Annotated in this window: 52 protein-coding genes and 3 pseudogenes (2 of these 55 cut by a window edge); 25 read left to right on the top strand and 30 right to left on the bottom strand. The window is 72.8% G+C overall.

The window, feature by feature from the left end; genetic code table 11:
• The 9 genes and pseudogenes from ACQP2F_RS09685 to ACQP2F_RS09645 all read right to left on the bottom strand — a co-directional run.
• Window positions 1-349 carry the 5' portion of a DUF3040 domain-containing protein gene (locus tag ACQP2F_RS09685; protein ID WP_433302633.1) on the bottom strand. The gene continues 38 nt to the left of window position 1, outside the view, so the window shows 349 of its 387 coding nt (coding positions 1-349); the start codon lies at window positions 347-349; its stop codon lies off the left edge, out of view.
• A 99-nt stretch (window positions 350-448) separates the two neighbouring features.
• The gene (gene dinB, locus ACQP2F_RS09680) at window positions 449-1744 is read right to left on the bottom strand and encodes a DNA polymerase IV (RefSeq protein ID WP_433302631.1); all 1296 of its coding nucleotides are present in this window, start codon (window positions 1742-1744) and stop codon (window positions 449-451) included.
• 74 nt (window positions 1745-1818) lie between these two features.
• Window positions 1819-3039, bottom strand: coding sequence for an alkaline phosphatase family protein (locus ACQP2F_RS09675; protein WP_433302630.1), 1221 nt, complete (start codon window positions 3037-3039; stop codon window positions 1819-1821).
• Window positions 3036-3782, bottom strand: coding sequence for a methyltransferase domain-containing protein (locus ACQP2F_RS09670; protein ID WP_433302628.1), 747 nt, complete (start codon window positions 3780-3782; stop codon window positions 3036-3038). The genes ACQP2F_RS09675 and ACQP2F_RS09670 overlap by 4 nt, the downstream gene beginning before the upstream one ends.
• Before the next feature lie 55 nt (window positions 3783-3837).
• A complete protein-coding gene (locus ACQP2F_RS09665; protein ID WP_433302626.1) occupies window positions 3838-4224 on the bottom strand; it encodes an SSI family serine proteinase inhibitor in 387 nt (128 codons plus the stop codon).
• Window positions 4225-4266: 42 nt separating this feature from the next.
• Entirely contained in the window at window positions 4267-7662 is a 3396-nt protein-coding gene (locus tag ACQP2F_RS09660) for an error-prone DNA polymerase (protein WP_433302625.1), read from the bottom strand.
• A gap of 21 nt (window positions 7663-7683) precedes the next feature.
• Window positions 7684-9627, bottom strand: coding sequence for a DNA polymerase Y family protein (locus tag ACQP2F_RS09655; RefSeq protein ID WP_433302623.1), 1944 nt, complete (start codon window positions 9625-9627; stop codon window positions 7684-7686).
• A gap of 480 nt (window positions 9628-10107) precedes the next feature.
• Window positions 10108-10750 (bottom strand): annotated as a pseudogene (locus ACQP2F_RS09650) (hypothetical protein); the annotation flags it as partial.
• Window positions 10751-11151: 401 nt separating this feature from the next.
• Window positions 11152-11640 (bottom strand): SAV_6107 family HEPN domain-containing protein, encoded by a 489-nt coding sequence (locus ACQP2F_RS09645; RefSeq protein ID WP_433302621.1) that lies wholly within the window; start codon window positions 11638-11640, stop codon window positions 11152-11154.
• Window positions 11641-12074: 434 nt separating this feature from the next.
• Between ACQP2F_RS09645 and ACQP2F_RS09640 the strand changes: the two genes are divergently transcribed.
• From ACQP2F_RS09640 to ACQP2F_RS09600, 9 genes are read left to right on the top strand one after another with little or no spacing between them, the layout of a single operon-like run.
• Window positions 12075-12956 carry a bifunctional helix-turn-helix transcriptional regulator/GNAT family N-acetyltransferase gene (locus tag ACQP2F_RS09640; RefSeq protein WP_433302619.1) on the top strand — a complete coding sequence of 294 codons (882 nt, stop codon included), beginning with the start codon at window positions 12075-12077 and terminating at the stop codon, window positions 12954-12956.
• Window positions 12956-13768: an SDR family NAD(P)-dependent oxidoreductase gene (locus tag ACQP2F_RS09635; protein ID WP_433302617.1), complete on the top strand. Its 813-nt coding sequence runs from the start codon at window positions 12956-12958 to the stop codon at window positions 13766-13768. The genes ACQP2F_RS09640 and ACQP2F_RS09635 overlap by 1 nt, the downstream gene beginning before the upstream one ends.
• A 7-nt stretch (window positions 13769-13775) precedes the next feature.
• Window positions 13776-14792, top strand: coding sequence for an aldo/keto reductase (locus tag ACQP2F_RS09630; RefSeq protein WP_433302615.1), 1017 nt, complete (start codon window positions 13776-13778; stop codon window positions 14790-14792).
• 5 nt (window positions 14793-14797) lie between these two features.
• Window positions 14798-15271, top strand: coding sequence for a YbaK/EbsC family protein (locus ACQP2F_RS09625; protein ID WP_433302613.1), 474 nt, complete (start codon window positions 14798-14800; stop codon window positions 15269-15271).
• Between the two features lie 6 nt (window positions 15272-15277).
• Window positions 15278-15952, top strand: a complete 675-nt coding sequence (locus ACQP2F_RS09620; protein ID WP_433302611.1) for a monooxygenase — start codon at window positions 15278-15280, stop codon at window positions 15950-15952.
• The gene (locus tag ACQP2F_RS09615) at window positions 15949-16527 is read left to right on the top strand and encodes a GNAT family N-acetyltransferase (RefSeq protein WP_433302610.1); all 579 of its coding nucleotides are present in this window, start codon (window positions 15949-15951) and stop codon (window positions 16525-16527) included. The genes ACQP2F_RS09620 and ACQP2F_RS09615 overlap by 4 nt, the downstream gene beginning before the upstream one ends.
• Complete coding sequence (locus ACQP2F_RS09610; RefSeq protein WP_433302608.1) at window positions 16524-17285, top strand: carotenoid biosynthesis protein; 762 nt, start codon at window positions 16524-16526, stop codon at window positions 17283-17285. Before ACQP2F_RS09615 ends, ACQP2F_RS09610 begins: the two co-directional genes overlap by 4 nt.
• Window positions 17273-18367, top strand: a complete 1095-nt coding sequence (locus ACQP2F_RS09605) for a glycosyltransferase (RefSeq protein ID WP_433302607.1) — start codon at window positions 17273-17275, stop codon at window positions 18365-18367. Before ACQP2F_RS09610 ends, ACQP2F_RS09605 begins: the two co-directional genes overlap by 13 nt.
• Window positions 18364-19785, top strand: a complete 1422-nt coding sequence (locus ACQP2F_RS09600; protein WP_433302605.1) for a phytoene desaturase family protein — start codon at window positions 18364-18366, stop codon at window positions 19783-19785. The genes ACQP2F_RS09605 and ACQP2F_RS09600 overlap by 4 nt, the downstream gene beginning before the upstream one ends.
• A 1300-nt stretch (window positions 19786-21085) precedes the next feature.
• Here the strand turns inward: ACQP2F_RS09600 and ACQP2F_RS09595 are convergent.
• The gene (locus ACQP2F_RS09595) at window positions 21086-22780 is read right to left on the bottom strand and encodes a hypothetical protein (RefSeq protein WP_433302603.1); all 1695 of its coding nucleotides are present in this window, start codon (window positions 22778-22780) and stop codon (window positions 21086-21088) included.
• 231 nt (window positions 22781-23011) lie between these two features.
• Between ACQP2F_RS09595 and ACQP2F_RS09590 the strand changes: the two genes are divergently transcribed.
• Window positions 23012-23734, top strand: a complete 723-nt coding sequence (locus ACQP2F_RS09590) for a maleylpyruvate isomerase family mycothiol-dependent enzyme (protein WP_433302601.1) — start codon at window positions 23012-23014, stop codon at window positions 23732-23734.
• Between the two features lie 4 nt (window positions 23735-23738).
• On the opposite strand, the gene ACQP2F_RS09585 is transcribed toward ACQP2F_RS09590, so the two are convergent.
• On the bottom strand, window positions 23739-24662 hold the full coding sequence (locus ACQP2F_RS09585; protein ID WP_433302599.1) for a LysR family transcriptional regulator: 924 nt from the start codon (window positions 24660-24662) through the stop codon (window positions 23739-23741).
• A gap of 155 nt (window positions 24663-24817) precedes the next feature.
• On the opposite strand from ACQP2F_RS09585, the gene ACQP2F_RS09580 reads away from it, so the two are divergent.
• From ACQP2F_RS09580 to ACQP2F_RS09570, 3 genes are read left to right on the top strand one after another with little or no spacing between them, the layout of a single operon-like run.
• Window positions 24818-25450, top strand: coding sequence for a succinate dehydrogenase cytochrome b subunit (locus ACQP2F_RS09580; protein ID WP_433307421.1), 633 nt, complete (start codon window positions 24818-24820; stop codon window positions 25448-25450).
• Between the two features lie 5 nt (window positions 25451-25455).
• Window positions 25456-27402, top strand: coding sequence for a fumarate reductase/succinate dehydrogenase flavoprotein subunit (locus ACQP2F_RS09575; protein ID WP_433302597.1), 1947 nt, complete (start codon window positions 25456-25458; stop codon window positions 27400-27402).
• Window positions 27402-28145, top strand: coding sequence for a succinate dehydrogenase/fumarate reductase iron-sulfur subunit (locus tag ACQP2F_RS09570; protein ID WP_433302595.1), 744 nt, complete (start codon window positions 27402-27404; stop codon window positions 28143-28145). The genes ACQP2F_RS09575 and ACQP2F_RS09570 overlap by 1 nt, the downstream gene beginning before the upstream one ends.
• Before the next feature lie 39 nt (window positions 28146-28184).
• Here ACQP2F_RS09570 and ACQP2F_RS09565 read toward each other — a convergent pair whose 3' ends face one another.
• The gene (locus ACQP2F_RS09565) at window positions 28185-28769 is read right to left on the bottom strand and encodes a TetR/AcrR family transcriptional regulator (RefSeq protein ID WP_433302593.1); all 585 of its coding nucleotides are present in this window, start codon (window positions 28767-28769) and stop codon (window positions 28185-28187) included.
• Window positions 28770-28804: 35 nt separating this feature from the next.
• Between ACQP2F_RS09565 and ACQP2F_RS09560 the strand changes: the two genes are divergently transcribed.
• Entirely contained in the window at window positions 28805-30202 is a 1398-nt protein-coding gene (locus tag ACQP2F_RS09560; protein WP_433302591.1) for an FAD-dependent monooxygenase, read from the top strand.
• 30 nt (window positions 30203-30232) lie between these two features.
• The gene (locus tag ACQP2F_RS09555) at window positions 30233-31354 is read left to right on the top strand and encodes a hypothetical protein (protein WP_433302589.1); all 1122 of its coding nucleotides are present in this window, start codon (window positions 30233-30235) and stop codon (window positions 31352-31354) included.
• Window positions 31355-31370: 16 nt separating this feature from the next.
• Here ACQP2F_RS09555 and ACQP2F_RS09550 read toward each other — a convergent pair whose 3' ends face one another.
• Window positions 31371-32876 carry an MFS transporter gene (locus ACQP2F_RS09550; RefSeq protein ID WP_433302588.1) on the bottom strand — a complete coding sequence of 502 codons (1506 nt, stop codon included), beginning with the start codon at window positions 32874-32876 and terminating at the stop codon, window positions 31371-31373.
• 87 nt (window positions 32877-32963) lie between these two features.
• On the bottom strand, window positions 32964-33440 hold the full coding sequence (locus tag ACQP2F_RS09545; RefSeq protein ID WP_433302586.1) for a hypothetical protein: 477 nt from the start codon (window positions 33438-33440) through the stop codon (window positions 32964-32966).
• Window positions 33441-33606: 166 nt separating this feature from the next.
• Here ACQP2F_RS09545 and ACQP2F_RS09540 point away from each other — a divergent pair, with 166 nt between their 5' ends.
• Window positions 33607-34320, top strand: coding sequence for a dienelactone hydrolase family protein (locus tag ACQP2F_RS09540; RefSeq protein WP_433302584.1), 714 nt, complete (start codon window positions 33607-33609; stop codon window positions 34318-34320).
• Between the two features lie 71 nt (window positions 34321-34391).
• Here the strand turns inward: ACQP2F_RS09540 and ACQP2F_RS09535 are convergent, their stop codons facing one another.
• From ACQP2F_RS09535 to metF, 5 genes are all read right to left on the bottom strand, one after another.
• Window positions 34392-36257, bottom strand: coding sequence for an MFS transporter (locus tag ACQP2F_RS09535; protein ID WP_433302582.1), 1866 nt, complete (start codon window positions 36255-36257; stop codon window positions 34392-34394).
• A 43-nt stretch (window positions 36258-36300) separates the two neighbouring features.
• Window positions 36301-36768, bottom strand: a complete 468-nt coding sequence (locus tag ACQP2F_RS09530) for a MarR family winged helix-turn-helix transcriptional regulator (protein WP_433302581.1) — start codon at window positions 36766-36768, stop codon at window positions 36301-36303.
• 105 nt (window positions 36769-36873) lie between these two features.
• The gene (locus ACQP2F_RS09525) at window positions 36874-37311 is read right to left on the bottom strand and encodes an HNH endonuclease (protein WP_433302579.1); all 438 of its coding nucleotides are present in this window, start codon (window positions 37309-37311) and stop codon (window positions 36874-36876) included.
• 82 nt (window positions 37312-37393) lie between these two features.
• Window positions 37394-38116 carry a CDP-alcohol phosphatidyltransferase family protein gene (locus ACQP2F_RS09520; protein WP_433302577.1) on the bottom strand — a complete coding sequence of 241 codons (723 nt, stop codon included), beginning with the start codon at window positions 38114-38116 and terminating at the stop codon, window positions 37394-37396.
• A 9-nt stretch (window positions 38117-38125) separates the two neighbouring features.
• Window positions 38126-39049: a methylenetetrahydrofolate reductase [NAD(P)H] gene (gene metF / locus ACQP2F_RS09515; RefSeq protein WP_433302575.1), complete on the bottom strand. Its 924-nt coding sequence runs from the start codon at window positions 39047-39049 to the stop codon at window positions 38126-38128.
• A gap of 52 nt (window positions 39050-39101) precedes the next feature.
• Here metF and ACQP2F_RS09510 point away from each other — a divergent pair, with 52 nt between their 5' ends.
• A complete protein-coding gene (locus ACQP2F_RS09510; protein ID WP_433302573.1) occupies window positions 39102-40160 on the top strand; it encodes a polyprenyl synthetase family protein in 1059 nt (352 codons plus the stop codon).
• Here ACQP2F_RS09510 and ACQP2F_RS09505 read toward each other — a convergent pair.
• Genes ACQP2F_RS09505 through ACQP2F_RS09495 form a run of 3 tightly spaced genes read right to left on the bottom strand, consistent with a single transcriptional unit; the run spans window position 40120 to window position 41164 of the window.
• Window positions 40120-40491, bottom strand: a complete 372-nt coding sequence (locus ACQP2F_RS09505; protein WP_433302572.1) for a lycopene cyclase domain-containing protein — start codon at window positions 40489-40491, stop codon at window positions 40120-40122. The two genes, ACQP2F_RS09510 and ACQP2F_RS09505, sit on opposite strands and share 41 nt — an antisense overlap.
• Window positions 40488-40814 (bottom strand): lycopene cyclase domain-containing protein, encoded by a 327-nt coding sequence (locus ACQP2F_RS09500; RefSeq protein ID WP_433302570.1) that lies wholly within the window; start codon window positions 40812-40814, stop codon window positions 40488-40490. Before ACQP2F_RS09500 ends, ACQP2F_RS09505 begins: the two co-directional genes overlap by 4 nt.
• Window positions 40814-41164 carry an Rv2175c family DNA-binding protein gene (locus ACQP2F_RS09495; protein WP_433302568.1) on the bottom strand — a complete coding sequence of 117 codons (351 nt, stop codon included), beginning with the start codon at window positions 41162-41164 and terminating at the stop codon, window positions 40814-40816. The genes ACQP2F_RS09500 and ACQP2F_RS09495 overlap by 1 nt, the downstream gene beginning before the upstream one ends.
• A gap of 34 nt (window positions 41165-41198) precedes the next feature.
• Between ACQP2F_RS09495 and ACQP2F_RS09490 the strand changes: the two genes are divergently transcribed.
• The 3 genes from ACQP2F_RS09490 to ACQP2F_RS09480 all read left to right on the top strand — a co-directional run bounded on the left by ACQP2F_RS09490 (window position 41199) and on the right by ACQP2F_RS09480 (window position 44868).
• Window positions 41199-41966 carry a hypothetical protein gene (locus ACQP2F_RS09490; RefSeq protein WP_433302567.1) on the top strand — a complete coding sequence of 256 codons (768 nt, stop codon included), beginning with the start codon at window positions 41199-41201 and terminating at the stop codon, window positions 41964-41966.
• Window positions 41967-42079: 113 nt separating this feature from the next.
• Window positions 42080-44011, top strand: a complete 1932-nt coding sequence (pknB, locus tag ACQP2F_RS09485) for a Stk1 family PASTA domain-containing Ser/Thr kinase (RefSeq protein WP_433302565.1) — start codon at window positions 42080-42082, stop codon at window positions 44009-44011.
• Complete coding sequence (locus ACQP2F_RS09480; protein WP_433302563.1) at window positions 44002-44868, top strand: deoxyribonuclease IV; 867 nt, start codon at window positions 44002-44004, stop codon at window positions 44866-44868. Before pknB ends, ACQP2F_RS09480 begins: the two co-directional genes overlap by 10 nt.
• A 91-nt stretch (window positions 44869-44959) precedes the next feature.
• On the opposite strand, the gene ACQP2F_RS09475 is transcribed toward ACQP2F_RS09480, so the two are convergent.
• From ACQP2F_RS09475 to ACQP2F_RS09465, 3 genes are read right to left on the bottom strand one after another with little or no spacing between them, the layout of a single operon-like run.
• Entirely contained in the window at window positions 44960-45580 is a 621-nt protein-coding gene (locus ACQP2F_RS09475) for a dihydrofolate reductase family protein (protein WP_433302562.1), read from the bottom strand.
• The gene (locus ACQP2F_RS09470; RefSeq protein ID WP_433302560.1) at window positions 45580-46059 is read right to left on the bottom strand and encodes an SRPBCC family protein; all 480 of its coding nucleotides are present in this window, start codon (window positions 46057-46059) and stop codon (window positions 45580-45582) included. The genes ACQP2F_RS09475 and ACQP2F_RS09470 overlap by 1 nt, the downstream gene beginning before the upstream one ends.
• A gap of 3 nt (window positions 46060-46062) precedes the next feature.
• Entirely contained in the window at window positions 46063-46404 is a 342-nt protein-coding gene (locus tag ACQP2F_RS09465; RefSeq protein WP_433302558.1) for an ArsR/SmtB family transcription factor, read from the bottom strand.
• Window positions 46405-46547: 143 nt separating this feature from the next.
• Between ACQP2F_RS09465 and ACQP2F_RS09460 the strand changes: the two are divergent.
• Window positions 46548-46727 (top strand): annotated as a pseudogene (locus tag ACQP2F_RS09460) (IS30 family transposase); the annotation flags it as partial.
• Between the two features lie 88 nt (window positions 46728-46815).
• Here ACQP2F_RS09460 and ACQP2F_RS09455 read toward each other — a convergent pair.
• Window positions 46816-47688: a LysR family transcriptional regulator gene (locus ACQP2F_RS09455; RefSeq protein WP_433302556.1), complete on the bottom strand. Its 873-nt coding sequence runs from the start codon at window positions 47686-47688 to the stop codon at window positions 46816-46818.
• A 72-nt stretch (window positions 47689-47760) separates the two neighbouring features.
• Between ACQP2F_RS09455 and ACQP2F_RS09450 the strand changes: the two genes are divergently transcribed.
• From ACQP2F_RS09450 to ACQP2F_RS09440, 3 genes are all read left to right on the top strand, one after another.
• Window positions 47761-48459, top strand: a complete 699-nt coding sequence (locus ACQP2F_RS09450; protein ID WP_433302554.1) for a CTP synthase C-terminal region-related (seleno)protein — start codon at window positions 47761-47763, stop codon at window positions 48457-48459.
• A gap of 79 nt (window positions 48460-48538) precedes the next feature.
• Window positions 48539-50380 carry an eCIS core domain-containing protein gene (locus tag ACQP2F_RS09445; protein WP_433302552.1) on the top strand — a complete coding sequence of 614 codons (1842 nt, stop codon included), beginning with the start codon at window positions 48539-48541 and terminating at the stop codon, window positions 50378-50380.
• Window positions 50377-50781 carry a hypothetical protein gene (locus ACQP2F_RS09440; RefSeq protein WP_433302550.1) on the top strand — a complete coding sequence of 135 codons (405 nt, stop codon included), beginning with the start codon at window positions 50377-50379 and terminating at the stop codon, window positions 50779-50781. The genes ACQP2F_RS09445 and ACQP2F_RS09440 overlap by 4 nt, the downstream gene beginning before the upstream one ends.
• On the opposite strand, the gene ACQP2F_RS09435 is transcribed toward ACQP2F_RS09440, so the two are convergent.
• A complete protein-coding gene (locus ACQP2F_RS09435) occupies window positions 50772-51434 on the bottom strand; it encodes an MBL fold metallo-hydrolase (RefSeq protein WP_433302548.1) in 663 nt (220 codons plus the stop codon). The genes ACQP2F_RS09440 and ACQP2F_RS09435 overlap by 10 nt on opposite strands.
• 49 nt (window positions 51435-51483) lie before the next feature.
• On the opposite strand from ACQP2F_RS09435, the gene ACQP2F_RS09430 reads away from it, so the two are divergent.
• Entirely contained in the window at window positions 51484-52050 is a 567-nt protein-coding gene (locus ACQP2F_RS09430) for a TetR/AcrR family transcriptional regulator (protein ID WP_433307420.1), read from the top strand.
• 213 nt (window positions 52051-52263) lie between these two features.
• On the opposite strand, the pseudogene ACQP2F_RS09425 reads toward ACQP2F_RS09430, so the two are convergent.
• The 3 genes and pseudogenes from ACQP2F_RS09425 to ACQP2F_RS09415 all read right to left on the bottom strand — a co-directional run.
• Window positions 52264-53013, bottom strand: a pseudogene (locus ACQP2F_RS09425) (exo-alpha-sialidase); the annotation flags it as partial.
• A 1-nt stretch (window position 53014) separates the two neighbouring features.
• Window positions 53015-53998, bottom strand: coding sequence for a threonine aldolase family protein (locus ACQP2F_RS09420; protein WP_433307418.1), 984 nt, complete (start codon window positions 53996-53998; stop codon window positions 53015-53017).
• 37 nt (window positions 53999-54035) lie between these two features.
• On the bottom strand, window positions 54036-55230 hold the 3' portion of the coding sequence (locus ACQP2F_RS09415) for a class II 3-deoxy-7-phosphoheptulonate synthase (RefSeq protein WP_433302546.1). 212 nt of this gene lie beyond the right edge of the window; only the last 1195 of its 1407 coding nucleotides appear in the window; the start codon falls outside the window, past its right edge; its stop codon occupies window positions 54036-54038.

Here is a 55230-nt window from a genome sequence, read left to right as displayed (position 1 = left end):
CGAGCCGATCGAGCAGCCCGGCCTTGCGCGTCTGACGGGTGCGACGGCTCGCGGTGCCGCCCACGGCGTGGAGGTCGGGCGCGTTGACCTTGCGACGGGACTGCATCGCGAAGGCGGCGGAACCGAGCATGACCACGAAACCGCCGACGCCGAGCAGCGTGTTGCTGCTCACCGTCCCGTAGACGACCAGGGCCAGACCAAGGATGATCACGAAGGCGGCGACGAGGAGCCGGCGCCGTGCGTGGAAACGCGGGTCGCTGGCCCGCACAGCCGAGGCGAACTTGGGATCCTCGGCAAGCGACCGCTCGATCTGATCGAACAGCCGCTGCTCGTGCTCCGAGAGCGGCACGGCATTCCTCCCCGGGCGCATATCCGATCCCGAAGCCGGGGTCGGAGTGAAACAAGGTAGGTGGCGCGGGACAGCCGTCGGCTGCCTTATCGAGCAAGTCTACGAGGGGGTTGGCGGCTCGGAAAGCGGGACGACCGTCCGCTGGGGGTGATTTTCGGTGCGGCGGAGATCGCTTCGTCCCAAAAGACTGGCTGGACCGACACTTGCGCGCCCGAACCGGGCGGCCACGGCGTCGGCCGCGGCCTCGGCCTCACGCCAGCCACGCTCCGGTTCGCCGAGGCTGAGCTGCCGCGACGTGGTCGCCGCCGGGCTGAGGCCCTCGACCCGCACGCCGACCAGCCGGATGTGATCGGTCGCACCGAGCGCCTCGAACAAGCCCCATGAGGTCTCGAAGATCTCCCGGGCCACATCGGTGCTCGTGGGCACCGTGCGTGACCGGTTGACCGTGCGGAAGTCGGCCAGCCGGACCTTGATCGCGACGGTGCGGCCGACCTGGCCGCTCGCGCGCAGCCGGGCGCCGGTCTTCTCGGCCAGCGCCAGCAGGCTGCGCCGCAGCAGCTCGCGGTCGGCCACGTCGGTGTCGAAGGTCATCTCGGCGCCGATCGACTTCTCCTCGCGCTCGGGCGTGACCCGGCGCGGGTCGCGGCCCCACGAGAGCTCATGCAGGTGGGCGGCCGCGGCCTCACCGACCGCGCGGCGGAGCATGCCGTACGGCGCGTGGGCCAGCTCGCCGACGGTGGTCAGCCCCAGCCGGCGCAACGTCTCGGCGGCCCGCTCCCCCACGCCCCAGAGCGCGTCGACCGGCAGCGGATGCAGGAAGTCGAGCACCAGGGCGGCCGGCACCACGACCATGCCGTCGGGCTTGGCCCGGGTCGAGCCGAGCTTGGCCACGAACTTCGTCGGGGCGACACCGACCGAGCAGGTCAGCTGCTGCTCCTCGTACATCCGCTCCCGGATCTTCCGCGCGATGACGGCGGGCCGGCCGAGAAGCCGCTGCGCGCCCGCGACATCGAGGAACGCCTCGTCCGAGGAGAGCGGCTCGACCAGCGGCGTCACGTCCCGGAAGATCGCCATGACCGAGGCCGAGGCCGCCGAGATCGCCGGCCCGTCGACCGGCAGGAAGATCGCCTGCGGGCAGAGCGCCCGGGCCCGCGCCGTCGGCATCGCGCTGCGCACCCCGAAGCGGCGGGCCTCGTAGCTGGCCGAGCTCACCACCCCGCGCGGGCCGATGCCGCCGACCACCACCGGCTTGCCGCGCAGCTCGGGCTGCGCCCGGACGGCCACCGAGGCGAAGAACGCATCCATGTCGACGTGCAGGATCGTGCACCCCGCGTCGTCGGCCTCCGGACCGAAGCGCGGGTCACGCCCTCGAGGCACCACCTGACTGCGTCCCACGCCATGAACCTAGCGCCACCCTCCGACAAAAATCGGCGGCCGGCCGCTACTCCGGCAAATGGCACTTATCGCGCTCAGCGGGCGATCAGCAGCGGAATCGTCATCTCGGCGGCGGTCACCGAGCCGTGGTAGGCGATCAGCTTGCCCACCGCCGGCGGTTCCCAGCCGGTCGCCAGCGCCACCGCCCGCTCCAGGCAGATCACCACGACCTCGCCGATCCGGCCGAGGTGGCCGTCCGGCACCGGGCCGTACCAGCCCTGCGCGACCGCCTCCTCCCGGCTGAGCACCCACGCGCCCGAGCCGAGCACGCCGCGCCAGGCCGCGATCACGTCATCCCGGGCGCCCGGCGCCGCATAGAGATAGCGGACCCGCGGCTCCCCGGCGACGCCCACCACGCCGTCGGCCAGCTCCGGGATGTCGCCCATGTCGACGCGGCCCTCGAGCGGGATGTTGAGCTGGCCGTGGTCGGCGATCACCAGCAGCGCCGACCGGGGCGGCAGCCCGTGCACGAGACGGTCGAGCAGCTCGCCGACCCCGGCCGCCGCCGCCTGCCACGTGCTCGACTCCACTCCGTCCTGGTGTCCGTAGTGATCGAGATCCGGGTGATAGCCGTAGACGATGCCAGGTCCCGCCGACAGCGCCGCCAGCATCCCGGCGGCGAGCTCCCCGGCGTTCGAGGCGCCCACGTAGACGGCCCCACGGTTGGCCGAGAGGCTGAGCCCGCTTCCGCGGAACTCGGGCTTGCTGACCACGGTCACCGCGATGCCGGCCGCGGCCGCCGTCTCGAAGCGGGTGGGCACCGGCTGCCATCGGCGCGGGTCCGGGTCGTCGTGCCACTGGATGTGGTTGAGCACGCGCCCGTCCGGCCGCCGCGTCGTGAAGCCGAGCACGCCGTGCGCACCGGGCAACGCGCCCGTCCCGAGGGTCACCAGGCTGACCGGCGTGGTCGACGGAAAACCCGCGGTCAGGCTGCGGCTCCCGGGGGCGAGATCCTTCAACACGGGTGCGTACGCGGAGGCAGCACCCAGTTGATGAGACCCGAGCCCGTCGACGAGCAGCACGCCCACCCGGTCGACCCCGTCCAGCGCCGGGGCGAGCCCCAGCACGTCCCGCGAGCCCGGCACGCCAAGCACGGCGCACACGCTGGGCAGCAGATCGGCGAGGCTGCCGCTGCCGTAGGCCGGCCGCACCGGCACGAGCGCGTCGGCCCCGAGCCCGTCCCCCGGCACGCCGCCCTCGCCCAGGGCGGTCCCCACGCCGGCCGCGCCCCCGCTCCCGGCCTCTTCCCCGCTCATGGGCGGCGCGCGAAGAGGTGCAGCTGGGAGGCGATGTCGCGGAAGGGTGGCCGCGCCGAGAGCGCCAGCTCGAGCTCGAGCAGCGCCTGCGGATCCTCCTCGATCACCGCGGCCGGCAGCAGGTCGGCCAGCACGCGCACCCCGTGGGTCTCCTCGACCTCGAGCCCCGCCGCGCGCAGGAGGTCGGCCGCCGTGTCCGCGTCGTACCGGCGGCGCAGCGTGTCCCGGGCTCCGGCCCGGCCGTCGGGGTCGGTGACCAGCGCCGACGCCGACCGCAGATGCCCGTTGATCGCCCGGCCGAGGATGGCGGCGGCCCGGCTCGCGACCAGCACGCTGACCGCCCCGCCCGGGCGCAGCGCCGCCGTGATCGCCGCGACCACGTCGGCCGGCTGGTCGACCACCTCGAGCACGGCGTGGCAGAGGATCAGGTCGGCGCTTCCCGGCTCGATCAGGCCGGCGAGCGCATCGCCGTCGCCCTGCACCGCGCGCACCCGCCCGGCCACCCCGGCGTCGGCGGCGCGCCTGGTCAGCGCCGCGAGCGCGTCGGGACTGGCGTCGACCACGGTGACGGTGTGCCCGGACTCGGCCAGCGGCACGGCGAAGCCACCGGTGCCGCCGCCGACGTCGACCACGGTCAGCGCGCGGCCGGCGTGGCGGTCCAGCTCGCGGCGGAGCACGGCCCAGACGGCGGCGGTGCGGGCGGTGGCGAGCGGTCGGGCCGTACGCGTCGATGCGGTTTCCACACGGGCAGCGTATCGGCCTTCCTCATCCGGCACCCGCAGCGCGCGCCCCCGCCGTTCAGAACGCCACGAGGGCGCCGAGCGCTCGCCGCATCTCGCAGCTGTTGCCGTAACGGTGCTTCCACTGCACCGTGGTTCCCCGCCATTCGCCGGTGACCTCGGCGGTGACCGGCTGATAGATGAGGATGCACGCGGTGTGCGCCGGCTCGATCTTGTCGAGGTCGCCGCCGACGGCGGTCAGCTCGGCACACGCCGCGGCCGCCCGGGGATGTCCGCCGCCGGCCGGACCGCACTCGAGCTTGACCGCGGAGGCGAAGCCGGCGTCCGCCATGTAGCTCACCGTGAGCTTCGACTCCGGCTCACCGCGGCCACCGCCGTCGCCGTAGCCACCCGGCGGCCCCGCGGCGAGCACCGCCGCGACCAGGCCGATCATCGTGGGGATCATTGCGTACTCCAGATTGTCCGACAAATCCGACAAATGGGTACGCTACCGGAAGTCGCGGGACGCGGGCGTGACCGGCGGGGTGGCCGTCTCCAACCGGTCCGCGACCAGGTTGAGCACCCCCTCCGCCTTCTCCAGCCGGCCGCGCACGATCAGCGCCGAGCTCGTGCGGGCGACCCGGCGGTAGCGCTGCCACAGGCCCGGCGAGCAGGTCACGTTGAGCATCCCGGTCTCGTCCTCGAGGTTCACGAAGGTCACGCCGCCCGCGGTGGCCGGCCGCTGCCGGTGGGTGACGATCCCGCCGACCCGGATGCGGGTGCCCGCCTCCACCCGGCCGAGCTGCGAGATCCGCAACGCGCCGACCCGGTCGAGCTCGGCCCGGATGAACTGCGCCGGGTGCGTCTCCGGCGACAGGCCGGTCGCCCACACGTCCGCGACCAGGCGGTCGACCTCGCTCATCCCGGGCAGCATCGGCGCGTCGGTGCCGGTCACGGTCCCGGGCAGCCGGTCCGGCTTGTCCTGCGCGGCGGCGCCCGCGGCCCACAACGCCTCCCGGCGCGACAGGCCGAAACCCGCGAAGGCGTCGGCGGTGGCCAGCGCTTCCAGGTGCGCGGTGGTGCATCCGGTGCGGCGGGCCAGATCGGTCATGCTCCGGTACGGCCCGTGGGCCCGCCGCTCCTGCTCGATCGCCCGGGCAAGCTCGTCCCCCACCGTACGGATGCGGGAAAGCCCTTGCCGGACGGCCGGTCCCCCGATTCCCCAAGCGTGCGGAGGCTCGCCCTTCTCGCTCGTCGCCCGCGTCTGCGGAGTTCGCTCCAGGGTGGCCGCGGCGTCGCTGAGGTTGATGTCCGGCCGGCGCACCTCCACGCCGTGCCGCCGCGCGTCGTCGACCAGCGTCTGCGGCGAGTAGAAACCCATCGGCTGCGCGTTCAGCAGCGCCGCGCAGAACGCGGCCGGGTGGTAGCGCTTGAGCCAGGCGCTGACATAGACCAGGTACGCGAAGCTGATCGCGTGGCTCTCCGGGAAGCCGTAGTTCGCGAAGGCGCACAGCTTCACGTAGAGGTCGTCGGCCAGCTCGCCGGAGATGCCGTTCGCCGCCATGCCCTGGTAGAGGCGCTCGCGCATCTCCTCCATCTTCTTGACCGAGCGCTTCGAGCCCATCGCCCGCCGCAGCTTGTCCGCCTCCAGCGGGGTGAAGCCGGCCGAGTCCATGGCGAGCTGCATCAGCTGCTCCTGGAAGAGCGGCACGCCCAGCGTCTTCTCCAGGGCGCGAGCCATCGTGGGGTGCGGCATCTGCCATTTCTCGATGCCGTTCTTCCTCCGGATGTACGGGTGGACCGAGCCGCCCTGGATCGGACCGGGCCTGATCAGCGCCACCTCGACCACCAGGTCGTAGAAGACCTCCGGCTTGAGCCGGGGCAGGGTCGCCATCTGCGCGCGGCTCTCCACCTGGAAGACGCCGACCGAGTCGGCCCGGCACAGCATCTCGTAGACCTCGGGGTCGGACGGCCGGATGTCGCCGAAGTCGAGCTTGTCGTCGATCATGTCGAAGGCGTAGTGCAGCGCCGAGAGCATGCCCAGGCCCAGCAGGTCGAACTTGACCAGGTTGATCGCGGCGCAGTCGTCCTTGTCCCACTGCAGCACCGTGCGGCCCGGCATCCGGCCCCACTCGACCGGGCACACCTCGCTCACCGGCCGGTCGCAGATCACCATGCCGCCCGAGTGGATGCCCAGGTGCCGCGGGAAGGTCTGCAGCTCGTTGGCGAAGGACACCACCTGCTCGGGTATGTCGTCGATGTCCACGGTGGCGACGCTGCCCCAGCGGTCGATCTGCTTGCTCCACGCGTCCTGCTGGCCGGGCGAGAAGCCGAAAGCCTTGGCGATGTCGCGGACGGCCGAGCGCGGGCGGTACGAGATGACGTTCGCGACCTGGGCCGTGTGCCGCCGGCCGTGCCGCCGGTAGACGTGCTGGATGACCTCCTCGCGGCGATCCGACTCGATGTCGACGTCGATGTCCGGCGGCCCGTCCCGCTCCGGCGCGAGGAACCGCTCGAAGACCAGGTCGTACTCGAAGGCGTCCACATTGGTGATGCCGAGCGCGTAGCAGACCACCGAGTTCGCGGCCGAGCCCCGGCCCTGGCAGTAGATGTCGTTGTCCTTGCAGAACTTGACGATGTCGTAGACCACGAGGAAGTAGCCCGGGAAGTCCAGGTTCTCGATCATCTGCAGCTCGTACTCGAGCTTCGCGTAGACCTCGGGCACCTCGTCGGGCAGCCCGTAGCGGGCCCGGGCGCCGCGCATGGCCAGCTCCCGCAGCCAGCCCATCTCGGTGTAGCCCGGCTCCGGGATCGGGAACGCCGGCAGCTGCGGCGCCACCAGCTGGAGGTCGAAGGCGAGCGCGAGGCCCAGCTCGGCGGCCCGCTCGACCGCGCCCGGGTAGGCGGCGAACCGGCGGGCCATCTCGGCGCCGCTGCGCAGGTGGGCGGTGCCGGCCGCGGGCAGCCAGCCGTCGATCTCGTCGAGGCTGCGCCGGGCCCGCACGGCGGCGACCGCGGTGGCCAGCCGGCGGCGGGCCGGGATCGCGTAGTGGACGTTGTTGGTGGCGACCGCCGACAGCTTCCGCCGCCGCGCCAGCTGGTAGAGCACGTCGTTGCGGTCACCGTCGTACGGGTCGCCGTGGTCGGTCAGCTCGACCACGACGTGCTCGGCGCCGAACAGCTCGATCAGCCGGTCGAGCTCCCGGGCCGCCGCCTCGACGCCGCCGGTGGCGAGCGCGCGCGGGACGAGGCCCTTCCGGCAGCCGGTCAGCACCATGACACGGCCGCTCAGCCGCTCGGCGATCCGCTCCACGCCGCCGTAGTCGGGCTTGCCCTTCTCGGCGCCGGTCAGCTGCCCCTCGCCGATCGTGCTGCCCAGCGCCGCGTAGCCGGCCGCGTCCTTGGCCAGCACCAGCAGATGCTGCCCCTCCGGGTCGGGCTCGCCGTTCTGCGGCTTGGTCAGCCCCAGCGACAGCTCGGCCCCGAAGATCGTGGGCAGTTCCAGGTCGCGCGCGGCCTCGGAGAAGCGGACCACGCCGTAGAAGCCGTCGTGGTCGGTGACGGCCAGCCCGGTGAGGCCGAGACGGGCCGCCTCCTCGGCCAGCTCCTCGGGGTGACTGGCGCCGTCCAGGAAGCTGAAGTTGGTGTGACAGTGCAACTCCGCGTACGGAACGGTGGGCTCTTCCCGCCGGATCAGCGGCGGCGCCTGATAGGCCTGCCGCTTGCGGCTCCAGACCGGCGAGTCCCCACCGTCCGCGTCGATGGCGAGCGGGTCGACGTGGAAGGGCTTCGGCGCCTCCTTCCCGATCTGGCGGATGTCGTCGCCCTGCGGAGCCTTGATCGGCTTTCCGGTGAGCGCGGCCTCCAGGTCCGACCACGGCTGCTTCGGATTGTGGAAGCTCATCCCCGCCTCCGGCCGGCCCGCTCAGTCATAGATCGCCTCCACCGCCCAATGACCGGCGGCGAGGGAGAGCAGCAGCGCCCGCCCGTCCGAGAGCGCCACCTGGAAACGCGCCCGGCGGCGGCCCTCACCGCTCGCCCACCAGCGCTCGTCCACCGGCCAGGGTCCGGCCCACCCGCTGATCTCGACCGGCCCGCCGCGCTCGACGATCAGGGCGGCCGGGTCGCCGGTCAGCTCCAGGCGGGCGCTCACGCCGACCGGGACGCCGGCCGGGTCGAGCACGACCGCGGGAATCGGCTGAAGCGGCACCACGGCGGGCGCCGGTTTGGGCAGGCGGCCCGGCCAGGGCGGCAGCGCCGCGGAGGCCGGGACCGGGCGACGACCACCGCCGCCCTTGCGCCGGGCCGGTGGCACGGTCACCACCGTGAGCCCGTCCGCCGGAGCTCCCACCGGCCCGGCCGTTTCCTCCCGCCCAGCCGCCGGCTCTTCCCGTCCGGCCGGCCCCTCCCATCCGGCCGGACCCTCCCGCCCAGCCAGTTCCTCCCGCTCCTCCGCCTGCCTTTTCTCCTCCACCCGGGCCGCCCGCCGGGACGCCAGGTCGATCACGTCGGCGGGCCGGTCCCCGGGTTCGGGCGCCGGACGGTCGTCGATCGGAGGCGGGGTGAAGTTGAAGACCAGGGCCGGCGCCTCGGAGCGGGCCAGCAGCGGGGCCACGCCGACGCCCGGGATCGGGTCGGCCTGCGGGGCCGCGGGCCGGGCCGGTTCACGTTCGTCGCCCCACGGGACCAGGCGGATCTGGTCGTCGGCCGAGCGGCCGCCGCCGAGGACGGCGGTCACCAGCGACTCGGGACCGAGCAGGCCCTGCACGCGGCTGAACGCCCGGTGGGCGCGCTCGCGGTCGGCGCCGGCGTCGCCCCAGAGACCGGGCTGGAGTCCCAGGTGGACGAGCACGCCGTCGGGGATGAGCCGCAGCCGCACCAGGCCGGCGGTGGGCCGGGTCGCGGCGCCGCGGCGGGCGCCGGTGAGCCAGCCGTCCAGCTGCCAGCGGACCCGCTCGGCGATGGCGGCCGCGGTCAGGGTGCCGTCGTGCCGCCACACCCGGTGCAGCTCCTGGCCGTCCGCGGTGACCGCCTCGATGCCGAGCCGGGTGCAGGCCAGGCCGTGCGCGGCGAGCTTCTCGTGCAGGCGCTCGGCCAGCGCCTTGCCCGCGAACGCCGCCACGTCCACCCGTTCCAGCGGCTCGTCGTAGGTCTCGGCGACGTCCAGGTCGGGCGGCGGTTGCCGGACCGCGAGCGGCCGATGGTCGCGCCCGGCGGCGAGCCGGTGGGCGAGCGCCCCGTCGAAGCCGAACCGGCTCAGCACGTCCCCCGCCGGCAGCGCCGCGAAGTCGCCGAGCGTCTGCACGCCCAGCCGCTTGAGCAGGTCGACCAGCTCCGGCCGTTCCAGCGCCGCGATCGGCATCCCGGCCAGGAAGGCGGCGGTCTCCCCCGGCGGGATGATCAGACCATCGCGGGCCGCGAGCCCCGCCGCGAACACCCCGTCGGCGATGCCCACCTGGCTCTCCACCGCACAGACCTGGGCGATCTGCTCGACGATCCGCTCGGCCGCGGCCTCCTCCCCGCCGAAGTACCGCGCCGGTCCCCGGGCCGCGAGCGCGCAGGCGCCCGGCCGGATCACCTCGACCCCGACCGCGACCTCTTCCACGGCGGCGACCACGGCCTCGTACGCCCGGGCGTCGCGCCCCGCGTCATACTCGACGACCACCAGCTTCGGGCAGCGGCTCTGTGCCTCCCGCCGCCGGAGTCCCCGCCGCACCCCCTCCTGCCGCGCCGCCTCCGAGCAGGCCACCACCCGGTTCTCCCGCAACACGACGACCGCTTCCGCCCCCGGCACCCCGTCCACGATCTCGGCCGCGATGACCGGCCAGTCCGGGCACCAGACAAGCAGGGTCCGAATCTCCTCCCCCACGTCAGCCCACTCCCCGCCGGCGCTCGCTCCCCGCCACCAGCACCGCCGCACGCCGCCCGCGACCGCCACCCACCGCAGGCGCGGCTCCCACCGCCGACTTCGCGGATCGGGCCGCCCGGCTCGCGGCACCGAGCGCGGAAAACCTCCGAGCGCCACGACGCGACGCCTCGAGCACTTCGGTCCGGACCGGGCGGCGAGAGAAGCGGATCACCGAGAAGGCCCGGCCATCGCGACTCGACAGCGCAAGCTCGCCGGCCGAGGACGCATGGCGACCGAGGCCCAGCGCGGAAGCGGGACGAGCATCGCGCCCGGGCTTCTCGGCGGGAAGCGGCCCATCCGGGCGATTCGGGCGGTCCGGGCCATCCTGGCGGTCCGAGCCGTCCGGACGATCGGGGCGATCCCGGCGGTCCGGGTGATCGCCGGAGTCGTGACCGTCCGAAGTGGTAGGTGTGGGCGGCAGGCTGAACGGGCTGACCGTGACGCCCGGCATCCACATGGTCAGCTCCTTGGGCCGGGCGGCCGCCCCCCGGCCGCGGGCCCGCACCGTGACCTCGCGGCGGCGCAGTCGGCCTCGGCCGGCGCCCAGGCCCTCCCAGCGGCCCTCGGTTACCTCCAGGGTGACGTCGGCGCCGTCCCAGCGGCCGAACGGCACCAGCACGCTGCCGCGCTGGCGGGCCCGCGCCACGAGGCGGCTGGCGATCGTGGGCGCTACCGGGCCGGGGACGGCCGCGACCACCACGTCGACGCCGTCGATCAGGGCGGCCACGACGGTGGGCCAGTCGGGGCCGGGGTTCGGCACGAGGGCCAGCCGGTCGAGGGCGATGCCGGTCTCGGCGGCGGCGAGCGCGCCCAGCGCCGGCACGCCGACCACCGCGCACCAGGAACCGGTTCGCGAGGCCTCGGCGAGCAGCGCCAGCAACAGGGACGTGCCGCCGCTGGCCGGCGCCGCCCGGCCGGTGGCGACCGCGACGGTGCTGCCCCGGCGCAACCCGCGACCGGGCAACAGGCCGCTCAGCTCGGGCGCCACCGGCAGCATCCGGTGCACACCGGGCTCGGCCGTCTCCCCGGCCGCCCGAACCAGTTCCGCAAGGGCGGCCGCACCGTTGATCATGCGTCCCGCCATCGGTGCCACGCTCCGTGTTGCCGTGTTTCTTCCCGTCCGGCCAATCCGGACGGAGGTGCTGAGTTACGGTGCTGCAAACTGATATTTCCGATAAATCGGGCGGGCCGGCGAGCGGGGGCGCCACCTAAGCAAAACCAGACGCTGGAAGGGCACGAACGACGACGGCGAAGCCCGATCGAATACACAAAGCGGACACACGAGCCGGACAGCCAAAGCGAAGCCGCCCAGCAAGCGGCAACCGAGCCACCCCGAGCCGCAGACCGGACCAACCCGAGCCGCAGACCGGACCACCCCGAACCGCAGACCGGACCACCCCGAACCGCGATCCGGAGGACCATCCGGCGGGGCTGTCGATCCGCCTGGGCCGGACCCACGCCGACCGGCCCGGGCGGGGAGACCCGTCAGGCGGCCAGCGGCGGCTGGTAGCTCAACCCCAGCGACGACTCGACCACGGCCACGAACTGCTCAGCGGCGCGCAGCAGGTCGTCGGCCTCTCGCGGGGTCACCACCCGCGGGATGCCGGCCTCGGCGGCGGCGCGCTTGGTGGCGCCCAGGGCGAAGTAGCCGGCCCAGTCGGCGAAGTCGGGGGCCACCAGCACCAGCAGGGACCAGACGCTGGTCACCTTGCTGCGGCGGCTGGGAGCGGCGGGGCGGGCCCGCGCGGCCAGCACCGCGGCGGCGGCGCGCAGGGCGGCCAGGTGGGCGGCCGCGTAGCGCAGGCCGTCGGGACGGGTTCGCGCCGCCTCGTCGAGACCCTGGCGGGCTATCGCCAGCAGCTGGGCGGGAGTGCGGTGCGGCAGCATGTGGGCCGGGACCGCGGGGGCCTCCGCCTGCGCCGCCGAGGTCGGCGCGTGCGCCCTCAGAAGGGCCGGCGCCGTGTTGCTCGCCATAGGTCGTTCTCCTCGCATGTGTCGCATCCGACGTACCGCTGTAACCGATGGGTCGAACCGATCGCTGCGGAGGAAGACGCAGCGCCGCGTGCGGCGAGCCGGCCGGGCGTGAAGCTTCCCCACACCACACCCGGCCGGACCATGCCGGCGGGTCCGTCGCCCACCACCCGGGGGTCGGGGGCGGCGGGCGACGGTCCTGCCTTGTCCGAGGGCGACCGGGCCCGCGAATGCCCGGAGCCTCTCTCTGTGCGGCACTTCGCGGGCGCCGCACCCCGGGGGCCGTGCCGCGAAACACCGCTCCCGGAGTCAGGGCGGTTGTTCGAAGCCTTGAGGGTGCTTTCGAACATCCGTTCTAACTACTCGAAGACTAGCACGCCTGTACGACAAAAACAGGCGTGGTTACCCCGGGAAAATTCTCTGACTATAGTCAGAGAATGGACCAGATCGAGCGTGTCCGTGACTTCAACCGCTACTACACGCGCAGCCTGGGCGTCCTCGGCGACCACTATCTGGGGCTGGAGCGGCCCTGGAGCGAGTCGCGCCTGCTCTTCGAGATCGGGGACGGCGCCGACCTGCGTGACCTGCGCACCCGGCTCGGCCTCGACTCCGGCTACCTGAGCCGGATGCTGCGCTCGCTCACCGACCAGGGCCTGGTCGAGGTGCGCCCGCACGACACCGACGGACGCGTACGCGTCGCCGTGCCCACCGCCGACGGCCGGGCGGCCCGGGCCGAGCTCGACGACCGCGCCCGCGGCAGCGTCGAGGCGATGCTCGGCCGGCTCACCCCGCGCCAGCGCGACCGCCTGATCGACGCGCAGGAGCAGGTCCGCCGCCTGCTCCGGATGGCCGCGGTGGAGATCGTCGCCGTCCCCGACGACGACCCGGCGGCCCGGGAGTGCCTGCGGCGATACGCGGCCGAGCTCGACACCCGCTTCCCCGAGGGCTATGACGAGAGCGCCCTGCTCCGCCCGGGCGAGCTGGCCGAGACGGGCGGCGAGTTCCTGCTGGCAAAAGAGGGCGCAAAGGAGGACGACCGAGAAGCCGCCGGCTGCGGCGCCTGGCAACCGCTGTCCGCCGACGCCGTAGAAATTCGCCACATATGGATAAATCCGGCGAACCGGGGACTGGGCCTCGGCCGCCGCATCCTCGACCGCCTGGAAAGCGGCGCCCAGGCGAGCGGCTATCGAACATTCCGGCTCGGCACCCACACTTCTCTGCCGGAGGCGGCGAGTCTGTACCGCAGCAGCGGGTACCACGAGATCCCCGCGTACAGCGACTCGTCGTACAACCAATTGAACTTCGAGAAGAGGACGTGATGGACCGGACCATCGTGATCACGGGGGCGAGCTCGGGTGTCGGCCTCGCCGCCGCCGAGCAGCTGGCCGCACAGGGCGACAACCTCGTCGTCGTCGGCCGCAATCCGGAACGGCTCGCCGAGGCGGTGCGGCGCGTCCGAAATGCCGGCCAGGGGCGCGAGCCCGGTCAGCTCCGGGCCGACTTCGAGTCGTTCGACCAGGTCCGCAGCCTCGCCGATCGGCTGCTCACGGCGTACCCGAAGATCGATGTTCTGGCCAACAACGCGGGCGGGATCATCAGCGAGTACCGGAGGACGAAGGACGGCTTCGAGGCCACCGTCCAGGGCAACCACCTCAGCCCGTTCCTGCTCACCCACCTGCTGCGCGAGCGCCTCGCCGGCGGCCGCGTGATCAACACGGCCTCCGAGGCGCACCGCCAGGGGCCGCCCGACCCGCGTGACTTCACCGGCGACCCCAAGACCTACAAAGCCTTCCGCGCGTACGGCGGGACGAAGTCGGCGAACATCCTCTTCACCTCGGAGGCACACCGCCGGTGGCCGGAGGTGTTCAGCCTGGCCTTCCACCCCGGCGTGGTCCGCTCGAACTTCGGCGACACCAAGGCGATGCGCCTCTTCTACCGGTACGCCCCGTTCCTGACCACGCCCGAGAAGGCCGGCGCGCTGCTGGCCTGGCTGGCCACCGCGCCCGAGACCGACCTGGTCGCCGGCGGCTACTACGTGGGTCACGACGTCAAGCAGCCGAAGCCGCACGCTGCCGACGCCGCGCTGGCCGCCGAGCTTTGGGACGCCAGCGCCGCGGCCGTCGGGCTATAAAGGCCCGATGAGATACCGGACCCTGGGAAGCAGCGGCCTGCGCGTGTCCGAGCTGATTCTCGGCGCGATGACCTTCGGCGAGCAGGGCGGCGTGGGCGCGCCGCTCGAGGAGTGCCGCAAGATCCTCGACGCGTACGAGGAGGCCGGCGGCAACACGGTCGACACGGCGATCAACTACCGGGACGGGCAGAGCGAGGAGTTCCTGGGCCAGTTGCTTTCCGGCCGGCGCGAGTCGTTCGTGCTGTCCAGCAAGTACACGAGCACCCGCAACGCCGACGACCCGAACGGCGGCGGCAACGCCCGGAAGAACCTGCGGGCCTCGCTCGAGACCAGCCTGCGCCGGCTGCGGACCGACTACCTGGACCTCTATTGGGTGCACGTGTGGGACAGATCCACGCCGATCGAGGAGACCATGCGGGCGCTCGATGACGCCGTACGGGCGGGAAAGGTCCTTTATGTAGGCATCTCCGACGCGCCCGCCTGGGTCGTCTCCCGCGGTCAGACGCTGGCCGAGTGGCACGGCTGGAGCCCGTTCACCGCCCTCCAGGTCCCGTACAACGTGATCGACCGCGACATCGAGCGCGAGCTGCTCCCGATGGCCGAGTCGCTCGGCATCGGCGTCACCGCGTGGAGCCCGCTCGCCGGCGGCATCCTCTCCGGCAAGTACACGCAAGCCGGTGGCGTCGCCGGGCCGAGCCGGCACGATCCCGCGAGCCTCACCGAGCCGCAGCGGGCGGCCGCGGTCGCCGTGCAGGCGGTGGCCGACGAGATCGGCGCCACCCCGTCGCAGGTCGCGATCGCCTGGACGGCCGCGCGCTCGAAGGCGGTCGTCCCGATCATCGGCGCCCGCTCGCTCGAGCAGGTGCTCGACAACCTGGGCGCGACCGAGGTGAGGCTCACCCGCGAGCAGATCGACCGGCTCGCGGCGGCGACCGATTTCACCCGCGGCTTCCCGCACGACTTCATCGACAACATCGCGCACTGGGTGTTCGGCAAGGGTCTGATCAGCGAAGAGACAGAATAGGCGGCATGGAAACCCATCCGAACGTGGTCGCGGTGCGCGAGGCGCTGGAGGCGGCCGGAGCGCGTACGTCCGAGATCGTGGTCCTGGACGAGGCGGTGCACACGGCGGTGGCCGCCGCCGAGGCGCTCGGCGTCGAGGTCGGCCAGATCGCCAACTCCCTGATCTTCGATGCCGAGGGCGAGCCGCTGCTGGTCCTGACCTCGGGCGCGCACCGGGTCGACACGGCCAAGGTCGCGGCCGGCCTCGGTCTCGCGAAGCTGCGCCGGGCCACCCCCGAGTTCGTCCGCGAGCACACCGGCCAGGCGATCGGTGGCGTCGCGCCGCTCGGCCACCCCAAGCCGGTGCGCACGCTGGTCGACGTCGACCTCGAGAAGTACGACGTGATCTGGGCGGCCGGCGGCGTACCCCGCGCGGTTTTCCCGATCACGTACGCCGAGCTGGTCCGGGTCACCGCGGGCACGCCGGCCGAGGTGGCCTGAGCGCCCATGCCGGTCACCCTGCACGTGTGGCGGGTGCCGCGCCGCCGGATCGGCGCGGCCATGCTGCGCATCGGTCTCCAGCGCCGCCCGCCCGCGGCCCGTTTCGTGAAGTTCCTGGGCACCGGCAGTGGCTTCGAGGTCAAGGACGCGGACTTGACGCGGTACGCGGCGGTGACCGTGAGCGACGAGCCGCTGGCGTTCCCGGCGTGGGACCGCCTGGCCGTGCAACGCGCCACGGTGGACCTCGAGCCCCTGGCCAGCCGGGGAAGCTGGTCGGGCAAGACGCCGTTCTCCGTTGACAAAAGCCGCAAATCGGATGGCATGGTGTTGGCGTTGACCCGGGCCCGCCTCCGCCCGTCCCGGACGCTGACGTTCTGGCGGGCGATCCCGCCGGTCGTCCGCGAGCTCGACGCGGCCCCCGGCCTGCTGGCCGGCTTCGGCATCGGGGAGGCGCCGATCGGCTGGCAGGGCACGGTCAGCGTGTGGCGTGATGGGGCGGACCTGACGCGGTTCGCGTACCGTCAGCCGGAGCACCGTGCGGTGATCGCACGCACGCCGCGTGACCGGTGGTACGCCGAGGAGCTGTTCGCCCGGTTCGCCGTGCGCGGCATCGCGGGCGACCGGTCGCTGCTGGGGTGGCGCGAAGAAGGGCCGCACGGAGAAGGGCAGACTGAGGCATGAGGCTCGTTGCGTGGCAGCCGGACGACCTGCTGCGGCGGCTCGACGACGTGGTCGCCGTCTACGGCGAGGCGATGGGCTACCGCCAGGAGCTGCTCCAGACCCGGCGCGGCTACATCGGCGCCCACGTCCGGCGGCCCGGATTCCGGGCGGTCGCCACGCTGACCACCGACGGGCGGCTCGCCGGCTTCGGGTACGGGTATACGTCGGGGCCCGGCCAGTGGTGGCACGACCAGGTGCGATCGGCCCTCGACGACCAGGGCCGCGAGCACTGGCTGAGCGACTGTTTCGAGGTCGTCGAGCTGCACGTGCGGCCGGCCGCCCAGGGCCACGGGATCGGCGCGCGCCAGTTGCGGGCGCTGCTGGCGATGGCCGACGGCAAGACCGTGCTGCTGTCCACCCCGGAGGCGGACGAGCAGAAGTCGCGGGCGTGGCGGCTCTACCGCCGGTTCGGCTTCGTCGACGTGCTGCGGCGGTTCTACTTCCCCGGGGACGAGCGGGCGTTCGCGATCCTGGGGCGGGAGCTGCCGCTCGTCGATCGGCCGGCCGAGGACGCACCGGGAATAGTCGGCATTTGATCCGGAAAATCGTGCCCTGGGCGCTTGTCGCGGCCCTGGTGCTGACGCAGATCTGCTACCCGTTGACTCACGGCGCGACTCGCGCCTCCTTCACCGTTTTAACCGTCTTATTGGGATATTTCCTGTCGGTCTTCCATGCCGCGCTCACCCGTGGCCCCCGGGCGGCGGCCGCTCTCGTCCTCACGGCCACCCTCGGTGGCTTCGCGGTCGAGGCGATCGGGGTCGCGACCGGCTTCCCGTTCGGCACGTACGACTATTCCGGCCAGCTCGGTCCCAAGCTTCTGGGCGTCCCCCTCGTCATCCCGCTGGCGTGGACGTGGATGGCCTGGCCGGCCTGGCTGGCGGCGACCCGCCTCGCCGCATCCGGGCCGGCCCGCGTCCTCATCGCCGGTTTCGGCCTCGCCGCCTGGGACGTCTTCCTCGACCCGCAGATGGTCGGCGAGGGCTACTGGCGCTGGCAGCACCCGACGCCCGCGCTGCCCGGCGTGCCCGGCGTCCCGATCGGCAACTACGTCGGCTGGCTCGGCTTCGCCCTGGTCCTGATGACCGCACTGGCTGCGGCCGGCGGCGCGAGCGTGAAAACCCCGTCCGCCGCCGACGCGCCGATCATCACGCTCTGGGTCTGGACGTACGCTTCCAGCGTGCTCGCCCACGCCGTGTTCCTGCACCTGCCCGGCTCCGCGGCGTGGGGCGCCCTGCTGATGGGCGCCGCCGTCCTCCCCCTGGCCGTGGTCGGGTGGCGCCGATGGCGTGGCTGATCCTGCTGCCCTGGCTGGCGCTGACCGCCCACACGGCCGTCAACGCTCTCCTCCTGCGGCGCCTGTCCGCGACCGGCCGGACGGACGAGAAGATCGCGGTGCTGCTCCCCCTGCGGAACGAGGCCGACCGGGTCACCCCGTGCCTGGAGGCCCTGCTCGCCCAGCGCGGCGTGCCGCATCTGACGATCTACGTCCTGGACGACGGCTCGACCGACGGGACGGCCGAGGTGGTGCGATCGGTCGCCGGTGACAAGGTCCGCCTGCTCACCGGCGAGCCGCTGCCCCCCGGCCGGCTGGGCAAGCCGCACGCCTGCGACCAGCTGGCACGGGCCGCCGGCGACGCCGACCTGCTGTCCTTCGTGGATGCCGACGTCGTGCTCGAGCCGCACGCGCTCGCCGCGGCCGCAACCCTCCTGCGCCGGTACGACCTCACGCTGCTCTCCCCGTACCCCCGGATCACCGGAACCGGCCGCCTGGTCCAGCCGCTGCTGCAATGGTCCTGGCTCACGTTCCTCCCCCTGCGCGCGATGGAACGCTCCCCCCGGCCGTCGCTCGCCGCGGCCGGAGGCCAGTGGCTGATGGCCGATCGGCCGGGTTACCTCGCGTCCGGCGGCCATGCCGGCGTGGACACCGAGGTCCTCGAGGACATCGCGCTCGCCCGCCAGGTCAAGCGCGCGGGCGGCCGCATCGCCCTCGCCGACGCGTCCGGGCAGGCCACCTGCCGCATGTACACGTCCTGGCGCGACCTCACCGCCGGCTACACCAAGTCGCTCTGGGCGTCCTTCGGCTCCGGTCCGGCGGCGGCTCTCGTCGTGGTCCTTCTCCTTCTGCTGTACGCGCTGCCGCCCGTCGCCGCGGTGGTCCTCTGCTTCACCGGACCCCGCCTCCTGGCTGCCGTCGCCGCGGTCGCCTACCTGCTCGGCGTGGCCGGCCGCGCGATCGCCGCCGCGGCCACCGGCGGCCCCCGGTGGCCGGACCCGCTCGCCCAGCCGGCGTCGATCGCCGCCTTCGCGTGGCTGGTGGCCCGCTCGTTCCGGCTTCGGAGCCAGGGCCGCCTGGCGTGGCGAGGGAGGTCGCTGTGAGCCGCATCGTCGTGATCGGGGCGGGCGTGGGCGGATTGGCCGCCGCCATCCGGCTGGCCGAGGCCGGCCACGAGGTCGAGGTGCACGAGCGCGCGCCGGTCGTCGGCGGCAAGCTGGCCGTCTTCGAGCGGGACGGGTTCCGCTTCGACACCGGCCCGAGCCTGCTGACGCTTCCCCAGGTCTTCGACGACCTCGGCCTCGGCCTGTCGCCCACGCCGCTGGACCCGGTCGTCCGGCACTTCTTCCCCGACGGCACCGTCCTCGACTCGTCGGCGAACCACGAGGTCTTCGCCGACCGGATCGCCGCCGCGCTGGGCCCGGCCGCGGCCGCGGAGTGGCGGCACTTCTGGCGCCGGGCCGCCCGCATCTGGGGCGCCTCGTGGCGTTCGGTGCTGCGGCATCCGGTCACCCCGGCCACGCTGGCCGGCCTGTCCTGGCGCTTGACCGACCTGGCCGCGATCGCTCCCGGCCGCTCGCTGCGCGACCTCGGCCACCGTTACTTCCGCGACCCGCGGCTGCGCATGCTGCTCGACCGCTACGCGACCTACACCGGCGCCGACCCGCGCCGCGCGCCCGCCGCCCTGGCCGCCATCCCCTACGCCGAGCTCGAGTTCGGCGGCTGGTACCTGCCGGGCGGCCTGGGCACCATCGCCGGCGCGATGGCCGACCGCTGCGCCGCCCTCGGCGTACGGGTGCACCTGGGTTCGGAGGTTTCCGGTGTTGATCGTTCCGGCGTCCGCCTGGCCGACGGCTCGCCGGCCAAGGCGGACGTGATCGTGTCCGATGTGGACGCCCTGACCCTGTACCGCGACCTGCTGCCGACGCCGTCCCGCCTGCGCACCCTGTCCGACCGCAGCCTGGCCGGCTTCGTGCTGCTGCTCGGCGTCCGCGGCGAGACGCCGCAGCTGGCCCACCACAACGTCTTCTTCCCGCCCTACTACGACGCCGAGTTCGACGCCATCTTCGGCACCGCCGCCCGCCGCGCCCGCCCCGCCGACGACCCCGCCGTCTTCGTCACCCGCGCCACCGACCCCGAGGTCCACCCGCCCGGTTGCGAGGCCTGGTTCATCCTGGTGAACGCCCCCCGCCACGGCACGACCTGGCAGTCCACCGACTGGACCCGCCCCGCCCTGCGCGAGGCCTACGCCGACCACATCCTGGCCGTCCTGGCCCGCCGCGGCCTGGACGTGCGCGACCGCATCCTGTTCCGCGAGATCCGCACCCCCGCCGACCTGGCCACCGCAACCGCCACCCCCGGCGGCGCCATCTACGGCACGACCGGCGGCTTGCTGCGCCCCCCGAACCGAGGCCCACTCCCCAACCTGTACCTGGTAGGAGGCTCAGTCCACCCCGGCGGCGGCCTCCCGATGGTCACCCTTTCGGCCGAGATAGTCGCCGCCCAGATAGGCCCCGCCTGACGCCCGCATCCGCCGCCGGCCCGCGTCCGCCGCCGGCCCGATTCCGCCGCCCGCCCGCATCCGCCGCCCGCCCGATGCAGCCGACCGCCCGAGTCCGCCGCCCGCTCGCAGCGGCCGCCCGCCCGGGTCGGCGACCGGCCCGAGTCCGCCGACCGCACGAGTCCGCCGCCCGCTCGCAGCGGCCGCCCGCCCGGGTCCGCGACCGGCCCGAGTCTGCCGACCGCACTAAGCCGCCGCCCGCCCGAGTGCACCACCGGCCTGAGTCCGCCGCTCGCCCGACCGCCCACCGCTCCGGCCGGGTGGCGCGGGGAGTCCCAGGCCCGCCGCGCCCTTTGCTCTGCTTACCAATACGCGCAGTCGCGGGCGGCTCCGGTGAGGGATGAAGAGTTCGTGCGTCCCCCTCGCACATTCTCTTCAAGATCTGAGCCGTGGCGACGGACGATGCCGACAAAGTTCGCATCTCATCAACGGCGCGCTCACCGCGGCGCCCGATCGAGGCCGCGCGTATTGGTAAGCAGAGCAAAGGGGCCGCAAACGCACTCGGGAAGCGGCCGACGGAGTGTCCAAGCATCGAGTGGCGAGCGCCGAACGCCGGGACGCGACAACGAGCGGCAGGAGCCACGCACAGCTGCAGGCGGCGAGTGCAGGACACCACGACGACCGGCACGCTCAGAGCAGGACGGCGCGCGGTGAGCGCACGGCATGAAGGCAAGTTGGGGCGTCCCGGCGAGCACCAGGTCGCCCCGGCGAATGGCGGGGCAGCCCGACCGGGTGGCGGGCGGCCCGAGTGAGTGGCGGGCAGCCCGAGCGGGTGGTGGGCAGCCCGAGCGGGTGGTGGGCAGCCCGAGCGGGTGGTGGGCGGTGCGGCAGGGCAAGCAACGACGGCGAGCGGCCTGCACGGGGCGCGGCTGCGTGCGGGAGCTTAGGGCGCCCACGGCGCGCTCGACCCGCCACGGCGAGTGGCAGGCTCGGGCGTCGCGCGAGCGGCAGGCTCGCGCGTCGCGGTGAGCGGCGGGGCGTTTCGCGGGCCGGCGGTCGCCATCGAGCCTGCTGACGGGCGCGGAGGACGGGCGGCGAGGGACGCGGGCGGGTGGCGGTGGCGGTGGCGGGCGCGCAGCGCGGGTGGCGGTCGCGGGCGCGCAGCGCGGGTGGCGGTCGCGGACGCGCAGCGCGAGTGGCGGTCACGGACGCGCAGCGCGAGTGGCGGTCACGGACGCGCAGCGCGGGCGGCGGTGGCGGGCGCGCAGCGCGGGCGGCGGTGGCGGGCCAGGGCGACGAGGACGACGGCGGCGGGGGGCGGCTAGCTGGGGGCGTGGGCGGCCAGGAAGGCCTTTGCCATCGCGGACGCCAGGTCGGCCGGGTCGCGGGCGGCGATGGCCTTGCCGTCGGTCAGCCTGGCCATGTCGGTGAGGGTGGCCATGTCGGCGTCGGGGCCGAAGCCTACGCCGATGATGGGGACCTGGCGCTCGCGGTCCTGGGACTTGGCCAGGCGGTCGAGGAAGGTCTTCTTCGGCATGGCGTATCTCGACTCGGCGTCGGCGCCGTCGCTGAGGACGATCATCAGGGTGATGGCGCCCGGCTTGACGTGGGGGCGCATCGCGGACTGGGCGTCGAGGATGGTCTGGAACAGTGGGGTGCCGGCCTCGTTCGGCGCCTTGTAGCCGCCGATGGCGGCGGCCATCGCGGCTCGGCGGGTGCGGGCGCCGACCTTGTCGTTGATGGGGCCGAACGGGACCATCTCGGTGTGCGGCGGGGACGTCGGCGCGGGGGTGTTGAAGAACCACAGGCCGACGCTGGTCTCGTCGCCGAACAGCTGGGTGGCGGCCAGGCCCGACTGGCGGAGCAGGCCCGCCTTGGTGGTCTTGCGGCCGGCCTTGTCGACGGCCGGCTTGTTCATCGAGCCGGACGCGTCGATCAGCAGCAGGACCTGGAAGGCGAGCGTGCGGTACTGCGCCCACTGCAGGGCGGGCGCGAGGAGCTTGTCGGAGCGGTCCGGCACCTTGATCGTGTGGGGCGTCGCGTACGTCCGGAAGCCCGCATCGGTGAGGGCCGCCTTGCCGATCGCCGCCCGCAGGCGCTCGGCCAGCGCGGGCTGCCGGGTCGTGGTCGAGATCGCGAAGGGATAGTCGGCCTCGATCAGGCCGTCCGACGGGTAGGAGCCCTTGAGCGCGATCGGGTGCCCGGCGTGCTGGTACGTCGTCAGCTGCTGCTCGGTGATCGGGAAGACCCCGACGTCGGCGGCGGCGGCCCCGGCGTCGGTCTGGGCGCCCACCCGGCGCAGCAGGTCGGCGGGGTCGGCCGCGGCGTCCTTGAGCCGGCTGCGCAGGGTCAGCGCCCGCAGCTGGGCGATCCCGGCGTCGGGCGTGCTCTCGTCCATCGCCGACTGGATGGCGTAGACGGCGAGCATGCCGACGCTGCTGTGCAACGGGTCGGGCATGGTGACCGCCGGGATCTGGTGACCGGCCACCCCGGCCATCAGCTGCATCCACGTGGTCTTGTCGCCCGTGGCGAACCGGCCGGCGATCGGGGCCGGCGCGGCGAGCACGATCGGGCTGCGGGCGATCGGGCCACCGTCCACCCGGTACGCCTCGACGCCGCCGACCAACGAGATGCGCAGCCAGGCGCTGGACGAGGGGATCCAGACATCCGGCTGCTCGGGCGCGATGGCGGTGACCGCCGGCTCCTGGGCGGTGACACCGATCGGCCCGCAGTCCCGGTCGTTGTTGATCGTGCGCGCCGCGCTCTCGACCACGGGGGCGATCTCGGGCGCGGCGACGACGCGCAGAACCGTGTCGGAGCACGGCCCGGCCGGCCGGGCGGCCTGCTCCTGCGGCTTCTGCGAGTAGAGCCACCAGGTCGTGCCGCCGGCCACCAGCACCAGCACGGTCACGATCATGGCGGTCAGCATGAGCCGGACGCCGGCGGTCATCGGCTGCTGCTCGGGATCGTGCTCGGGCAGATGCGCGGTCGCGTCGTGCCACGAGTGATCGGACATGCCAGCACCGCCTTTCCGAAGCCCGCCGGGAAGGGCCGAATGGTAGCCCCAATCGGCGGCCCGGCAACAGCGACCGGGAAACGCCCAGAAACGCCTGCGGATACGGACCGTCGCGAAAGGACTTCAAGATCTCGAAATAACGTCGCCGACCGCGGCAAGATCGGAATGCCGTGAACGCGGGCGGTAACGATCAACCCGTGACGATCAACGGAAAAAGGTAGGGTCACGATCATGGATTGGCTGACGCCCGAGCGGTATGCCGCCGCGATCAGGTCCGAGACGGCCCGGTTCGCCGCGGCCCTCGTCCGCCGCGACGACGCCGAGCAGATCGTCACCTGTCCGGAGTGGACCGTCCGCGACCTCGCCACCCACGTCGGCACCGGTCATCGCCTGGCCGCCGGGATCATCGAGGAGCGGCGCGACAGCATGGCCGAGTACGTGCTCGTCGATGCCCCGCCCGAGCAGCCCGACTGGCCGGAATGGCTGGACGAGGGCGTGACCAGGCTGAACGCCGCCGTCGACGACCTCGGCTTCCACGGCCGGGTCTGGACCTGGATGCCGCAGCACCAGATCGCCGGCTTCTGGCAGCGCCGCATGCTGCACGACCTGATCGTTCATCGCTTCGACGCCGACCCGGACGGGAGGATCGCCGATCTCGACATCGATCTCGCCGCCGACGGCGTAGCCGACATGCTGCTCACCCTCGAGTACTTCAAGCGGCCGACCGGCACCGGGGAGACGGTGCAGTTCCAGGCCACCGACACGGGCCAGGGCTGGCATGTCACGCTCCACCCCGGGGGCATCTCGTGGCGGCCGGAAACCGCGCCGGCCGACGTCACGATCGAGGCCCCGGTGAAAGACCTGTTACTGATCATCAATCGGCGCCGCGTGCCGGAAATGATCGAGGGCAACGCCGCGCTCTACGACCATTGGCGAACGAACACGCAATTCTGAAGAGCTACAACGGGCGTACGCCGGAAGGAAGCTCCTCGGTCGCGACATGCGCGAGCAAAGTCGCCCGCAGCGCTTCCGCGGCATGCGGCAGCACCGACCGCTTCCGGTGGGCCAGCGCGATCGTCCGGCGCATGCCGGGCGGAGCGAGCGGCGTCGCCCGCAGCAGGGGCCGGTTGGCCAGCACCATGCTCGGCACCAGCGCCACCCCCAGCCCGGCCTCGACGAACGCCAGCACCGCGTCCATCTCGCCGCCCTCGACCGCGAACTTCGGGGTGAACCCGGCCTGCCGGCACGCCTCCAGAGTCACGCCGCGGATGTCGTAGCCGGCCCGGAACATGACCAGCGGCGTGTGCTCCAGTTCCGACAAGGCGATCTGCGGGTACGTGGTGGGCGGCGGCCGGTCGAAGGCGGAGGCCACCACCAGGCTCTCGCGCAGCACCGGCGTGGTGGTCAGCGCCGGGTCGACGCCCTCGTCCGGCTGCACGATCAGGGCCAGGTCCAGGGTGTGCGCGAGCAGGTTCTCGATCAGGTCCTGGGAGCTGCCCTCGTTCACGTACAGCTGGATGTCGGGGTGCCCGGCCCGGAAGGTCCGCAGCACCTCGGGCACCAGTGAGCTGCAGAGACTCGGCGTCGCACCGAGCCGCACGTCCCCCCGGCGCAGGCCGACGATGTCCTGCACCGCCTCGCGCGCGGCGTCCGCGTCGGCCACCATCCGCTGCGCCATCGGCAGCAGCGTCTCGCCCGCGACGGTCAGCGTGACGGCGCCGCGGATCCGCTCGAACAGCGGCGCGCCGAGGCTCTGTTCGAGGGTGTGAATCTGCTTACTGAGAGTCGGCTGGGAGACGCCCAGATTGTCCGCCGCTTGGGTGAAATGCCGTGTTTCCACGACCGCCAGGAAGTATCGAAGCTGTTGCAACTGCACCGTCATAGCCTATCGCTATGAACACCTACCCGATCATGCATTAGACGAATCGCCAGAGGCTTTCTACCGTCAGATCCGTGGCGGTAGACACGAAAGTTCCCCCGGTGGCCAAGATCGCCCCGGCGCGGAAGCGGACCTCGTCCGTGGCGCTGAAGATCTTCATGGCGGTGACCGGCATCCTGCTGGTGCTGTTCCTGTATGTGCACATGATCGGCAACCTGAAGATCTTCTTCGGCGAGACGACGTTCGACCACTACGCGCACTGGCTGCGCTCGATCGGCACGCCCCTGCTGCCGAGCGATTGGTACCTGTGGATACAGCGCGGCGGCCTGACGATCGCGGTCCTCGGGCACATCGCGGCGGCGACCATCCTCGCCCGGCGCGCCCGGCAGGCCCGGCCGGTCAAGTACGCGCACCGGCCCAAGGTGCAGGGCAGCTACGCGGCGCGCACGATGCGGTGGGGCGGCGTGATCGTCCTGCTCTTCGTGATCTACCACATCCTGGACCTGACCACGCTCACCCTCAACCCCAAGGGCGAGGCCGGGCACCCGTACGCGAACGTGGTCGCCGATTTCGCACCGGGCCGCTGGTACGTGACCCTCTTCTACACCGTCGCGATCGTGGCGGTCGGCTTCCACCTGCGGCACGGCCTGTGGAGCGCGGTGCGCACGCTCGGCCAGCAGACCGCCCGGGGCGAGCGCATCGCCCGTACGACCGCCCTGGTCCTGTCCTTGATTTTGGTCGTCGGTTACCTGTCGGTGCCGTTCGCGGTCCTGACCGGATTGGTGGGTTGAGGAAGATGCCGGAATTCTGGAACGACGGCGACCCGATCGCCGACACCGCCGCCCCCGACGGCCCGATCGAGACCCGCTGGGAGCGCCGCAAGTTCTCGGCCAAGCTGGTCAACCCGGCCAACCGCCGCAAGCTGACGGTGATCGTGGTCGGCACCGGCCTGGCCGGCGGATCGGCCGCGGCGACCCTGGCCGAGGCCGGCTACCACGTCAAGTCGTACTGCTACCAGGACAGCCCGCGCCGGGCGCACTCGATCGCGGCCCAGGGCGGCATCAACGCGGCCAAGAACTACCGCAACGACGGCGACTCGATCTACCGGCTGTTCTACGACACGGTCAAGGGCGGCGACTTCCGCGCCCGTGAGTCCAACGTCTACCGGCTGGCCAGCGTGTCGGTGAACATCATCGACCAGTGCGTGGCCCAGGGCGTCCCGTTCGCCCGCGAGTACGGCGGCCTGCTCGACAACCGCTCGTTCGGCGGCACGCAGGTGTCCCGTACGTTCTACGCCCGGGGCCAGACGGGCCAGCAGCTGCTGCTCGGCGCCTACCAGGCGATGGAGCGGCAGATCGGCCTCGGCAACATCGAGATGAACGCGCGGCACGAGATGCTCGAGCTGATCGTGGTCGACGGCAAGGCCCGCGGCATCGTGGTCCGGGACATGGTCACCGGCGAGATCACCACCGAGATGGCCGACGCCGTGGTGCTGGCCTCCGGCGGATACGGCAACGTCTTCTTCCTCTCGACCAACGCCAAGGGCTGCAACGTCACCGCGTCGTGGCGGGCGCACCGCAAGGGCGCCCTCTTCGGGAACCCCTGCTACACCCAGATCCACCCGACCTGCATCCCGGAGTCGGGCACGCACCAGTCGAAGCTCACGCTGATGAGCGAGTCGCTGCGCAACGACGGCCGGGTCTGGGTGCCGCTCGCCCGCGGCGACCAGCGCGCTCCGGGCGACATCCCCGAGGACGAGCGCGACTACTACCTCGAGCGGATCTACCCGTCGTTCGGCAACCTGGTTCCGCGTGACATCGCGTCGCGCGCGGCCAAGAACGTCTGCGACGAGGGGCGCGGCGTCGGTCCCGGCGGGCTGGGCGTCTACCTCGACTTCGCGGACGCGATCCAGCGGCTGGGCAAGAAGGCGGTCGAGGCCAAGTACGGCAACCTCTTCGAGATGTACCAGCGGATCACCGGCGAGGACCCGTACGTCACGCCGATGCGGATCTACCCCGCGGTGCACTACACGATGGGCGGGCTCTGGGTCGACTACGACCTGCAGTCGACGATCCCGGGCCTGTTCGTGGTGGGCGAGGCCAACTTCTCCGACCACGGCGCCAACCGGCTGGGCGCGTCGGCGCTGATGCAGGGCCTGGGCGATGGTTACTTCGTGCTCCCGACGACCCTCGGGAACTACCTGGCGTCGGGGCCTTACGCCCCGGTTTCGCAAGATCACGAAGAGGTGGTGGCGGCGCGGAAGGCGGTCGAGGACCGCATCGCGAAACTGCTGTCGATCAACGGCGACCGTACGGTCGACTCGTTCCACCGCGAGCTCGGTCACATCATGTGGGAGTACTGCGGCATGGAGCGCACCGAGGAGGGCCTGACCAAGGCCATCGGGCTGATCCGGTCGCTCCGCGACGAGTTCTGGCAGCGGGTCAAGGTGCCCGGCACCGGCGAGCAGCTGAACCAGAACCTGGAGAAGGCCGGCCGGGTCGCCGACTTCTTCGAGCTGGCCGAGCTGATGTGCATCGACGCCCTGCACCGCCGGGAGTCGTGCGGCGGCCACTTCCGGGCCGAGTCGCAGACCCCGGACGGCGAGGCCCTGCGCCACGACGACGAGTTCAGCTACGTCGCGGCCTGGGAGTACGCCGGCGCTTCCCCGGACGGCAAGCCGACCCTGCACAAGGAACAGCTCGAGTTCGAGTACGTCCACCCCAGCACCCGGAGCTACAAGTAATGGACATCCAGGTTCGCGTGTGGCGCCAGTCCGACGCTTCGGACTTCGGCCGCATGGTCACGTACGACGTGAAGGACATCTCGCCCGACGCCTCCTTCCTGGAGATGCTGGACGTCCTGAACGAGAAGCTGATCCTCGACGGGGACGACCCGATCGCGTTCGACCACGACTGCCGCGAGGGCATCTGCGGCATGTGCAGCATGGTGATCGACGGGGTGGCGCACGGTCCCGAGCGGGCCACCACCACCTGCCAGCTGCACATGCGGCACTTCAAGGACGGCGACGTGATCGACGTCGAGCCGTGGCGGGCGTCGGCCTTCCCGGTCATCAAGGACCTGGTCGTCGACCGCAGCGCGTTCGACAAGATCATCCAGGCCGGCGGCTACATCACGGCCCCGACCGGGGCGGCCCCCGAGGCGCACGCGACGCCGGTGCCCAAGAAGGACGCCGACCTGGCGTTCGAGGCGGCCACCTGCATCGGCTGCGGCGCGTGCGTGGCGGCCTGCCCGAACGGCTCGGCCATGCTGTTCACCGCCGCGAAGGTGGCCCACCTCGGCCTCATGCCGCAAGGTCAGCCCGAGCGCGACTCCCGGGTCATCGACATGCTCCAGGCGCAGGACGACGCCGGCTTCGGCGGGTGCACCAACGCCGGCGAGTGCACCACGGTCTGCCCCAAGGGCATCCCGCTGACGCTGATCGGCCGCCTGAACAGCGACTACCGCAAGGCCCTGAAGAACCGCTGATCTCCGGGCCGGGCACAACGGCGTGCCCGGCACGGCACCTCAGTCCTCTCGGTAACGGATCCCCGCGTACAGGAAATCGGTCAAGGTCTTGATCGCCTGCTCGTCGGGGATCTTGTCCATCCAGGTGTCGGCGAACGTCGAGACCAGCAACTGGAAGATGGACGCGAGCACCTCCGGGTCGGCCGACGGGCCGGCCTTCTCCATGTGGTGCGAGAGGTGCACGACGTCGGGCCGGAGCATCTCGCGCTGCACCTCGTCGAAGTGCGGGTCGACGATCGCCGCCTGACGCAGCGCCTCGATGACCGTGCGGTGCCGGCGGTAGACCGACCAGTACTGCATGATGTGCCAGCGGATCGCCTCGCGGTCGGAGAAGTCGTCCGAGTGCTCCTCGAGCAGCGCGCTCTCGTCCCCCTCCGCCAGCAGGTCGGCCATCAGCGCCCGCAGCAGCTCCTCCTTGCCGGCGAAATGCTGGTAGAACGATCCGGTCGCCCGACCCGCCTCCGCCGTGATGTCCGTGATCTTGGCGTTGAGATAGCCCACCCGCGCGAAGACCCGGACCGCCGCCGCCTTGAGTTCCGCCTCGGTCTGCGCCGCACGAAGCTTGCGCACACCCGTTTCCGCCATTGACGCAGGATATCAAGCTGCCGTACGGTGAATCCATGTTCAGTGAATCAAGATTCAGCGAGATTATCATCGTCGGGGCCGGTCCGTGCGGCCTCACTCTGGCTCGCGAGCTGCAGCGCCGCGGGGTCCCGTTCCGCATCATCGACAAGGCGGCCGAGCCCTTCACCGGTTCGAGAGGCAAGGGCATTCAGCCGCGTACGCAGGAGGTCCTCGACGATCTGGGCCTGATCGACCGCTTCCGCGCCGCCGGCAGCGACTACCCGGAACTGCTCATCCACCTGCCGGGCGGGCAGGAGATGCGCCGCCGGATGGATCCGCTGCACGAGCCGACCGATGCGGCGCCCTACCCCAACGTGCTGATGGTCCCGCAATGGCGCACCGGGCAGTTGCTGGCCGAGCGCGTGCCGGTCGAGCTGGGGGTCGGCCTGACCGGCCTCGAGCAGGTCGAGGGCGGCGTGCGGGTCACGTTCGACACCGGCGAGACGGCGGCGGCGCGCTACGTCGTCGGCGCCGACGGCGGGCAGAGCACGGTCCGGCGGCTGCTCGGGGTGCCGTTCGAGGGCGAGACCTTCGAGACCGAGCGGATGTTCATCGCGGACGTACGGCTGGCGGGCCTGGACCGCGACAGCTGGCACATCTGGCCCGGCGACGACGGGCAGTCGCTCAAGCTCGGCCTGTGCCCGCTGCCCGGCACCGAGGACTACCAGCTGACCGCCCCGCCCACCGATCTGTCCGTCGAGGAGCTCGTCGCCTCGGTGGCCCCCGGCGTCAAGGTCACGCACGTGGGCTGGACGTCGGAGTTCCGGGCGAACATCCGGATGGTCTCGCGCTACCGGGTCGGCGACGTCTTCCTGGCCGGCGACGCGGCGCATGTGCACTCCCCGGCCGGCGGGCAGGGGCTCAACACGAGCATCCAGGACGCGTACAACCTGGGCTGGAAACTGGCCACGGGGGACGACGCGCTGCTCGAGACGTACGAGGCGGAGCGGCTGCCGGTGGCGGCCGGGGTGCTCGGCATCAGCACCCGGCTGCACGACGACCGCAGCATGGACCGTTCCGATCCGGTCCTGCGGCAGCTCTCGCTGACCTACCGGGGCGGGCCGCTCGCGGCCGAGCACCGGTCGTCGCCCGGTGCGGTGCGAGCCGGCGACCGGGCGCCCGACTCGCCGATCCCGGGCGGGCGGGTCTTCGACCTGCTGCGGGGGCCGCACGCGACGCTGCTCGCGTTCGGCTTCCCCGGCGACCTGCCGTCGTCGTCGCCGGGGCTCGCGGTGCACCGGCTCGACCCGATCCCCGCTTACGACGTCTCCGCGCCGGCCCTGTTCCTGGTGCGGCCCGACAACTACATCGGCTGCGTCTCCGAGTCGCCGGCGGACGTCCATGACTACCTGCGGCTGATCGGCGTCCGAGATCTGACTGACAGCTCCCGATGACCGGCTCAGGGTGCCTGGTGGAGGCATCCGATGTGGCCCGTCCGGCTCGGCCGGCTCGGCCGGCTCGCCCGCGCCGTCGCGGTTCCGCTGGTGGCGGTCGTGTGGACGCCTGTGCCGGCGCCGGTGCCGGATCGCCACTCGGGGGTGCCGGGCGAGCGCTTTGTCGTCTTCTTCCCGGCGGCCTCGTCCGCGCCGGGCTTGGGGTCGCCCTCGTCCACATTGCCGGGCTCTTCCGGGTGCGAAGTCTGGTTCGACCTCTATCCGCGGCGGAGGATGTCGTGCGACGGCGGGTGGGCGGTCGTCGCCGTGCCGATCTCACCGCCGCGGGCCACCACGCTGCGCTGGCGGTCGGCGGGGCGAACCGGGGAGATCCCGTTCGCGATCCTGCACGTGGACGTCGACGCCGCGCCCGACCCGGTGACCCGGGGCGACGCGGTCACAGTGACCTTCGCCGGCGACACCCCCAAGCTGCTGATCACGTCCTGCCGGGTCGCCGCGAGGTACTGCCGCGACCGCCCGTCCTGGCGGCGCAGCGTCCTGCTGCCGATCCCCGCCGACGCACCCGAGGGCCGCGAGCTGCCGTTCACCTGGTCCTTCTCCTACCAGTTCGGCGACGACGCGGGCGGCCTCTCCGGCACGTCGAGGGTCTGGATCGCGCTGCCGCCCCCGTCGTTCGCCGTGCGCCCGATGCCGGCGACGGCCGGCCCCGGCATCCCGCCGGCGGTCGCCTTCACCAGCCAGACCCCCGGCGTCACCATCACCGCGTGCGGCCTCTCCTACCGCGGCGCCGAGGCCCGCTGCGACAGCTCCGGCATCGTCGCGCTCCCGATCCCACCCGAGACCCCACCCGGCGTGACCATCACCTTCGAGCACGAGCTGTCCTACACCAGCACCCGCCCCGGCGAGCCCGACAACACCATCCACCGGACCTTGCCGTTCCGCACAGCACCCAACGTGTTCCCCTTCCTCCCGGGCGCCGAGGCCGCCCCTTCCCCGCCGTCTCCCACGTCCCCTTCCGCGTCCGCCGCCTCCGCTTCCGCCGCTCCTGCTTCCGCCCTCTTCCCCGGCCGGGCTTGGTGGCTCGCCGGCATCCTGGTCCTCGGCGGGTTGCTCACCTGGCGCCTGCTCCATCGCCGCCGGTCGGGCTCCTGACCGGGCCCGCGTCCCCTCACTCGTTCTCAGCTCTCACGCCGTCCTTCTCGTTCTCCGTCGTTCCGTGGCCACCCTCGCCTCTCCCTTCCGTTCCGCTCTTCTCCTTGCCTCTCTCCTTCGTTCCGCTCCTCGCCTTGTCCCTTTCCTCCGTTCTTGCACGGCGGCGCGCGGCACCCATGGTGGCCGCCACCAGCGCCAGCGCCCCTGCGATCAGGAGCGGAACCGGCGCTCCGAGATGGACCGCCGCCGACCCCACGGGGATCGCCACCGCGACCGGCCCGAACATCACCGTGTTGGAGGTGGCCGCCACCCGCCCCAGCAGGTGGTCGGGCGTGCCGGTCTGCACCGCGGTGACGCCGGCGATCAGCGCCCACGGCAGCCCGAGCCCGGCCAGCGCGCTGCCCGCGATCATCGCCGGCCACCAGGGCAGCGCCGACGACAGACAACCCACCGCGAAGACGGCCGACCCCAGCGCCGCGACCGGAACCGGCGCCAGCCGCGCGAGCAACCGTCCGGCCAGCAGCCCGCTCACGATCGACCCCGCACCCTGCGCGGTCGACAAAACCCCGAGGCGTGTGGCCGGCAGCCCGAGCGTGTGCACCACCTGCCCGATCAGCCCCGCGTTGGTGAGCCCCGACAGCCCGATGGCGACCGCCGCGATGAGCACCGGATCGCGAACCGCCGCATTCCCGAAGAGCGCCTTGACCCCGGCCCGCACTTCCCCACGGCCCCGCCCACCGGCGTCCCGCCCACCGTCGTCCCGCCCACCGCCGTCCCGCCTGCCGCGAGCCCGCCCGCCACCGTCCCGCCCAGCGCGAGCCCGCCCACCGCCGTTCGGCCCACCGTCGTCCCGCCCGCCGTCGTCCCGCCCACCGTCGTCCCGCCCGCCGCGAGCCCGCTCCCCGGCGCCCGCGTTCGTGGCTGCACTCAGCGCTGTCGATGTCCGCGATGCCTGAGCGCTCGTCGTCCGCGGCGGCCGCAAGCGGAGCAGTGCGTAGCAGGCGGCCGTGAGCAGCGGCATGATCGAGCAGACCAGCACCACCGGCGTCGGGCCGCGCCAGGCGTAGAGGCCGGCGCCGGCCAGAGGCGCCAGCAGCTTCATGCCCTCCTGGGCGCTCGACCGCCAGCCGTTCACGTCGGCGAGCAGCTTCGGGGGCAGGGCCGACGGCAGGATCGCCGTCTCGGCCGCGTCGCCCAGGGCGTAGCTCACGCCGCGGGCCAGCAGCACCGCGTAGATCAGCCACGCCTCGCGGGCCGTCGAGACGGTCAGCAAGGTCAGCAGCAGCAGACCGAGGGCGATGTCGATGACGATCAGCAGCGGGCGCCTCGGCACCCGGTCGGCGATCGCGCCCAGCCAGGGCGAGGCGAAGACGGGGGCGTAGATGCACAGGCCGGTCAGGGCGGCCAGCGACACCGAGCCGGTCAGGTCGACCATCCAGACGCCGGCCGCGAGCGTCATCGCCGTACTGCCGAAACCGGACAGCGCCGAGATCAGGATGAACAGGACCGCGTTGCGCCGCACGGCACCCTCCGAGGCGAGGCGAGGTTGAGCCTCACATCCTCAAGAGTTGAGCCGCAATCTGTCAACCCTGCAAGCCCACCGGAGACCTCATCGAGCCGCCGCCAATGCCGCACGCAGACGCGCGACGGCCGCTCGGGTCGGCGCCGGGAAGGCCACCTCCGCCCGGTCGAGGTCGCCCACCACGTCGGCGACCAATGCATAGAGCCCGGGCACCGGCGCTTCCGGTGCGGCCTCGAGCGTCTCCCGGACGAGCCGGGCACGCCGGAACCGTCCGTCCCACCGCCGGTCGGCGCCGATCCGGCGGTGCAGCTCCACGGCGGCTTCGCGCAGGGCGGTGGCTCTTTCGCCGTACGGCCGATCGAGGTCGGAACGCACCGGGCGCACCGCGGACGCCAACCGCAACCGCCGCTGTTCCGCCGCCTGCCGGCTGCTGAGGCCGAGGGCCGCCGCGATCTCCACCCAGGTCGCGCCCGCCCGCCGCGCCTCGTCGATGAGCTCGAGCTCCCGTGCGTCCAGCCGGGTCCGCTCCGCCGAAATCGTCCGCAGCTCATTGAGGTCGGCCATGCGAGCAGCCTATCACTTGTCAACGACTCATTGACAAGCTGAGCGTGCTAACGTCGGCGGCACCCACGACCCGAGGAGGTGAGACCGATCAACGCTCTGACGTGTCGGGACTCCTTCGCCCGGATGGCCTAGGGAGCGCCCGAGAAGGCACCCCGAAAGGCAAACCATGCACTTCCTTTCCCGTACGGAGTCGGGCGGCGACGTCTTCATGCTGGGTGACATCCCCGGCGTGCTGTGGACTCCCGGCGATACCCCGGCCACCCGCCCGCTGATCGTGGTCGGTCACGGCGGCGGCCAGCACAAGCAGGCGCCCGGCGTCGTGGCCGCCGCCCGCCAGTTGATCGCGGCCGGCTTCGCGGTCGTCGCCCTCGACGCCCCGCACCACGGCGACCGCCCCAAGAGCGACGACTTCCTCCGGCTGGCCGCCGCCAACCGCGCCCGCATGCAGGCCGGTGACAGCCCCGATCTGGCCGCGATGCACCTGCTGCTGGCCGAGCAGTCGGTCACCGAGTGGCGGGCGGTGGTCACCGCGGTCCAGCGGCTGGACCGGGTGGGCGAGGGCCCGGTCGGCTACCACGGCGTCTCGATGGGAACGGGTCTGGGCATCCCGTTCGTGGCGGCCGAGCCCCGCGTGCGGGCCGCCGTCCTCGGCCTGCTCGGCGCTGATGGGTTGGTCGAGGAAGCCGCCCGCGTCACCGTGCCCGTGAGGTTCCTGGTGCAGTGGGACGACCAGTTGGTGCCCCGAGCCGACGCCCTGGCGCTGTTCGACGCGCTGGGCTCGACCGCCAAGTCGTTGCACGCCAATCCCGGCAACCACGGCGAGGTCCCCGCGCTCGAACGGGACGATTCCGTAAATTTCCTGATTAGGCGCCTGAGCTGAGGGCGCGCGGCAGGCCGGGTTTCGAGGCCCGGCCTGCCGCGTTCCTTTGCTCTGCTTACCGATACGCGGGGTCAGGAGCAGCCGACCGGCGCCGTCGAGGGGTCTACCGCGAAGGGTGAGGTCGCGGGCGCATCAGGCGTAGGGGTGGCGGGCTCGGACGCGGCGGGCTCGGAAGCGGCGGGCTTGGAAGCGGCGGGCTCGGAAGCGGCGGACGCGGCGCACACCATCGCGGCAGGCACAGCGGGAGCTGAGGAAGCAGGAGCCGGCGCGGTGGAGGCCGGCGCGGTGGAGGCCGGCGCGGTGGAGGCCGGCGCGGTGGAGGACGGCGCGGTGGAGGACGGCGCGGTGAAGGACGGCGCGGTGGAGGCCGCGGATGAGAGAGAGTCCGCAAAGGCAGGCGCGCCAGACCCGGGCGCGGGCTCGGCGGGGGCGGCACCGGCGGCGGCGGAAGCGACAGCGGCGGCGAGAGCGGGAGGAGCGGCGGTAGCAGCGGGAGCGGCGGCGGCAGAAGCAGGCGCGGCGGGAGCAGGCGCGGCGGGAGCAGGCGGCCGGCGCAGCAGGAAAGCGGTGATGAACAACGCCGCGGTGACGAAGCCGGCGGCGACCAAGAACGCTCGGGCGTAACCGTCGTGCAGGGCCTCGACCGGCGGAACGCCGAGCGCCGACCGGTGGGCGGTGTGGGTGGCCGCCACGGCGGCCAGCGCGGACAAGCCCAGTGCGCCGCCCGCCTGCTGGGCCGTGTTGCTGAAGCCGGACACCATGCCGGTGTCGGCCGGGGCGGCGCCGGCCATTGCCAGCATGATGATCGCGGGAACGGTCACGCCGACGCCCAGGCCCATCACCACCAGCGGCGGCAGCAGGTTTTCGACATAGGACACCGACGCCGGGACGCGCGCCAGCAGCAACAGGCCCGCGAGCAGCGTCGCCAGGCCGGCCAGCAGCACCGGCCGCGGGCCGAAGCGGCCGGTCACGCGCGGCGCCACGAAGAGCGAGACCAGGCCGATCACGATCGGCGTCGGCAGGAACGCCAGGCCGGTGCCGAGCGCGTCGTAGCCCATCACCCGCTGCACGAACAGCGCGTTCAGGAACTGGAAACCCATGCCGGTCGCGAAGACCAGCACCACGGCGGCGTTCGCGGTGAGCAGCCAGCGCCGGCCGAGCACGCGCAGGGCGATCAGCGGGCGGCGGGCGAGACGCTGCCGCAGCAGGAAACCTAGGATCAAGACCAGGGCGGTGGCTCCGGTGAGCGTGGCGGGCACGGCCGCGCCGGATGATCCGGTACGCACGATCGCGTACACGCCGAGGCAAAGACCCGCCGTGATCAGCACCGCCCCGGGAAGATCGAGCCCCGCGCCGAGGCCGGCCCCGGCCTCGCGGGGCAGCAGGCGCCGCCCGGCGAACCACACCGCCACCCCGATCGGCACGTTGATCAGGAAGATCGCCGGCCAGCCCACCGCGTCGGTCAGCACGCCGCCCGCGACGAAGCCGACGGCCGCGCCCCCGGCCTGGGTGAAGCTGTAGATGCCCATGGCCCGCGCCTGGGCGGCGGGCGACGGGTACAGCCGGACGATCATGCCGATCACCACGGCCGCCGCCAGCGCGCCGCCCGCTCCCTGCACGAAACGGCCGGCGACGAGCAGGCCCGCGGAGCCGGCCAGGCCGCAGGCGAGCGAGGCGACCGTGAAGACGGCCAGCCCGGCGAGGAACACCCGCCACGCGCCGACCAGGTCGCCGAGCCGCCCGGCCAGCAGCAACAGGCCGGCGAAGGCCACCAGGTACGCGTTGACGACCCAGGCGACCCCGGCGGCCGAGAAGCCCAGATCGCGCTGAATGTCGGGAACGGCGACGGCGACGATCGTGCTGTCCAGCACGATCATCAGTGACATCGCGCAGAGCACGGCCAGGGCGGCCGCGCGTCGGTCCACGGAGAGGCTCATGAACCGACCGTAGCAGACGATCCTCTAGCGGACTATCTGCTAATCACCTACCTCGCGCCCGCCGGATCGGCTGCGGCCCCGGATCGCGCTGGGTGCCGGCGAGCATGCCGAGCGCCTCGACGAACGCCGCCCGGGCCGGGGCCGGAAGGCCGCCGAGCGCGTCGGCGTGCACCTGGTCGACGATCCGCTGGCCCTCCTCGGCCGCGAGCCGCCCCTTCTCGGTGACCGCGATGATCCGGGCCCGCCGGTCGGTCGCCGACGGCCGCCGCTCGGCCAGCCCGCGCCGCTCGAGCTCGTCGACGGTGCTGACCATGGTGGTCTTGTCGAGGTCGGCGAGGGCCGCGAGCTGGATCTGGGTGCGCTCCTCCTCGAGCGCGTGCACGAGCACGCACTGCATGCGCGGGGTGAGGTCGACCTCGGCGAGTGCGACGCCGAGCCGGTTGGAGAGCACGTGTCCGGCCATGTTGAGCAGGCCGGTGATGTCGCGCTCGGTGCGTTCGGGTGCTGCCATGCGGAAATCCTAGCCCCGGATCATCCGCTTCCGGATGATCCGAGGCCGGGACGACCGGCGGGCCTGGCCCCCGTGACCGCCCACCGGCCGCGCTTCCTTACCGGGTCAGACCGATAACGCCCAGGTCGGCGCGAACGGCCGGACCAGCAGGGGCATCCGCGCCTCGGCCGGCGTCCGGTCGCGCTTGCGGTTGTTGCAGCGGCCGCAGGCGGCGACGGTGTTGGCCCAGTCGTCGCGGCCGCCGCGCGAGCGGGGCAGCACGTGGTCGATCGTGGACGCCGGGCCGCCGCAGTAGCCGCAGGAGTGCCGGTCGCGGGCGAGCACGCCGGTCCGCGACCAGGCCGGCCCCCGGCTGTGCCGCCACCGGGTCACCACGTAGCTGACCAGCCGCACCACCGTCGGCATCGGATAGCCGCCGATCCGCCGGCCGGGCTCGGCCTCATGCACGACCGCCACCTCGCGGAACAGCATCCGGATCGCGTGCCGGAGGCTGACCCGGTGCAGCGGCCCGCAGTCGGCGTTCAGCACCAGAACCGCGGTCATCGCGATCACCCCCTGCCCCCTCGCGTCGTCCGTGCGATGTCACCGATGACGGTAAGGAGCGGGGTCCGGCCCGGACAACCGATTAACGATCACCACTGAGCGCGCGGCCCACGGCGACGGCGAGCTGTCCGAGACCGATCAGCGCGAGGCCGAGCCAGACGGCGACCGCCACGACGGCGAGCGAGGGCAGGACGGCGGCCGCCAGCAGCCCGAAGATCGTGACGAGGACGCGGGTGGGGCGCTCGGCGACGGTGACGACCCCGATCTCGGCCATCCCGGCGGCGGCGGCGCGGGCCCGCGCGTACTCGTGCAGCCAGCTCACCCCGCCCGCCGCGACCGCCAGCCAGCCCGGCGCCCCGGCCAGCCAGAACGCCAGCAGCCAGGCCGCCTCGCCGAGCCGGTCGGCCACCGAGTCGTAGACGTAGCCGAGCCGCGTGGTCCGCCCGGTCACCACCGCGACCGCGCCGTCGAGCCCGTCGGCCAGCGCCGCCAGCAGCACCACGACGGCGCCGAGCAGCAGACCCGCACGGCCGAACAGACCCGAGGCGCCGAGCAGCTCCGGGCCGCCGAGCAGTTCCGGGCCGCCGACCACCTCCGGGCGGCCGAGCAGCACGACCAGCGGCACGCACCAGCAGAGGAGCAGACCCGCGGTGGTCACCGCTCCCGGTCCGACCCGCCGGGCGGCGAGCCAGGAGCCGATCCGGTACGCGAGGCGCACCCATCCGCGGACCAGGAAGGATGCCGACCGCGGGTCGAAGTCGCCGTGCAACGCCGACCAGGCCGTGCAGTACTCGGCCCAGGTCACGGCCGTGGGTCAGGCGGCCGCGGCGACGGACGAGGGCGCCAGCAACTGCCACACCTCGCGCGTCGCGGTCGAGCGGTTGAGCGTGATGAAGTGGATGCCGGGCACGCCCTCGGCCAGCAGCCGGGCGCACATCTCGGCGCACTGCTCGATGCCGAGCGCCCGCACCGCGGCCTCGTCGCCGGCCACCCGCTCGAAGCGCTCGAGCAGCTTGGGCGGGAACGGCGCGCCGGAGAGCTGGCTGGACCGCTCGATCGTCGCCATCCGGGTCACCGGCATGACGCCGGGCACGATCGGCGTGGCGCAGCCGGTCGCCGCGACCCGGTCCCGCAGGCGCAGGTACTCGTCGGCGTCGAAGAACATCTGGGTGATGGCGAAATCGGCGCCGGCACGACATTTCCGTACGAAATTGGCGGTGTCGCTCTCGATGTCGGCCGACCGGGGGTGCTTGTAGGGGAAGGCGGCCACGCCGACGCAGAAGTCGCCGGACTCCTTGACCAGGCGCACCAGGTCCTCGGCGTAGAGGACGCCCTCGGGGTGCCGCACCCACTCGCCCATCGGGTCGCCCGGCGGGTCGCCGCGCACGGCCAGCACGTTGCGGATGCCGGCGCCGGCCAGCCGCCCGATCACGTTGCGCAGCTCGGCCACCGAGTGGTTCACGGCCGTCAGGTGGGCCATCGGCAGCAGCGTGGTCTCGGTCGCGACCCGCTCGGTGACGGCCACCGTCGTGTCGCGCGTGGTGCCGCCCGCGCCGTACGTGATCGACACGAAGCTCGGCCGCAGCGGCTCGAGCTCGCGGATCGCCTGCCAGAGGTTGCGCTCGCCCTCGGGCGTCTTGGGCGGGAAGAACTCGAACGAGAAGGTCGGCGCGCCGGACCGGATCAGCTCACCGATCGCCGGTGTGCCGGGCAGGCGAGAGGGAAGTCCGAGAGCCACGCCGACGACTCTACCGGCTGCTGGTCACCGGGCGTCGGCTAGCGTCTTCGGCGTGACGTCCCCCGTAGAAGCGGCCGGTCTGCGCGCCCGGGTCGACAAGGCCCTCGCCGCGTTCCTGGCCGAGCAGCGCGCCCGGCTCACCGGCATCGACCCGGCGCTGGCGGAGGTTTCCGACGCGCTCGACGACTTCGTGCTCGGCGGCGGCAAGCGGCTGCGCCCGGCGTTCGCCTACTGGGGTCACCGGGGCGCCGGCGGCGCCGACTCCGACCACGTGGTGGCCGCCGTCGCGGCGCTCGAGCTGGTGCAGGCCAGCGCCCTGATCCACGACGACCTGATGGACCGCTCGGACACCCGCCGCGGCGAGCCCTCGGTGCACCGCCGCTTCGAGCGCCGGCACGTCGACGCGTCCTGGCGGGGCGCGCCCGCCGCGTTCGGCGACAGCGCCGCGGTGCTGCTCGGCGACCTGGCCCTGGTCTGGTCGGACGAGCTGCTGCACGTCTCCGGCCTGAGCCCGGCCGAGCTGACCCGGGCCCGGCCGGTCTTCGACCAGATGCGCACCGAGGTGACGGTCGGGCAGTACCTGGACGTGCTGACCCAGTCGACGGCCGACACGTCGCTCGACCGGGCCGGCAAGGTGGCCCGGTTCAAGTCCGCGAAGTACACGGTCGAGCGGCCGCTGCTGCTGGGCGCGGCGATCGCCGGGGCGCCGGCCGGGGTGAGCGCCGCCTACTCGGCCTTCGGGCTGCCGCTGGGCGAGGCCTTCCAGCTGCGCGACGATGTGCTCGGCGTCTTCGGCGACCCGGCGCAGACCGGCAAGCCGGCCGGTGACGACCTGCGCGAGGGCAAGCGGACCTATCTGATCGCGGCCGCGTTCGAGGCGCTCGACGGTCGCGAGCGGGCGGAGCTCGACGCCGGGCTCGGCGACCCGGGGCCGGACGTCGAGCGGCTGCGGTCGCTGATCCGGGAGAGCGGCGCGCTGGCGGCGACCGAGCGGCGTATCGACGAGCTGATGACGGCGGCGCTGTCGGCCCTGGCGGCGGCCCCGATCGAGGACGACGCCCGGGCGGTGCTCAAGGCCCTGGCCGATGCCGCCACGCGGCGTACCGTCTGAGTAGTTTGCTCCCCTCGCCCGCGGACGGCGTCCGCTGGACGCCGCGGCGTCCCCACCACACCCAGAGATCGAGGGTGAGCAGCACCATCGCGAAGCCGAAGAGCAGGTCCTCGACCGGCGCGTAGGCGATGCGCAGGCCGAGGATGGCGCCCGGGTCGTACATGACGATGTTCCGGCCGGTCAGGATCCCGTTCGACAAGAGCTGGAAAAACACGATCAGCGGGTACGTCGCCCAGAACGCGGCCCGGCTGAGCAGGCGCACGCGGAACACCCAGCGGTCCAGCGCCGCGGTCACGATGACGCCGAGGACCGCGGCGGCCGTGTAGGTCACTCGTCGCCGGCCGGTTTGCGCAGCACGGCACGCACCGCCTCGAACCCGAGGATCGCGCAGACCGGCACCACCAGGAAGAACAGCACCTCGTCCAGCGGCAGGCCGCCGGGGAAGACGACGCCGGTGGTCTGCGCCGGGTCGAAGTGCCAGTGCCCGGCCGCGATCGCGCCCAGGTCCCAGAGCACGAAGACGACCGCCACCGGGACGACGGTCAGCACCAACCGTCGCCACCGGCGGAAGACGTTCACCCGCAGCACCGGCTCGAGCCAGAGGGCGGCGCCCAGGCAGCCGGCGAGGACCAGCACGTACGCCAGATGGCGCATCAGAAGCCGAGCGCCTGCGCCCGCCGCTTCACCTCGCGCGCACGGTGCCCGGCGAGGCCGAGCGCGGCGTTGCCGTCGAGATCCGAGTCGGGCTCGTAGAGCCACCGCAGGGCCTCTTCGTCGTTGTACCCAGCATCGCGCAGCAAGGTCAGGACGCCCGGGAGGTGCTTGAGCACGTTGCTGTTGGCCAAGAGCTCGGCCGGGACCTGCCGGATCCCGTCGCGCTTGACGGCGAGCAGCTGCCCGTCGCGAAGCATCTGATGCACCTTGCTGATCGAAACGTCCAGCTTCGCGGCCACGTCCGGCAGGTTGACCCAGGCGGCCGGGCCGGCGGTAACGGAATCGCTCACTCCTACAGCGTGCCAGAAGAGGAGAACCAACTCGATGAGCCTGTTGCGGAAGGCCCGCTCCGAGCTGTCCGGCGCCGTGCGCTCGGTGCGCTACGACCTGGGCCGGCGACCGGTCGAGCCGCCGCCGGGCGGCCCCGACGTCACCTCCACCGGGATGAGCACGTTCGGCGGTCACCTGTTCGAGGAGCCGCCGGTCCCGGTCTCGCACGCGGCGCCGCCCCGGCGGCGCCGGCGCGCGGCGGCGGTGACCGTCTTCGGGGTGCTCACCGTCGTCGGGGCGACCGGCGCCTACCTGGGCGTGGTCAACGGGCTGGGCTCGCTGCTGAACGAGACGCCGGCCGCCGCCGGGACGTTTCCGCCGCCGCCGGCGGCGACCGTGACGTTCACGCCGAACAGCGGCATCGGCCGCGGACCGGCCGCGACCGGCCCGCGCACCACGCCGCCGGCCGGGACCGGCGCCGTGCCGGATCCGGCCGCGCCGCCCGCCGCCGCCACGGCCGCCGTGGCCGGTCCCGCCACCGCGAACGACCCGGCCCGGATCTCGAGTCCGATGCGGACCGCCCCCGGCGCCACGAAGCCGGAGAGCGCCGGCAACCCGCCGCCGATGCCGGTGCCGGTGCCGACGCCGACCGCGCCGGCCCCCTCGGCGTCGCCGTCGGCCTCGCCCTCGGGCTCGGCGGGCGACTCGGCCGACCCGTCCGGGCCCGGCTATCCGGACCCCGGCGAGACGTCCGCCACCCCGAACGATTCGCCCGATCCCAGCGATAGCCCCCAAGCCCGGCATCGCCGTCACGACCACTAAATAGACTTTTGTCGGGGCAGAACTCCGAGATCGGGCTCGTACGCGTACCCGTTTGGACTCAGCTGTGACATCCTGGTCTGCCCTCGCCCGAAAGACACATACACTTCACGCCGATGGACACCACAGTCGCCGACACGTTGATCGGCACCACGATTGACGGCCGCTACCGGATCACCGGTCGCGTGGCCCGTGGTGGCATGGCGACCGTCTACACGGCCACCGACCAGCGACTCGAGCGCACCGTCGCGCTGAAGATCATTCACCCGTCGCAGGCGACGAATGTCCACTTCGTGGACCGGTTCACCGACGAGGCCAAGACGATCGCCCGGCTCACCCACCCCAACGTCGTCGCCGTCTACGACCAGGGGCGCCATCAGGGCCTGCCCTACCTGGTGATGGAGTACGTGCAGGGTCGCACCCTGCGCGAGCTGCTCACCCAGCGCCGCCGGCTCAACCCGGTGGAGGCCTGCGCGATCCTCGACCAGATGCTCTCGGCGATCGCCGCCGCCCACCGGGCCGGCCTGGTGCACCGCGACGTCAAGCCGGAGAACGTGCTGGTCGCCGAGGCACCCAGCGGCGGCACCGGCAACCTGGTCGACGCCGTGGTCAAGGTGGCCGACTTCGGCCTGGCCCGGGCGGTCGAGGCCAGCAACGTCGACGACTCCGGCCAGCTCATGGCGACCGTGGCCTACGTGGCGCCCGAATTGGTCACCGACGGCCATGCCGACGCCCGGTCCGACGTCTACTCGGCCGGCATCGTGCTCTACGAGATGCTCACCGGCCGGGTGCCGTTCGACGGCGACGACCCGGTCGAGGTCGCCTGGCAGCACGTCGACAACGACGTGCCGGCCCCGTCGGCGACCGTCAAGGGCGTGCCCAAGCCGCTCGACGACCTGGTGGCCCGCGCGACCCGCCGCGACCCCGGCGCCCGGCCCACCGACGCCGGCGCGATGCTGGCCGAGGTGCAGGCGCTGCGCGACGACCTGGGCGCCGCGAGCGTCGAGACGGCCCTGCTCCGCCAGGTGCCGCAGTCCCGCCATTCGGCCGCCGACGCGACCGCCATGATGCCGTCGGTGTCCGACCGGCCCAGCTGGGCGCGCCTGCCCGAGCAGAGCCGCCCGGCCGCGCAGACGTACCGCCGTGGCGAGCCCGGCCTGCGCCCGTCCGGCGGCCCCGACCGCCGGCGCATCCTGATCTCCGCGGCCGTGGCCGTGATGGTGCTCGTGGTCATCGGCAGCACCTGGTGGGTGACGCTGGGCCGCTACACCGAGGCGCCGGCCATGGTCAACATGACGAAGGACCAGGCGGTGCTGTACGCGCGGCAGCACAACTTCGAGCTGTTCTTCGGCGACGGCGCCTACAGCGAGAACGTCCCGAAGGACACGGTGCTGACCCAGAGCCCCGGCGCGAACGAGCGGATCGTCAAGGGCGGCACCATCACGCTCAGCCTGTCCCTGGGCAAGGAGCGCTTCCCGGTGCCCGACCTGGCCGGGCTCGAGCTGGCGGCGGCCAAGAGCGAGCTGACCGAGGCCAACCTGAAATACAAGGACGGCGCCGGGCAGTACAGCGACACCGTGCCCGAGGGCGCGGTGATCTCGACCAACCCGGCCAAGGGCACCGAGCTCAAGCGCGGCGACACGGTCACCGTGGTGGTCAGCAAGGGCCGGGCGCCGATCCAGGTGCCCAACCTGGTCGGCACGAACATCAACGACGCCCGCGCCCAGCTCCAGGGCCTCGGCCTCGAGGCGGTCGAGCGCTACAAGGACAGCGACGCGCCGGCCGACCAGGTCATCAGCCAGTCGCCCAAGCCCGGCACCGGGGCCGCCAACGACGACGAGATCACCCTCGACGTCAGCAAGGGCCCGCCGCTGGTCACCGTCCCCGACCTGACCAACCAGCCGTGCCCCCAGGCGCAGGCGTCGCTGCAGCAGCAGGGTCTGCAGGTGCAGATCCAGGGCAACGGCAACGCGTTCGTGCACCAGCAGAACCCGCCGCCCAACACCCAGGTGCAGCCGGGCTCCCAGGTGGTCCTGCTGTGCTTCTAGACCGCCGCATCGGGTCGCACACCAAGACGTCGGGCGGGCTGGCCAAGGCGGCCCTGCCCTACGTCGATGCCGCCGGGTCGGAGACGTTGCAGGTCTACGTCTCCAACTCGCGCGGGTGGGCGCTGCCGGCCGGCGACCCCAAGCAGGACCTGCTGTTCCGCGACGGCATCGGCGAGCGCGGGCTTCCGGCGTACGTGCATGCCTCGCTCTTGGTGAACTTGGGCTCGCCGACCGAGATGACCGTCGAGAAGTCGGTCGCGACCCTGGCCCACGCGCTGGAGCGGGGAAAGGCCATCGGCGCGACCGCGGTCGTCTACCACGCGGGCAGCGCCGTCGACGCCGAGCACGAGGCGAAGGCGATGCACCAGCTCCGCGAGGCGCTGCTGCCGCTGCTCGACGACGCGGCCGCCCGCGACCTGCCCCGGCTGCTGGTCGAGCCGAGCGCCGGCGGGGGCCGCAGCCTGGCGTCGAAGGTCCAGGACCTCGGCCCCTACCTGGCCGCCGTCGAGCACCACCCGTGGCTGGGCGTCTGCTTCGACACGTGCCACGCCTGGGCGGCCGGCCACGACCTGGCCACCCCCGGCGGCATGACGGCGACGCTGGACGCGCTGGTCGACACCGTCGGCCCCGGCCGCCTGATGCTGATCCACGCCAACGACTCGAAGGACGAATGCGGCTCGACCCGCGACCGCCACGAGACGATCGGCAAGGGCCGCATCGGCGCGGCCGCCTTCGCCGAGCTGCTCACCCACCCGGCGACCGCGGGCATCCCGGTGATCGTCGAGACTCCCACGGTCGAGCACGAGGGCCACGCCGCCGACATCGCCCTGCTGAAGTCCCTGCGCCTGCCCGCCTGAGCGGCGCCCTGGGGACAACCCGCCGGAAGTTTCGTACCCGGGCCGTAATCTCACCCCACCCAGTGACCGGGTGGGGTTCGGCGGGGATGCGTCAGCGCGAACGCACGACGTAGGTCAGGTGCGTCACCCGGCGTGACGACTCCGAGCCGACCTGCTCCAGCGCCACCCGGGAGGTGTCCACGCCGTCGAAGAGGCGCACCCCGGCGCCGAGCAGCACCGGCGACAGCGCGATCGTGAACTCATCGACCAGGCCGGCGTTCAGGTACTGCAGGATCGTCGCGCCGCCGCCGGCGATCCGGACGTCGCGGTCTCCGGCGGCCACCCGGGCCTGGTCGAGGGCGGTCTCGATGCCGTCGTCGACGAAGTGGAAGGTGGTTCCGCCCGGCCGCTCCCAGGGGTCGCGCTTGGTGTGCGTCACGACGAAGACGGGGGTGTGGAAGGGCGCCTCCTCCGGCCACATCCGCTCGCCGGCGTCGAACATCCGGCGGCCCATCACGCTCGCGCCCGTACGCTCGTACGTCTCCCGCACGATGTCGTTGTCGCGCCCCTCCTCGCCGCCCCCGCCGAGCTTGAGGTTCTCGCGGAAGAAGCGCAGCGGGAAGATCCATCGCTGCAGCTCCATCCACTGCCGCCCCATCAGCTCCCCGAGCGACCCGGGCGCGATGAAGCCGTCCAGCGACATCGACACACTGAAGAACACCTTGCCGGCCATCAGCTCTCCGCTCCCGTCCTGGTGAGTTCGGCGACGTACGCCGCCAGGCCGTTCAGCGTCTGCCGCCCGGCCTCGATCGCGTGGTACTTCTCGACCGCCTCGTCGCGCTGCTCCCGGGTCGGGAAGAGCGTGCGCATCACGAGCCGGGTCGCCGCACCGTCCGGCGTGAAGGTCAGCACCGACTCGAACGCCTTCGGGTCGTCGCGGAACTCGCCGTGCAGCATCGCGATCCGCTCCGGCCGCACGATCTCGGTCCAGGTGATCCACTCCTGGTAGTCCGTGCCGTCCGGGCCGCGCATCACGAAGTCCCAGACGCCGCCGACGCGGAACTCGAACGAGCGCGTGCTGGTGCGGAACCCGTCCGGCCCCCACCACCGCGACAGGTGCCGGACCTCGGTGAAGGCGTCGAACACCAGCTCCCGCGGCCCCTCGATGACACGGGAGATCACGATCTCCCGGTCCTGCGTCACCCCGGCCATCGATCATGCCTCCCGCTGCGTCTGTTTGAGGTCCTGCACGTACGCGTCCAGCCGGTCGAAGCTCTCGTTCCAGAACCGCTCGAACCCGCCGACCCACTCGTGGACCGGCCGCAGCCCACGGGCGTCGAGGCCGTAGAGGCGCTGCTTGCCCGCCCCGCGCACCCGCACCAGCCCGACCTCGCGCAGCACCCGCAGGTGCTTGGACGCGCCGGGCAGGCTCATCCCGAGCTCCTGGGCCAGATCGGTCACCGGCCACTCGCCCGACCGCAGCAGCGCGAGGATGTCGCGGCGCTGCGGCTCGGCGATCGCGTTGAACGTGTCCGACGTCGTCGCTGCTCGTGCCATGCCGCCACAATATTTTCCCATATGGGAAAACGTCAAGTGGTTGTGGATACCGAGCGGAAGCTGTCGTGGGCGGCCGTATTCTCACCCCGACGAGCGGATCCACCTCGCCGACCCATCCAGCACAGCCTCGACCAGCGGTGGAGCTACGCACCGGCCGCGTAATACGCCGCCCCCGACGGCTGGCGCAGCAGCGTCAGCCGCGGATGGCCACCCCGATGGTGATGATCAGCGAACGCCCGGCCGAGGTCGACGACCGGACGGTACCCGGACACGGGGAAGGCGACCTGATCATCGGCACGGACAACCGGTCCGCGATCGGCACCACCGAACGCTTCGCTACCCTCCCAACCCACACCAACTGACCAGCCCCGTTGCGACGACCCCCAGAATCCGCCGTGACGGGGTGGGGCTTCAGACGACGGTGAGCAGTTTCGACAAGCGTTCGGCGGGCTCGTCGGGGGTCGCGGCCGGCAACCGCAGCAACTCGACGCGGTGCACCAGCCTCGGCACCCGGATGCCGGCCAAGCCGGCCTCGCGCGCGACCACCGGCTCGGGCAGCACGGCCAGGCCGTGACCGCCGGCCACCAGACCGGTCAGCACCCCGACATCGGCGCCGTCGTAGCGCAGGCCGGCCCGCAATCCGTCGACCGGCAACCGCGCGAACGGCGTCACCTCCGGCGCGTCGATCCAGTACGCATCCGACAGATCTGCCAGGTCGACGGTGCGGCGCGCGGCCAGGGGGTGGGAACGGGGGACGGCGACCACGGCCGGGCTCTCCGCGACACCGACGGCCCGCGGGCCCCCGGCGCCGGGCTCCGGCAGTCGCAGCGGGTCGCTCGGCGCCGTGAAGCCGTCCACCAGGCCGAGATCGATCTCGCCGGTCGCCACGGCCTCGACGATCCGGTCGCGGGCGGCGACCCGCAGGCTGGTGCGCAGCAGCGCCGACTCGGCGCGGATGGTCGCCAGGCCGGCCGCCACGGGAGCGGCCCAGGCCAGCGGAGTGAGGCCGAGCACGAGCCGGCCCGGCGGCGCGAGGGCGCGGGTGACATCGGCGCGGGCGGCTTCCAGGCGTACGAGCAGAAGACCCGCATGCCGCCGCAACCGCTCGCCCGCCGGGGTGAGCCCCACCGGGCGCCGGGTGAACAGCGGCGTCCCGAGATCGGCCTCCAGGGCCGCGATGTGCTGGGATACCGCCGACTGGGTGTAGCGCAGGCGCTCGGCGGCCCGGGAGAACGAGCCGGTCTCGGCGACCGCCACGAACGTCCGGAGCAGGTGCGTGTCCACATCACGGATGCTAATGCCGCATGCAGTCATCATCGTTGGACCTGATGCCGGTTCCGGCCGCAGCATGGTGACATGATTTCGATTGCCCTGGTCGGAGACCGGTCCCCGGCCGTGCGCGCGCACTCGCGCATCCCCGTCATCCTCGATGCGCTGCGCGAGGAGGAGCGGATCGACCTCGACGCCTACTGGATCCCGACCGAGGAGGCCACCGACCCGGTGGCGCTCATCGGGTTCGCCGGCGTATGGCTGTTGCCGGGCAGCCCGTACCGCAGCGAGGCGGGCGCCGTCACCGCCGCCCGCGTGGCCCGCACCGCGGGCATCCCCTTCCTCGGCACCTGCGGCGGGTTCCAGCACGCGATGCTCGAGTTCGCCCGGGACGTCTGCGGCCTGACCTCGGCGACCCACGCCGAGAACGGCGACACCGGCGACGATCCGCTGATCGCCGAGCTGTCCTGCTCGCTGGTCGGTCACGAGGGCGCCATCAACCTGGCGCCCGGCTCGCGCATCGAGCGGCTGCTCGGCACCGGCCGCACGATCGAGCGCTACCACTGCAGCTACGGCATCGCGGCCGGCTACATCGATCTGCTCGCCGCCCACGGCATGCGCTTCACCGGCCACGACGACGCCGGCGAGGTGCGCGTGGCCGAGCTCGGCGATCACCCGTTCTTCCTGGCCACGCTCTTCCAGCCGGAGCTGCACACCGACGGCGTCCACCCGGTGATCCGGGGCTTCGCCCAGGCGGTCGCCGCCCGAGCGACCGCGCCCGCCTGAGTCGCCTCTGCACCTTCGGCTGCCCTCGAGACCGGCGGCGTGGCGTCGCGCCGCCGGTACGCTCGCTCAAGGGGGCGCCATGTACGCACGCGGGCACGACGAGCAGAGGTCGGACGACACCGCGGCCGCGCCCCGATCGCCGGCGCCCGGCCTGCCGCCCTCGCTGCTGGCAGCGGGCAACCGCGCGATCGTGCGCCTGATGGCGGCGGACACGGCCGGCGGGGACAAAACGGCCGACGCGCGGGTCGCCACCCCCGCGTCCGGCGTTGCCGACGCGTTCTCGATCGCCACCTCCGATCCGGCCGCTCCCCTGCCGCACCGGGCCGCCATGGAGCAGGCCTTCGACACGTCCTTCGCCGGGGTGCGGGCGTTCACCGGCGGCCAGGGCGCACGGGCCGGCCTGGGCGCGCTGGGCGCGGTCGCCGCGTCGTACGGCGACCAGGTCGCCTTCGCCGAGCGCAACCCGGCCCCCGGCACGGTCGCCCACGAGCTGGCCCACGTGATGCAGACCCGCGCCGCCGGCGGGAGCCGGGGTGATCCCACCGCGGTCAGCTCGCCCGGCGACGCCGCCGAGAGGAGCGCCCACGCCGCGGCCGACGCGGTGCTGGCCGGCGAGCCGGCGTCCGGCCTCGGCCCCGCCCCCGACGCCGTGCACCGGGCCGTGCGCACCAACGGCGGCACGTTCGACACCGCCTCCTACCGCCCGATCAGCGCGCCCACCGGCTCGGCCGGCGAGCAGCTCGGCGCCCACATCGAGCTCGACTTCACCCCCGGCGACCTGGTCGAGAGCACCAAGATCGGCATGATCCAGACCGTCAAGGCGATGAAGGCCTCGACCCCGGCCGGCCCGCGCGACACGGTCGCGACCGGGGTCGGCGACCCCGAGGAGGGCCAGCTCATCATGGGTCCGGGCCAGGCCGACCCGGGCCGCGAGCTCGACCGCTCGGTGCATCCCGGCGGCCGCGACCAGCCGAACACGAGCCCGATCTACGGCGTGCACAACTCCCCGGCCTTCACCGCCGCCAAGCTCGCGGAGGGCACGCCGGGCACTGGCGGCAGCCAGTGGGGCTCCCATACCCGGGACCCGCGGACCGGCCGGTTCCTCCCGGCGGTGGCGGCCCGGATCGACGACACCCCGGGCCGGCAGATCGAGTTCGACGGGCAGACGTTCGAGCAGACTTTCGAGTCCACGGCGATCGTGGTCGAGGGCCCGATGCCGGTCGACACGTACCTCGGCTCGGTCTCGTGGGGATGGCGGTCGGACGCGGCCGGCGACGTCACCGTCGACCCGGTCACGCTGGTGCGGGCGGGCACGCCGAGCGCCGAGTTCATGGGCGCGGCCGAGCGGTGGAACGCGGCCACGTTCCACGACACGGCGAGCGGAGATGCCGCCACCCCGGTCGCCGTGCCGCTCGCTTTCATGGACTCGGGCGCCGTGGCCGCCGCCGACCGCACCACGGCGGACCTCCTCGGCCGCCTCGCCGTGGTCGGCCTCGAGCTGATGGCGGCCCAGGCCCTCGGCGCGGCCATGGCGACCGACCAGACCAACAAGGACTTCGAGCGCAAGGCACTGGAGGCCGAGCTGCGCAAGCGCCGGGTCAAGGTCGCCGTGCACGTCATCTCGACCGAGGACACGATCGGCAGCGACGAGGTCTACGTGACGATGACCGGGCCGAGCGGCGCCGTCGTCAGGTCCGCCACCCGCGATCTCGACGATGGCGACAAGCGCAACTTCTTCCTTCCGCTCGCGTCGCTGCTCCCGCTCACCGGCCCGCTCACCATCCGGGTGTACGACGAGGACTGGCCCGACGCCGACGACCTGATCGTGGACATGCCGTTCGCCGCACCCTGGGCTCCCGCGCACAACACGTCCTCCATGGACGACGCCAAGTACGACGTGATCGTGAGCTTCGAGAAATGAGCCTCACCCTGACCGCCGCCGCCCACGCCGGCCGGGCGCTGCTGACCCTGCGCAACGACGGCCCCCGCTCCCTGCGGGTCGCCCACCACGTGGAGGCCGGCGAGCCGCACTACGACTGGTACACCGTTGAGCTGACCGGCGCGGCCGGCGCCCGTACGCTGCGCTTCACCGACGACCGCAACGAGGCCGGCCTGGTCATCGCGGAGCTCCCGCCGGGCGCCCGCCTGGAGGACGCCATCGACCTGTCCGCCTGGGCCCTGCGCAAGGCCAACGGCGCCCGCCCGCTCCCTCCCGGCGACTACCGGATGCGCGCTTTCTACCAGGTCGACGACGTGCCGGGCGTGTGGACCGGCCGCCTCGAGTCGAGCCCGGTCCCGATCACCATCGAGCCTCAGCGGTAGGCCGGCGCGAGCTCGGCCCACTGCGCCGCGTCGTGATTGTGGATCACCAGGGCGACCTTCTCCTGCTCGGCGACCGTCATCAGGCGGCGCTGGGCCGCCCGGGTCGCGGGCTCGTCGAGGTCGAACGGGGTCATCGGGCGGGTCTCCGGGTCGGTGTCGCGCATCCAGGCGTCGCCGGCCAGCAGGATCTTTCCGGTGTGCGGCAGCGTGACCAGGACGGCCTGGTGTCCCGGCACGTGGCCGCCGCACTCGATCAGGGTCACGCCGGGCACGAGGTCGTGGTCGCCGTCGACGAGGGTGTAGCGCAGGCGCGGGTCGTCCCAGTGCGGCCGCATCCACTCGTAGCGGTGCAGGCCACTGGTGCGGGCGTGCTCGTACTGGGCGCGCTGGGCCACGAACGAAGCGTGCGGGTACTCGTCGTTCGCGCCGGCGTGGTCGGGGTCGAAGTGCGTCACGATCACGGTCGAGACGGCGGAACGGTCGAGATCGAGGGCCTCGTTGCGAGCGAAGTAGGCGGAGGGGCCGGCCGGGCAGCCGGTGTCGACCAGGATGTGCCGGCCGTCGCGGAGAACGAGCAGGAAGCCGGGGATGGGCACGCCCGGGCCGATCACGGTGCCGAACTCGAGCGGGGTAAGCGATACCACGTCGGTCATGGAGTCACTATAAACATGAGCGGACTCAAGTTTGTAGTAGCCTTCACCTATGGACGGACTGCGGGAGCGCCGGAAGCAGCGCACGCGGAAGGCGCTGAGCGACGCGGCGGCCGCAATGTTCGCGGAGCGGGGCTTCGACGGGGTCACGATCAGCGAGATCGCCGCGGCGGCCGACGTCGCCGTGGGCACTGTATTTAATTATTTCCGGACAAAGGAGGAGCTGTTCTTCGATCGTGAGGGGCAGCTGACGGCCGGACTCATCCAGGCAGTGTCCGGCAGTGACGACCCGATCCAAGCCTTCCGAGCCTGGCACGAGAGCGAGCTGGACTTCCTGCTCGACCCCCGCGCCGCCGATCTGACGATGCGCTTCTTCCAGACGATCGCGGAGAGCCAGACGTTGCCGGACGCCGAGCTCCGCCTCCACCGCCGCCTGGAGACGGCCCTCGGCCAGGCCCTCGGCGACCCGATCCTGGCCGCCCTGCTCCTGGCCGCGCACCGCAGCGTCCTCGAGCTGGCCCGCGCCGACGTGCTGGCCGGCCGGCCGCCGCGGAGGGCCACCGAGACCGCGTTCGCGATGCTGATCCGGCCCCCCACGGGCGGCCCGGATCAGCGGTAATCGGCGGTCGTGCTCGGCACCGCGACCACCGTGGCGGCCGGGATGTCGAAGCCCGAGCGTCAGGAAGCTGCCCGGCGCGAGCTCGACACTGGACGGGTTGGCCTGGTCCGGGTGGCCCGAGTCGTAGAGCAGCGTGTCCTCGTAGCCGTCCCAGACCGACAGCGGTCGCCGCACCAGACGGCCGACGGTCACGCGCCGTTCGGAGAACCGCTTCGAGAGATCGCCGTACGTCACGAGCACCTCCCCCGTGCTCAGCGCGAGCGCGTGGTGCGAGGACGCCGCCATGTCGGTCGGCTCCGGCGCGGTCCACGTGTGCCCGCCGTCGGTCGAACGGCACGACCACGCCCGGTCGGCCGAGGTGCGGATCAGGGCCACGATCTGGCCCTCCAGCACCGTCAGCGTCGGCTCCTGGAAGTCGATCTCGTCGCCGGCCGCCAGCGGCACCTCGGACGAGGCCGGCCACGTACGGCCGCCGTCCGTGCTGCGCACCACGGCCGCCCGGTACCGCCGCTCCCCCGGCGCCCGGCCGTAGACCGGCAGCAGCAGGTCGCCGCCGGGCAGCTCGACCGCGGCGCCGTGCGAGGCCCACCACGGGTTGCCGGCCCGGACCGGCTCGCTCCACGTCCGGCCGCCGTCGGTGCTGCGGCGTACGAAGGTGCCGTGGTCGTCGTGCTCGGTCCGCGAGGTCCACGCCAGCACGAAGTAGCTAAGCAGCACCGTCCCGTCGGCGAGCCGCACCAGCTTGGGATCCCGGTCGTCGAACGGCCCGTCCACCACCACCCGCGGCGTGCCCCAGCTCTGCCCGCCGTCGTCGCTCTCCACCACCGTGATCCGCCCGTGGTGGCTGATGTGCCCGGTGCCCTCGCGGTAGGCCACGAGCAGGCGCCGGCCGGCGGAGTCCAGCGACACCACGTCGGGGAAGTGCGGCACGAGCCCGGTCTCCGCGTGCGCGACGACGATCATGTCACGACCTTTCGGCGAGGATCCCCGTCAGCACCGTGATCGCCTGATCGAGGGCGTTGTCGTCGATGTCCAGATGCAGCACGATACGCGCGAGCTTCGGCAGCATCGCGGCGATGTGCACGTCCCGCTCGGCGGCCAGCGCGGCGAACGCCGGAGCGTCCAGGTCGAGGCCGGAGAGGTCGACCGGCACCAGGTTGGTCCGCACCGCCGACGGGTCGACGACGCCGAACTTCGCCAGCTCGGCCGCGAGCGTCCGGGCGCGGGCGTGGTCGTCGGCCAGACGCTCGATGTGGTGGGTCAGCGCGTGGTCGCCGGCCGCGGCGAGGATGCCGACCTGCCGCATGCCGCCGCCCATCCGTTTGCGGATGACGCGCGCCCGGGCGATGTCCGCGGCGCTGCCGATCACCAGCGAGCCCACCGGCGCCCCGAGGCCCTTGGAGAGGCAGACCGAGAGCGTGTCGAACAACGAGCCGTACTCGGCGAGCGGCACCCCGTCGGCGACGTGCGCGTGCCAGATCCGTGCGCCGTCGCAATGCAGGGATATTCCCGATTCGTCGGCCAGGGCCCGCAAGGACCGCAGAACGGGCAACGGGATCACCGCCCCGCCACCGAGGTTGTGGGTCTGCTCGACGGCCACGGCCCGCGTCGCCAGCGACGGATAACCCGTCGGCCGGATCATCGCGGCGATCGACGAGACGTCGAGGGCGGCGCCGACGGCCGGCCACGTACGCGTGGAGATGCCGCCGAGAGCCGCCGCCGCGCCCAGCTCGTAGGTCACGACGTGCGCGTCCGCCCCGGCCAGCAGCTCACCGGCCGGCGGCACGACGAGCTGGAGCGCGATCTGGTTGGCCATCGAGCCGGAGGGCGCGAATAGCGCCGCCTCGTGGCCGAACATCGCGGCCACCCGGGCCTCGAGCGCATTGACCGTCGGGTCGTCGCCGAAGACGTCGTCGCCCACGGGGGCCGCGGCCATCGCCTGGCGCATCGCCTCCGTGGGACGGGTGACGGTGTCCGAGCGGAGATCAACCACGGAGCATCTCCGCCACCAGGAAGGCCAGCTCCAGCGACTGCTGGGTGTTCAGCCGCGGGTCGCAGGCCGTCTCGTACCGGTCGGGCAGGTCGAGGTCCTCGATGCCCTGCGCGCCGCCCAGGCACTCGGTGACGTCCTCGCCGGTCAGCTCGATGTGGATGCCGCCGGGGTGGGTGCCGAGGCCGCGGTGCACCTCGAAGTAGCCGAGCACCTCGTCGACGATCCGGTCGAAATGCCGGGTCTTGTAGCCGTTCGACGACTCGTGCGTGTTGCCGTGCATCGGGTCGCACTGCCAGACCACCTTGGCGCCGGCCGCGGTCACCTTCTCCACGATCGGGGGCAGCGCGTCGCGTACCTTCCCGTTGCCCATCCGGCTGATCAGCGTGAGCCGGCCCGGGACGTTGCCGGGGTTGAGCTTCTCGCACAGCTCGATCGCCGTCTCGGGGCTGGTGCCGGGCCCGAGCTTGACACCGATCGGGTTGGCGATCCGCGAGATGAAGTCGATGTGCGCGTGGTCGAGCTGCCGGGTGCGCTCGCCGACCCAGAGGAAATGGCCGCTGAGGCCGTAGGCGCGGCCGTCCGAGACCCGGGTGAGGGCGCGGTCGTACTCCAGCGCCAGCGCCTCGTGCGAGCAGTACAGGCTGACCGTGCGCAGCGCCTCGCTGTCGGTCATGCCGCAGGCGCGGATGAAGTCCAGCGCCCGGTCGATCTCGCGGGCGATCGCCTCGTACCGCTCACCGGCCGGCGAGGCGCGCACGAAGTCCTTGTTCCAGTCGTGCAGGCCGTGCAGGTCGGCGAGACCACCGGCGAGGTAGGCGCGCAGCATGTTCATCGCGGCGGCGGAGTTCGCGTACGCCCGGATCATGCGCTGCGGGTCGGCGACGCGCGCCGCCTCGGTGGCCTCGAGGGAGTTGATCAGATCGCCGCGGTAGGCGGGCAGGCCCAGCGAGTCGGTCGGCGCCGAGCGGGGCTTCGTGTACTGCCCGGCGACGCGCGCCACCTTCACCACCGGCATCGAGGCGCCGTACGTGAGGACGACCGCCATCTGCAGCAGGGTGCGCGCGTTGGCCAGCAGGTGGCTCTCGGTGTTGTTGTCGAAGGTCTCGGCACAGTCGCCGCCCTGCAGCAGGAACGCCCGCCCCTCGCACACCTCGGCCAGCTTGGTCCGCAGCTGGTCGACCTCGTAG

Source organism: Actinoplanes sp. CA-030573 (genome assembly GCF_050951115.1).
Taxonomy (GTDB): Bacteria; Actinomycetota; Actinomycetes; order Mycobacteriales; family Micromonosporaceae; genus Actinoplanes.
Note: the sequence above shows the minus strand (reverse complement) of the source record. Positions and strands in the feature narration are given on the sequence as shown.

What these genes read in the sequence shown, in the direction of transcription:
- ACQP2F_RS09675 (WP_433302630.1), bottom strand. Translation starts at nt 3,039, where the DNA reads ATGAGCGGGGAAGAGGCCGGGAGCGGGGGCGCGGCCGGCGTGGGGACC.
- ACQP2F_RS09665 (WP_433302626.1), bottom strand. Translation starts at nt 4,224, where the DNA reads ATGATCCCCACGATGATCGGCCTGGTCGCGGCGGTGCTCGCCGCGGGG.
- ACQP2F_RS09660 (WP_433302625.1), bottom strand. Translation starts at nt 7,662, where the DNA reads ATGAGCTTCCACAATCCGAAGCAGCCGTGGTCGGACCTGGAGGCCGCG.
- ACQP2F_RS09645 (WP_433302621.1), bottom strand. Translation starts at nt 11,640, where the DNA reads ATGGCGAGCAACACGGCGCCGGCCCTTCTGAGGGCGCACGCGCCGACC.
- ACQP2F_RS09640 (WP_433302619.1), top strand. Translation starts at nt 12,075, where the DNA reads ATGGACCAGATCGAGCGTGTCCGTGACTTCAACCGCTACTACACGCGC.
- ACQP2F_RS09635 (WP_433302617.1), top strand. Translation starts at nt 12,956, where the DNA reads ATGGACCGGACCATCGTGATCACGGGGGCGAGCTCGGGTGTCGGCCTC.
- ACQP2F_RS09630 (WP_433302615.1), top strand. Translation starts at nt 13,776, where the DNA reads ATGAGATACCGGACCCTGGGAAGCAGCGGCCTGCGCGTGTCCGAGCTG.
- ACQP2F_RS09625 (WP_433302613.1), top strand. Translation starts at nt 14,798, where the DNA reads ATGGAAACCCATCCGAACGTGGTCGCGGTGCGCGAGGCGCTGGAGGCG.
- ACQP2F_RS09620 (WP_433302611.1), top strand. Translation starts at nt 15,278, where the DNA reads ATGCCGGTCACCCTGCACGTGTGGCGGGTGCCGCGCCGCCGGATCGGC.
- ACQP2F_RS09615 (WP_433302610.1), top strand. Translation starts at nt 15,949, where the DNA reads ATGAGGCTCGTTGCGTGGCAGCCGGACGACCTGCTGCGGCGGCTCGAC.
- ACQP2F_RS09605 (WP_433302607.1), top strand. Translation starts at nt 17,273, where the DNA reads ATGGCGTGGCTGATCCTGCTGCCCTGGCTGGCGCTGACCGCCCACACG.
- ACQP2F_RS09595 (WP_433302603.1), bottom strand. Translation starts at nt 22,780, where the DNA reads ATGTCCGATCACTCGTGGCACGACGCGACCGCGCATCTGCCCGAGCAC.
- ACQP2F_RS09590 (WP_433302601.1), top strand. Translation starts at nt 23,012, where the DNA reads ATGGATTGGCTGACGCCCGAGCGGTATGCCGCCGCGATCAGGTCCGAG.
- ACQP2F_RS09585 (WP_433302599.1), bottom strand. Translation starts at nt 24,662, where the DNA reads ATGACGGTGCAGTTGCAACAGCTTCGATACTTCCTGGCGGTCGTGGAA.
- ACQP2F_RS09580 (WP_433307421.1), top strand. Translation starts at nt 24,818, where the DNA reads ATGGCGGTGACCGGCATCCTGCTGGTGCTGTTCCTGTATGTGCACATG.
- ACQP2F_RS09575 (WP_433302597.1), top strand. Translation starts at nt 25,456, where the DNA reads ATGCCGGAATTCTGGAACGACGGCGACCCGATCGCCGACACCGCCGCC.
- ACQP2F_RS09570 (WP_433302595.1), top strand. Translation starts at nt 27,402, where the DNA reads ATGGACATCCAGGTTCGCGTGTGGCGCCAGTCCGACGCTTCGGACTTC.
- ACQP2F_RS09565 (WP_433302593.1), bottom strand. Translation starts at nt 28,769, where the DNA reads ATGGCGGAAACGGGTGTGCGCAAGCTTCGTGCGGCGCAGACCGAGGCG.
- ACQP2F_RS09560 (WP_433302591.1), top strand. Translation starts at nt 28,805, where the DNA reads ATGTTCAGTGAATCAAGATTCAGCGAGATTATCATCGTCGGGGCCGGT.
- ACQP2F_RS09555 (WP_433302589.1), top strand. Translation starts at nt 30,233, where the DNA reads ATGTGGCCCGTCCGGCTCGGCCGGCTCGGCCGGCTCGCCCGCGCCGTC.
- ACQP2F_RS09545 (WP_433302586.1), bottom strand. Translation starts at nt 33,440, where the DNA reads ATGGCCGACCTCAATGAGCTGCGGACGATTTCGGCGGAGCGGACCCGG.
- ACQP2F_RS09540 (WP_433302584.1), top strand. Translation starts at nt 33,607, where the DNA reads ATGCACTTCCTTTCCCGTACGGAGTCGGGCGGCGACGTCTTCATGCTG.
- ACQP2F_RS09535 (WP_433302582.1), bottom strand. Translation starts at nt 36,257, where the DNA reads ATGAGCCTCTCCGTGGACCGACGCGCGGCCGCCCTGGCCGTGCTCTGC.
- ACQP2F_RS09530 (WP_433302581.1), bottom strand. Translation starts at nt 36,768, where the DNA reads ATGGCAGCACCCGAACGCACCGAGCGCGACATCACCGGCCTGCTCAAC.
- ACQP2F_RS09525 (WP_433302579.1), bottom strand. Translation starts at nt 37,311, where the DNA reads ATGACCGCGGTTCTGGTGCTGAACGCCGACTGCGGGCCGCTGCACCGG.
- ACQP2F_RS09500 (WP_433302570.1), bottom strand. Translation starts at nt 40,814, where the DNA reads ATGCGCCATCTGGCGTACGTGCTGGTCCTCGCCGGCTGCCTGGGCGCC.
- ACQP2F_RS09490 (WP_433302567.1), top strand. Translation starts at nt 41,199, where the DNA reads ATGAGCCTGTTGCGGAAGGCCCGCTCCGAGCTGTCCGGCGCCGTGCGC.
- pknB (WP_433302565.1), top strand. Translation starts at nt 42,080, where the DNA reads ATGGACACCACAGTCGCCGACACGTTGATCGGCACCACGATTGACGGC.
- ACQP2F_RS09475 (WP_433302562.1), bottom strand. Translation starts at nt 45,580, where the DNA reads ATGGCCGGCAAGGTGTTCTTCAGTGTGTCGATGTCGCTGGACGGCTTC.
- ACQP2F_RS09470 (WP_433302560.1), bottom strand. Translation starts at nt 46,059, where the DNA reads ATGGCCGGGGTGACGCAGGACCGGGAGATCGTGATCTCCCGTGTCATC.
- ACQP2F_RS09465 (WP_433302558.1), bottom strand. Translation starts at nt 46,404, where the DNA reads ATGGCACGAGCAGCGACGACGTCGGACACGTTCAACGCGATCGCCGAG.
- ACQP2F_RS09450 (WP_433302554.1), top strand. Translation starts at nt 47,761, where the DNA reads ATGATTTCGATTGCCCTGGTCGGAGACCGGTCCCCGGCCGTGCGCGCG.
- ACQP2F_RS09445 (WP_433302552.1), top strand. Translation starts at nt 48,539, where the DNA reads ATGTACGCACGCGGGCACGACGAGCAGAGGTCGGACGACACCGCGGCC.
- ACQP2F_RS09440 (WP_433302550.1), top strand. Translation starts at nt 50,377, where the DNA reads ATGAGCCTCACCCTGACCGCCGCCGCCCACGCCGGCCGGGCGCTGCTG.
- ACQP2F_RS09435 (WP_433302548.1), bottom strand. Translation starts at nt 51,434, where the DNA reads ATGACCGACGTGGTATCGCTTACCCCGCTCGAGTTCGGCACCGTGATC.
- ACQP2F_RS09430 (WP_433307420.1), top strand. Translation starts at nt 51,484, where the DNA reads ATGGACGGACTGCGGGAGCGCCGGAAGCAGCGCACGCGGAAGGCGCTG.
- ACQP2F_RS09420 (WP_433307418.1), bottom strand. Translation starts at nt 53,998, where the DNA reads ATGCGCCAGGCGATGGCCGCGGCCCCCGTGGGCGACGACGTCTTCGGC.